The following is a 57,671-nucleotide window of genomic DNA, read 5'->3' as shown; positions in this document are numbered from 1 at the left end:
AAAGACCTTCTCCAACATCAACGAGTGCTTCGAAGCACTCGAGTCGGGCGAGGTCGATTACGTGATCTGTGATTCCACGGCCGGTGGTTACCTCGCGCGCCTGATGAGCCAGATCTCTTACGTCGGCGCGCTCGAGACGCCCTCGACGCTCGGCGTCGCGGGCCTCGCGGCCAACGACGAGCTATGTCGTGCCGTGAGCGATGCTCTCGACGGCATCACGGTCGACGGCACGCTCGAGGCGGTCCACTCCGTCTGGTACGGCACGATACCCTATGACCTCACCACCAAGACGGTCTCGGGCGCCGACGTGCAGCCGACCGACACCGGATCCAGCGAGTCCGCATCCTCCGATTCGAACAGCGAGGGTGCAACCTCCGAGGATAAATCGTCCAGCCAGGAGGGCGCTATCACCGACGACGACATTAACAAGCTCAATAGCTAGTTATTGGTAGGGGTGGCGTCTACCACACATCGAACGAGGCGCTTCTTCACGGTTTCAACACGCATGGCCGGGTCTCCCAAATAGGGGAGCCCGGCTTTTCTATTTTGCTAAAACTAGCAGGTAAAAGCTAATTTCCAGGAGAAAAATTAACTCCGTCGACGCCTTCCTATAGCGCACTTTGTCACGGAAAAGTGCGAGACTTCGGTATGCGGTATCAAGCAGTCGTTATTCGGGTCTTTGGGAATTCGCGTGATTAAATGCACGGCAATGGGTACATAGCCAGTACAGTAAGTCCCCGAGGCAGATTGGAGCCACGTATGGATATCAAGGTTTCTGGACGCAAGACGACGGTAACCGATGCTCTGCGTGCGCATGTGGATGAGAAAATCGGCGAGGCGCTCAAGGTTTTCGACATCGAGCCCATGACAGTCGACGTCGTGCTTCGTTATGAGAAGAACCCCTCGAACCCCAACCCGGCAATCGTCGAGGTCACGGCTCGTGCCCGCGGTTCGGTGATTCGCGTTGCCGAGCACGGCGCAGATATGTATGCTGCCATCGACCTCTCCGCCGATAAGGTCACCCGCCAGCTGCGCAAGTTCAAGACCAAGGTCGTGGACAACCGCCAGGGTGGTGCCAGTGCCGCGGATGTCGCGCCGGTCGAGCGCGTTGAGGATCTGGCCGACCTGCTGCTGCCCGAGGAGGACGACGACCTGCTCGTCCGCGAGAAGGTCATCGATGTCACCCCGATGACCGAGGAGCAGGCGCTGGTGCAGACCGATTTGCTGGGCCACGACTTCTACGTGTTCGAGAACGCGACGACCGGTCTCATCAATGTGGTGTATCACCGTAAGAATGGTGGATATGGCATCATCAAGCCCCGCATCGAAACACTTGACGAGTAAAATACGTTAACTTGCATGAGTTAACGGTTGGCGGCCATCCCATGCGGGTGGCCGCCTTTTTACGTAAGGAGTCGCTTTGATGGACAAGGCCGCATCCGCCGGTCATTCGAACCGTTGCCGCATCGTCGTCGATACCTGCTGCGACTTTAGCCCCGAGGTCGCCGCGAACCTCGATGTCGATATCCTGGGTTTCCCTTTCATTATCGATGGCGAGGAGCGCACAGACGACATCTGGTCGAGCATGAGCCCTAAGGAGTTCTACGACCGCATGCGCGCCGGTGCCCGCGTGTCCACCTCGGCTGTGTCGCTCGGTCGCTATATCGAGTTTTTTACCGAGTGCGCCAAAGAGGGCACGCCCACGGTCTACCTGTGCTTTACCTCGGCGCTGTCGTCGAGCTACAACTCCGCGTGCCAGGCGGCAGATGTCGTGCGCGCCGAGTATCCCAACTTTGAGCTCTACGTGGTCGACAACGCTCTGCCCTGCGCGACCGGTGCGCTCTTGGCGCTCGAGGCCGTGCGCCAGCGTTCGGCGGGACTGACCGCCAAGCAGCTGGTCGATTGGGCAAACGAGGCAAAAACCTACGTGCACGGCCACTTTACGCTCGAGAGCTTCGACGCACTGGCTGCCGGCGGCCGCATTCCTCCCGCGGCGGCGCAGCTCACGGCAAAGCTCGACGTCAAGCCCGAGCTCTCCTACGACCTGGCCGGCTCGCTGTCGCTGATCGGCGTCAACCGCGGCCGCAAGAAGGCGCTCAAGTCCATCCTCAAGTCGTTCCGCGAGAACTACGTGCCCGATCGCACCATGCCCATCGCCATCATGACGGCCGATGCCGAAAAGGATGGTGACTGGCTCGAAGCCGCCATCCGCAAGGAGGAGGGTTGCGCCGACGTCACGATCATTCGCGGCTCCGTGGGTCCCACCATCGGCTCGCACGTGGGCCCCGGCATGGTGGGCTGCGCGTTTTGGGGTAAGAACCGCGCCGACAAGGCGTCGCTTTCCGACCGTATCGCCCGCCGCGTGCGCGGTCAGTAGGCAAGCGCTGCGTCCGTAATCGCCCTCGACTCACAGCCCAAACGCTGGCACCGAGTATTCAACCTGGTAACAACACCCAACCCAAAAGGAAAGGTTTCATGGCAAACAAGCTCTCCGTCGCATTTATCGGCACCGGAATTATGGGTGCCCCCATCGCCGGCCACATTCTGGACGCCGGCTATCCCGTCACGGTCAACAACCGCACCAAGTCCAAGGCGGCGGCGCTTATCGAGCGCGGCGCCGTCTGGGCAGATACGCCGGCCGATGCCGCGGCGAACGCCGATGTCGTCTTTACCATGGTGGGCTATCCCTCCGAGGTCGAGGAACTCTACCTGGCGGGCGACGGCCTGCTCGCGTGCACCAAGCCGGGTGCGGTCTTGATCGACCTCACCACGAGCTCGCCCGAGCTTGCCCGTGACATTGCCGAGGCCGCCCAGGTTTCTGGTCGCATGGCGTTTGACTGCCCCGTCACCGGCGGCGAGTCGGGCGCTATCGCCGGTACGCTCACGGCTATCGTGGGCGCTACCGAGAACGACATCGCGCCGGTCCGCGACATCCTTGCCACCTTTGCGGCCAACATCTGCTGCTTCGACGGCGCCGGCAAGGGCCAGGCTGCCAAGCTCGCCAACCAGGTGTCGCTGGGCGCCTGCATGGTCGGCATGGCAGACGCCATGGCATTTGCCGAGCTGAGCGGCCTCGATTTGGAGAAAACCCGCCAGATGATCTTGGGCGGCACCGGTAAGTCCGGCGCCATGGAGAGCCTGGCGCCTAAGGCGCTCGACGGCGACTACAAGCCCGGCTTTATGGTCGAGCACTTCATCAAGGACCTGCGCTTGGCGCTCGCCTATGCCGACGATCGCGAGCTTGCGCTGCCCGGCGCCGACGTGGCCTTTACGCTCTACGACATGCTCGATGCCATCGGTGGTGCCAAGCTGGGCACCCAGGCCATCACGGTCCTCTATAAGGAGGAGGCCGACGCCATCGCCGCCGGTCTGGACTGGTCGCAGTATCGTCCCGAAGAGCACGGTGCTCACGAGGACGGCTGCGGTTGCGGCGAGCACGGCGACGACCATGAGTGCGGTTGCGGCCACCACCATGGCGAGGACCACGAGTGCTGCGGCGGCCACGGCCATGATGATGGCCACGAGTGCTGCTGCGGCCACCATCACGGGGAGTAGCGCCTATGAGCTGGACGTTCGTGGTGCTTGCGCTGGTGCTCTTTCTCTTCGCGATCTACATTGGCTTTTTGTGCGGCCAGTGGGCGTGCGAAAAGCGCGTCATCACCAAGCGCGACTACTGGATTGCCAACTTTGCGGGAGCGGCGGCAGTCATCCTGCTGACCTGGGTGTTCTCGCTGTTCCCGCTGGTGCAGTTTGCGCCGATCGGCTGGCTCGGCGGCTTTATCGCCGGCCTTAAGATGAGCTTTGGCGAGTCCGTCGGTCCGTGGCGCAAACACGACGAGGTCTTTAACGTTAACAAGGCTCACCGCGCCGCCGCCGACGCGGGCGATGCCGAGGAGCGCCGCCGTGCGCGTCGCAATGGCGCGGCCGACCGACAGCTCATCTCGGTCACCGATGACAGCAAGGGTGCTGACAAGCACGCTAAGAAATAGTAAAAAGAGGTAACTATGGCAGAAAACAAAGACGAACAGCTCACCGACGAGGAGCTGGCACAGCTCCAGCTGGCAGAGGAGAACGAGAACGCCGTCGACCGCCTGGTCCAGGAGCTCGGCTGCCCCACGCGCCGCATCCGTCAGTTTGCCGCCCGCGTGCTGCACCTGCTCGCCGAGCGCGATCCGCAGCGCGTCGTGCCCTGCGTGCCCGCGCTGATCGAGGCGCTCGACCGCCCCGAGGCTCAGACCCGCTGGGAGGCTCTCGATGCCCTGGCGGCGCTCGCCACCACCTGCCCCGAGCAGCTGGGCGATGCCTTTGAGGGCGCCGAGACCGCGCTGTTCGATGAGATTTCGTCCACGCTGCGCTATGCCGCCTTCCGCCTGCTGTGCGTGTGGGGCGCCACGAGCGTCGAGCGTTCGCGCGAGGCTTGGCCCATCCTGGACGAGGCCATCCAGTGCTACCACGGTGACCTCGAGTATCGCGACATGCTCGGTTGCCTGTACGAGTTTGGCCGGGGCGAGATTGACGCCGAGGTCGCCGAGAAGCTCGCGCTGCGCCTTAAGTTCGATGCCGAGAACGGCAAGGGTAGCTATCTCAAGGCCCGTTCGAGCGAGATTTGCGAAATGCTTGTTAAACGTTTTGGCCTGGATCTCTCCAAAAAGAAGAAGCGTGCTAGCGTAAAAAAATCTGACGACGCCGAAGACGAGGAGTAACAGATTATGGCGCACGATGTAGTCCTGATTCCTGGTGACGGTATCGGTCCCGAGATTACGCAGGCTATGCGCCGCGTGGTCGAGGCCACTGGTGTCCAGATCAACTGGAACGTCCAGGAGGCCGGTGCCGGCGTCATGGACGAGTTTGGCACGCCGCTGCCCCAACATGTGCTCGATGCGGTCGCCGAGACCAAGGTTGCTATCAAGGGCCCCATCACCACGCCGGTCGGCACGGGTTTCCGCAGCGTTAACGTCGCCCTGCGCAAGCATTTTGACCTGTACGCCTGCGTGCGCCCCTGCCTGTCGCAGCCGGGCGACGGCTCGCGCTTCCGCGACGTCGACCTGGTTATCGTGCGCGAGAACACCGAGGACCTCTATGCCGGCATCGAGTTCGATGAGGGCGCTGCCGAGGTCGAGGAGCTCTCGCAGCTCGTCGAGCGCTCGGGCCAGAAGACCTTCGCCGCGGATTCCGCCATCTCAATCAAGCCGATTTCCATCGCCAAGAGCCGTCGCATTGTGGAGTACGCTTTTGAGTACGCCCGCCGCTGCGGCCGCAAAAAGGTGACGGCCGTGCATAAGGCCAACATCATGAAGGCGACCGATGGCCTGTTCCTGTGCGTTGCGCGCGAGGTGGCCGCCAACTATCCCGATATCGAGTTCAACGACAAGATTGTCGACGCCACCTGCATGGGCCTGGTCCAGAACCCCAACGACTTCGATGTCCTGGTGCTGCCCAACCTGTACGGTGACATTGTGAGCGACCTGTGCGCCGGTCTGGTAGGTGGACTGGGTATGGCTCCGGGTTCCAACATCGGTGCCGACTGCGCCATCTTCGAGGCGACGCACGGCTCCGCGCCCGATATCGCTGGCCAGGATATCGCTAACCCCACGGCCGAGATTCTGTCCGCGGCTATGATGCTCGATCACCTGGGCGAGAACGACGCGGCCAATCGCATTCGCGCCGCCGTTTCTGCCACGCTCGACGAGGGTGAGCAGGTTACCGGCGACGTTCGTCGTGCCCAGACCGGCTCCGTTGAGGGCGCTGTGGGCACGCAGGCCTTTGCCGATGCCGTTATCGCGCACCTGGCCTAAGGCATGCAGACTGCAAACGCCTAAATAGTACTTAAGTGTTTGCGTATAACCTAAGAATCAATACGCCCGGCGCTCTGTCGGGCGTATTCTATTGAGGACTATGTTTCCTAACAAGGAGTAACCGATATGGGTCTGATTCAAAAGAAGGACGAGAAGGACGAGATCGACGGCATCCAGATCATCGAGCGCGGCGAAGGCCCCGACGGTGACGAGGACGAGAAGATCGACCTGGTCGCCGGCACGTCTGCCGAGCATATTGCCGCCGGCACGACCGCCGAGGAGGAGGACGCTCGCCTGGAGGCAAAGATCGCCGCGGACGCCGCTGACGAGAATCTGATGCCCGAGGAGCAGGATGAGGACAACGACTCCGACTTGGACGACCACGCTTGCAAGCACAAGAAGACGATGATTGCCGCCTTTGTGGTCGCCGTCGTGATCGCTGCCGTGGTCGGCTTCTTTATCGGCAATGGCGGTTTTGGCGGCAAGGGCGTCGGCTCGGCGACCCTGACCGAGGACCAGCTCGATTCGACCGTGGCAAGCTATAGCTACAACGGCAAGAAGAGCGACATCACCGCGCGCGAGGCCATTGAGAGCCAGTACAGCCTCGACACCGTCAAGGATGGCGATGGCAACTACACCGCTCCCTCTGCCGACGTCATCCTGTCCTACGTGCGCAACAAGATCCTGCTCGACGCTGCCGAGGACGAGGGCATCACCGTCTCTTCTAAGGAGATGAAGAAGTACGCCGAGGATTCCATCGGCACTTCGGACTACAAGACCATGGCCACGCAGTATGGCGTGTCCAAGGACCAGGCCAAGCAGATCGTCCGTCAGTCCGCGACGCTGCAGAAGCTCTACAAGAAGAAGGTGGGCGATAGCTCCGCAAGCATGCCGACCGCCCCGACCGAGCCTGCTGACGGCAACGAGGAGACCGCGAGCAAGGACTACGCCGATTACATCATCAAACTTGCCGGCGACGAGTGGGATAGCGAAAAGGGCACCTGGAAGGACGCCGATAGCACCTACGCTAAGGCCTTCGCTGACGATGCCTTTACGGCTGATAGCGCTACCTACAAGCAGGCCATGACCGCCTATTACACCGCCTACCAGCAGTACTCTTCGCAGGCTTCGAGCGCTAGCTCCAAGTGGACCGAGTATGCAAACGGCCTCTACGCCAAGGCCAACATCAGCATCTACGGCCTGTTTGCGTAAGGTTTGCCTGAGCTTTCGAGTGCGAAGCTGAAATATCGATGAAACCCCCTAGAACGGACATCGTTCTAGGGGGTTTTGCGTTGTAGAGCCATCTGCTGAGATTGGGAAGGTAGATTGTGCGATCGCGTAAGCGCTCCATCGTGTTTCCCCGATTCATATGGGAAAATAGCTGCAAACGATTACAAGTAACCGGTGAACGGTCGAAAACTACCGTTCACCGATAATCTCAAAACTGGGTTCTAACTGGTATTAAGTCAAAAAGACCAATTCACATATCTTCACAATGACCTGCAATTTTTCTACACGCTATTTTTAGCTGCCCTGCGTTGTTTAGACACAGGAAAAGTCCCGATCTTTTTCCAAAGCATTTCGAAACGGTTTCAAAACCGCAGGTAGAAGTGTTAACGACCGGTAAACGGTCGAAATATCACCGTGAGCGGTGCAAAAACGTTTTACCGTATGAATCAACGAAAGCGACCTCTTCTGGGGTGATATAGTGACAACAACACGTCACGTGGTTACTACCAGTTTAGAAACCACTGGTCTTCAAAGTACGCTTTCTAAGAAGCTTTAAGGGCGAGCGCCCGCTGGCTTCCGAAAATCATCGGACTCAGATCGTACACACCTTCGGAAGGGAAATTTGAATGGTTGGCTTTATTCTTACCGGTCATGGACAGTTCGCACCCGGCCTCGCAAGCGCTATCGCTATGGTTGCTGGCGACCAGCCCGCTTTTACCGTCGTTCCTTTTGAGGGCGACCAGGCTGCTTCCTACGGTGAGGATCTCCGCGCCGCTATTACCGCCATGCGCGAGGAGTGCGATGGCGTGCTCGTCTTTACCGACCTGCTTGGTGGCACCCCGTTCAACCAGGCGATGATGATTGCCCAGGATGTCGACAACGTCGAGGTTCTGACCGGCACCAACCTTCCCATGGTTATTGAGCTTCTGTTCCTCCGCGGCAACGCCACGCTCGCCGAGCTTGGCGAGCAGGCCGTGACCGTTGGCCAGACGGGCATCACCGCCCAGACGGTCGCATCCGTTGCCGGCTCCGACGAAGAGGATATCTTCGGCGACGAGGACGGCATCTAATGGCCGATTTCGGAGCCAACGTCCTGAGCTCCTCGGTCGCCCTTTTAGGCCTGCTTGTCATCATGGGCTTGATTTACACCATCTGGTCGCAAATCAACATGAAGAAGAAGCAGAAGTACTTCAAGGAGCTGCACACCGAGCTCAAGCCGGGTCAGGAGGTTCTTTTCGCCGGCGGTATCTACGGAACCGTCAAAGGCATCGAAGGCGAGAAGGTCCAGATCAAAGTCCGATCCGGAGCCGTCGTAGATGTTTCGCGTTACGCGATTCAGGAGATTAAGTAACTGTCGTCAGCAAATAACGAAAGGAAGCTGATCAACATGGCAGAACCCAACATTCTTCTTACCCGCATCGATAACCGACTGGTTCATGGTCAGGTTGCCACCCAGTGGAACTCCACTCTGGGCTCCAACCTCATCCTCGTCGCCAACGACGACGTGGCGTCCAACACCATGCGCCAGAACCTCATGAAGATGGCCGCTCCCGCCGGCGTCGCTACGCGTTTCTTCTCCCTGCAGAAGACCATCGACGTCATTGGCAAGGCGAGCCCGCGCCAGAAGATCTTCATCGTGGCCGAAACACCGGAAGACGTGCTTACGCTCGTCAAGGGCGGTGTGCCTATAAAGAAGGTAAACATCGGCAACATGCACATGTCGGAAGGAAAGCGCCAAGTCGCCACCTCCGTCGCAGTTAACGACGAGGATGTCGCTGCGTTTAAAGAGCTGCAGGAATTGGGGGTGGAGTTGGAGATCAGGCGCGTTCCGAGCACGCCTGTTGAGGACACGAGCAAGCTCTTCTCGTAATCCTCGTGATCCACGTTGTCAGGAGTGAAACCCTGACGTTCTGTACGTGATATCCAAAGTGCGTACATTCATTTTGAAAGGAGGAGCAAGATGGAATACTCGATCATCCAGATCGCTCTGGTCTTCGTCGTCACGTTCATCGCGGCAATCGACCAGTTTGACTTCCTCGAGTCTCTCTATCAGCCCATTGTCACCGGCGCCGTCATCGGTCTTATCCTTGGCGACCTCAACACCGGTCTTCTCGTGGGTGGTACCTATCAGCTCATGACGATCGGCAACATGCCGATCGGAGGCGCTCAGCCGCCTAACGCCGTCATCGGCGGCATCATGGCAGCCATTCTCGCTATCGCTACGGGTCTCGAGCCCAACGCGGCAGTCGGCCTTGCCATTCCGTTCGCCCTGCTTGGTCAGCTCGGCGTTACCCTGGTCTTCACGCTTATGTCCCCGCTTATGTCCACGGCCGATAACATGGCTCATAACGCGGACACCAAGGGCATCGAGCGCCTGAACTACTTCGCCATGGCTCTGCTCGGCCTGATCTTCGCTGTCGTCGTCACCCTGTTCTTCATCGCTGGCGCTACCATTGGTCAGACCATCGCTTCCGCCATCCCGACTTGGCTGCAGACCGGTCTGTCCGCTGCAGGCGGCATGATGCGCTTCGTCGGCTTCGCCGTCCTGCTCAAGGTTATGATGAACCGCGATATGTGGGGCTTCTTCCTCATGGGCTTTGGCCTCGCGCTCATCACCGTTGCCAACGATTCGCTGGCAACCCCTGCTCTGCTCATCCTCGCTCTCATCGGCTTCGGCATCGCTTTCTGGGACTTCCAGCAGCAGACCGAGCTGAAGGGTGCAGCTGTTTCTGACGGAGGTGACTTCGAAGATGGCATCTAATGAGTATGTGATCCCGGAGCACTACGAGGATCTCACTCCTGCTCCGCAGCTCGACCAGAAGACCCTCAACAAGATGGCTTGGCGCTCCTGCTTCCTGCAGGCATCGTTCAACTACGAGCGCATGCAGGCCGCTGGCTGGCTCTACTCCATCATCCCCGGTCTGGAGAAGATCCACACCAACAAGAACGACCTCGCGGCTTCCATGAGCCACAACCTGGAGTTCTTCAACACCCACCCGTTCCTTGTCACCTTTGTTATGGGCATCGTGCTTTCGCTCGAGCAGAACAAGGTTGACATCCCCACGATCCGCGCCGTCCGCGTCGCCGCAATGGGCCCGCTCGGTGGTATCGGTGACGCCCTGTTCTGGCTGACGCTCGTGCCTATCACGGCCGGCATCACCTCCAACATGGCCATCAACGGCAACGCCGCTGCACCGATCATCTTCCTGGTGATCTTCAACGTCGTCCAGTTCGCTCTGCGCTTCTGGCTCATGAACTGGTCCTACAAGCTTGGCACCAGCGCTATTGACGCTCTGACCGCCAACATGCAGGCCTTCACGCGTGCCGCTTCCATCATGGGCGTCTTCGTCGTCGGTTGCCTGGTCGTCACCATGGGTGGCACCCAGATCAACCTCCAGATCCCCAACGGCACCACCCGTGGTCTCTCCGCTACTACCGTGATCGTCTCCGAGAAGGAGGCCGAGAACTTCACCGGTATGGAGGGCATCGATACCGAGACCGCTGAGGCCGGTACCATCGCCATGACCGATAAGGACGGCAACGCCCTTACCGCTTCCGATGCCGACGGCAACGCTGTCGAGTGCGGCGTCACCGATCTGGGTAACGGCATGGAGTCCGTGACCTACGGCACCGTTACCGAGGATCCGGTCAACTTCTCTGTTGCCGACACCCTCAACACCATCGTCCCGAAGCTCGTCCCGCTTATGCTTACGCTGCTGCTTTACTACATGTTCGCTAAGCACAGCTGGACCCCGACCAAGGGCATTCTCCTGCTCTTCGTCCTTGGCATCCTGGGCGCTGGCCCGCTTGGTCTCTGGCCGAGCATCTGGTAAGGCTCTAGCTTGAGGGGTGTGTCCCTACGCGGCTCACACCCCGACCCCTTAAGCCATGTGTATGTTAAAAGCCGCGTGCTCGAAAGAGCGCGCGGCTTTTGTTTTCTTAATGATTCGGGTGTGGCAGACAGATAATGCATAACGCCCTAGGTAGTTAGCCGAATTCGAGCAAAAGGGAGGATAGGATGGCGATCGGAGCGCGTAAGCAACCGCTGTACGATCAGCTGGTCGATATTCTGACCGAAAAGATTGACCATGAATATCGCGCCGGTGACATGATTCCTTCCGAGCGCGAACTTTCGGAGCGCTATGGTCTCTCGCGCACTACGGTACGCCTGGCTCTGCAGGAACTGGAGCGTTTAGGACTGGTGGTTCGGCAGCACGGTCGCGGTACCTTTGTGACCGACCGTTCGGCAAAAGCAACCAATCTTATGCAGTCCTACAGCTTTACCGAGCAGATGCGCGCGATGGGTCGAGAACCCGAGACCACGATTCTCGAGTTTTGCGAGATGGAGGCCGATAAGAATCTGGCCGAGCATATGGGATTGCGCATCGGTGATCGCATTTTTAAGCTCAAGCGCCTTCGTTCTGCCGACAACATGCCCATGATGGTCGAACGCAGCTATCTACCGGTTCGTCAATTTCTGTCCCTAAAGCGACCGCTGCTGGAGCGTAAGCCGCTTTACGATGTGATTGAGCAGGACTTTCAGCAAAAGATTCGCGTGGCCGAAGAGGAGTTCTATGCGAGCATAGCCCGTCCCACCGATGCCCACCTTTTGGGAATTGTCGAGGGCTCGCCTGTGCTCGATTTGGTCAGGACTACGTATAACGAGTCAAACGAGGTAGTGGAGTACACACTCTCGGTTGCTCGTGCCGATCAGTTCAAATACAAGGTTTACCACCAGCGCAGTAACTAGTGCTCGCATCGTTTCCATATGGTGATTCTTTGCATTTAACTGGTTACTACCAGATAACCAACCGAAGTGTATAATTGCACGTCAGAGGATTACTTCTAGAGAGAGGTATTAGAAATGTTCGAGAAGAGTGTCGAGGAGCTCACCGAGCTCGGCGCCCAGATCACCACGGCCGAGATTGCTCAGCAGCCCGAGCTTTGGCGTGATACGCTCAACATCTATCGCGAGAACAAGGAGGCCATCGAGGCCTTCCTGGCCGAGGCTCGCGCTATGGGCGAGGGTCGTCTGTCCGTTGTCTTCACCGGTGCCGGTACGTCCGACTACGTTGGCGATACCTGCGCCCCGTACCTGCGTCACGCTGGCAACACTGATCTCTACGACTTTAAGCCCATCGCCACGACCGACATCGTGAGCGCCCCGCGCGACTTCCTGCGCGCCGAGGATCCCACGCTCGTGGTTTCCTTTGCCCGCTCTGGCAACAGCCCCGAGAGCCTTGCCGCCGTTGCCGTTGCCAAGGAGCTCGTCCACAACGTCAAGTTCCTCAACATCACCTGCGCTCCCGAGGGCAAGCTTGCCGTCGAGTCTGCCGATGATCCCAATGCGCTGACGCTGCTCATCCCGCGCGCCAACGACAAGGGCTTCGCCATGACCGGTTCTTATTCCTGCATGACCCTGCTCTCCACCCTTATTTTCGACACTGCCTCTGACGAGCAGAAGGCCGAGTGGGTCGAGACCATCGCCAAGATGGGCGAGGAGGTCATCTCCCGTGAGCCCGAAATCGCCGATTACCTGGCTGGCGACTTCAACCGCGTGACCTACTTGGGTTCTGGCTCCTTCGGTGGCCTTGCTCAGGAGAGCCAGCTCAAGATCCTCGAGCTCGCTCACGGTCTGGTCGCTACTTCCTACGACACCTCCATGGGCTATCGTCACGGACCTAAGTCCTTCGTCGACGATAAGACGCTCGTCTTCGTGTTCGTCAACAACGACGCCTACACCCGTCAGTACGACATCGACATCCTCAACGAGATCGGTGGCGACGAGATCGCTCAGCACACCATCGCCGTTCAGCAGGAAGGTGCCACCGTCTATGAGGGTGAGTCCTTCACCTTTAAGGGCTACGAGGCACTTCCCGAGGGTTACCTTGCTCTGCCGTTCGTGATGTTTGCCCAGGCTATCAGCCTGCTCAACTCCGTCCGCGTGGGCAACACGCCCGATACGCCGAGCCCCACCGGCACGGTCAACCGCGTGGTTAAGGGCGTGACGATTCACCCCTTCACCGCTTAATCGCGTCCCCCTGTAAGGGCGCCCGTCCGCTCATAACGGCGGGCGGGCGCTTTTTGTTTTACGTGAGCTGGGTATAAGCATTACCACAGTCAACTGCTTTAGAAGCGAGGAGTGCATATGAGCACGTACGCAATTAAGGCTGACAAGTTCTTCTTGCCGGCAGGCCCGCAACTGGGCGGCTATCTTATGGTCGAGGATGGCGTTTTTGGCGCCTGGCAGGCCGACGAGCCCTCTTGCGAGATTAAGGACTACACGGGATCGTGGATCGCACCGGGTATGGTCGATACTCACATCCATGGCTTCTACAACCACTCAACTACCGATAACGATCCCGAGGGCATCGATATCAGCTCAACCGAGCTCGCCCGTCGCGGTACCACCAGCTGGCTGCCCACGACGTTCACCGATGGCGTCGAACAGATCAAGGACGCCTGCGCTGCTATCGCCAAGGCGGACGAGGGCCGCGGCCCCGACTTCTGCGGTGCCCGCATTCAGGGCATCTACCTGGAGGGCCCCTTCTTTACCATGAAGCACGTGGGCGCGCAGAACCCCGCTTACCTGATTGACCCCTCCGAGGAGGTTTTCGACCAGTGGCAGGAGGCTGCGGGCGGTCGCATCGTTAAGAGCGCCATGGCCGCCGAGCGCGACGGTGCCGCTGCTTATGCGGCTGCTCTGAACGCCAAGGGCGTGGTGACCAGCATCGGTCACTCCGACGCCACCTACGATGAGTGCATCGCCGCTATCAATGCCGGTGCCAGCTGCTTTACGCATACCTATAACGGCCAGCGCGGTCTGCATCACCGTGAGCCCGGTGTCGTGGGTGCTGCCATGTCCACGCCCGAGACCTACGCCGAGATCATCTGTGACGGCAAGCACGTAAACCCTGCCGCCATCAAGGCACTGCTGCAGGCAAAGGGCTGGCAGCACACGGTGCTCATCACCGACTGCCTGGGCTGCGGCGGCATGCCCGAGGGCAGCTACACCAGTGGTGGCATGGACGTCATCATGAAGGACAACCTGTGCTGGCTCGCCGACGGCAAAAGCATTGCCGGCTCGGTGCTCACGCTTGCCCAGGGCGTCAAGAACATTGTCGATTGGGGCATCGCCAGCGCTGATATCGCCATTCGCATGGCAACCGAGGTGCCGGCTCGCTCTACGCACATCGAGGATAAGTGCGGCAGCATCATGCCGGGTCGCGACGCCGACTTTGTCGTGTTCGACCATGAGCTCACCCTCGTCGAGACGTATGTTGGCGGCCAGAGCGTCGGCAACGCCTTTACCGATTAACGATAGAAAAAGACGGCGGGCCCGAATCTGCTCGGACCCGCCGTATGGGTTAAACGCTCAAAAGCACCTTAACAGTTACAGCTTGTTAACGATCTTCTTTGCCGTGCGCTTGACGCCGGCCACAAGACCCCCCGCGGGATGCTCCTTTTCGTATGCTAGACGCTTCTCGCGCTTGGCGTACTCTTCGACGATGATGTCGCCATACTCGTCTTCGATCTTGTCGAAGAAGTCGACGGCGCCCTTAATTTCCTCAGCGGTCGGGTGTCCCTTCTGGACGCCGCCGGTGAGTTTGAACGGCCCCCACGTATCAAAGCCGGGACAGCCGTAGACGCCCATAAAGATGGCCTGCCTCATGCGGCAGATGCCATCGATATCCTTGCCGTACCACTTGTTTTTGCCACCGTAGGTCATAAGGCCAAACACCTTGTCCTGCGGCTGCAGCACGTTCGTGAGCACGCGTGCCATGTCCTTGTCGATCTCGGAGTAATAGATGCCCGTGGCGACACCGATCAGATGGTATTCGTGCAGGTCGGGGTACTCGTTTTTACCGAGTGACTTCACGTCGAGGGTATCGATCTCGGGGTGCGCCTCGACGATGGCGTCCACGAGCTTTTTCGTATTGCCGTGGTGGTGTGAGGCATAAAGGATGATGGTTCGCATAAGAAGGCCTTTCAGCTGTAATTGCATCAATGTCTGTATGGTACCCCGTTGAATGGCTGGGAAACCGGACGCATCGATGAACGTGCGGGTTTGTCCTTTGGTCAGGGCCGAGACGGGTTCTTGCGAGCAAAAAGCAGTTGTTCGAAAGGATGGACAATGGAATACGCTCTCTCCAACGATTCGATTTCTATCAAGGTCTCCACGGCCGGTGGTTCGTTTACCTCGATTGAGGCTGGAGGTCGCGAGTACTTGTGGCAGGGCGATCCCGCCGTGTGGTCCGGCCAGGCACCGATTTGCTTCCCGATTTGCGGAGGTTTGCGCGATAACAGCGCCATGACGTTTGCCGGACATCATGTGAAGCTCGCCCGCCATGGGTTTGCGCGCAAACAGGAGTGGAAGCTGCTGAGCCAGAGCGAGAACGAGCTGGCGATGTGCCTGGCTTCGGAGGATAACGCCGCGCTGCTGAGCGATTATCCGTATCCGTTTAAGCTTGTCGCCCGCTATACGCTCGAGGACGCCGCCGTGCGCGTCTCCTATGAGGTTACCAACGAGGGCACCGAGGACATGCCTTTCTTTATCGGTGGACACCCCGGCTTTAGGTGCCCGCTCGATGAGGGCGAGGCCTATACGGACTACGAGTTGCGTTTTGAGAAAGACGAGGCTGCTGAGCTTTGCACTGCCGTCCCCTCGACTGGCTTGATTGACGTGACCAACCGCTCCAAGAACCCCATGGTGGGAAAGACGCTGCCTCTGTCACATGAGCTCTTCGATTTTGCGGAGACCATCTTTGACGTGCTCGAGAGCCGTCAGGTCACGCTTTCCAAAAAGGGCGAGGACAAGGGTGTTCGCCTGAGCTTTGAGGGCTTCCCGTACCTCATTGTGTGGAGCAAGCCCGAGGGTGATTTTGTGGCAGTTGAGCCCTGGGGCGGTCTTTCGACCTGCTCCGATGAGGACGACGTGCTTGAGCACAAGCGCGGCTGCCTTATCGCCAAGCCCAAAGAAACCATCGTGCGCTCGTTCACAATCGAGATTCTGTAGTCGCATGTAGCCAATTCGTTTTGCAAGGCATAAGGAGCCTGCGAGATAAGGAGCTAGAAATGATCCTCACCGTTACGATGAACCCGTCCGTCGATACGCGCTATCAGCTCGATGAGCTCATTATCGACGACGTCAACCGCGTGACGCCCGAAAAGACCGCCGGCGGTAAGGGCCTCAACGTGGCCCGCGTCCTGGGCCAGCTGGGCGACGATGTCGTGGCAACCGGCTTGCTTGGTGGTCATATGGGCGCCTATATGGCCGAGCTCATGGATGCCAATGGCATTAAGAATGATTTTGTGCCCATCAAGGGCGAGACCCGCATCTGCCTCAACATCCTTCATGCTGGCAACCAGACCGAGCTGCTCGAGAGCGGCCCGACGATTGCCCCCGAGGAGCTCGATGCCTTTACCGCCAAGTTTACCGAGCTTGCGGGTAAGGCCGATGTCGTTACCATCTCGGGTTCGCTGCCCCGCGGCGTCGAGGCGGACTACTACGCCAAGATCACGGGCATTGCCGAGAACGCCGGCGCCAAGGTGCTGCTCGATACCTCGGGTGCTTCGCTCGAGGTCGCCCTTAAGTCCGAAATTAAGCCCGAGCTGGTCAAGCCTAACCTGACCGAGATCAACGGCCTTCTGGGCACGAGCTTTACCACCGACGATGTGGACGAGCTCCGCGCCGCGCTCGCTTCTGACGCCCGCTTCTCCGATATCCCCTGGGTCGTCGTGTCCATGGGCGCTGCCGGCTCCGTGGGCTTCCACAATGGCCGTGCGTTCCGCGCGAAGACGCCCGATATCCCTGCCGTTAACGCCACGGGCTCTGGCGATTCGACCATTGCCGGCTTCGCACATGCGATTGCTGCTGGCGCGGATGACGAGACGGTCCTGCGTACCGCCAACACCTGCGGCAAGCTCAATGCCATGGATCCCATGACTGGCCACTTGGTTATGGATCGTTGGGACGAGGTTTACAACGGCGTTGTCGTGACCGAGCTGTAGGAGCTTGTGCAGCGGCCTCGGCATCGGTTGTTTGCTTGTGGTTGGAGCCGACGACAAGTGCAGTAGCATTATGCCGGGGCGCGACGCCGACACTGTCGTGTTCAATCCCGACCTTACCCTGGTCGAGACGCATGTGGGTGGCAACAGCGTCGGTAATGCGTTTGCCGAGTAGCCGCCAAAGAAACGATCCGAGAGGGGATTTAGATGATTTACGGTGCATTGGGCGATATCGAGGAGTACCGTGGAATGCTCAAGGGCCTCGACGTGCTGATCGATTGGCTCGAGGAGAACGATCCGGCGAAGCTCGAGGTCGGCAGCCATCCGATTCTGGGCGACAAGGTCTTTGCGAACGTCATGGCTCCCACGACGCGTCCCGAAGCCGAGGCTCACTATGAGACGCATCAGCGCTATCACGACCTGCAGATCGACGTCGAGGGTCGCGAGGCCTTTAAGGTTGCCACGGGCAGCCTGACGCTGGTCCAGGAGTTCGACGAGAAGGACGACTACGATCTGGTCGATTCCGACGCCTCGATCGCCGGCGATCTTGCTGACGACAAGTTTGCGCTGTTTGTTGCCGGCGAGCCTCACATGCCCACGCTCGAGTTCCCGGGCGATGGCGCGCAGCCGGTCAAGAAGATTTGCTTTAAGCTGCTTGCAGATGCTTACTGGGAAGAGTAACGAACTGCTCGTGAGCTAGCGTGATTTCCCTTGGGGAACGCGTTTGAGCCCCGCTGATCGCGGTCCCCTTGGGGATTGCGGTTGGCGGGGCTTGTTGTTGAGTAGGGGAGTTGCCGACGGCGTTGTGCTTGGATTGGCGGATGCGCGCTCGAAATCGGCAACAAAAAAGCCGCCCGAAGGCGACTATCTTGTGCAATGGAGCCAGCGACCGGGCTCGAACCGGTGACCCCCGCTTTACGAGAGCGGTGCTCTACCAACTGAGCTACGCTGGCGGCCATGTAATGACGCAACTGAGGCGTCAACGGCTGTCTATGATACGGGACATCGCAAATCCGCGCAAGTGTTCTGACGGCTTTTCTCACTTTAAATGCACTAATATTGGAGACGTGATGTCTTGCTCTTACGGGTCTCAAACAGAATGGGGTGGCGATGGCTCAACCCAAGATTCTTCTCACACGCATCGATGACCGGTTTATTTACGGGCAAGACGTTGAGCCGTGGAACGAAGTCGTGGGTTCCAACCTTGTTTTAATCGTCAACGATGAGATTGCGGCTGATTCGCGCAAGTGGGCCCCTATGAGGGTGGCGACACCCGAGGGTGTCTGGACGCGGTTTTTCTCGGTGCAAAGGACTGTCGACATCATTCATACCGCAACGCCGCGCCAATGGATTCTCATCATGGTGGCGTCGCCCACGGATGCACTCGCGCTGGTTAAGGGTGGAGTGCCGATCACCAAGATCAGCATTGGCCATATGCAGGCAGGGGAGGGCAAGCGCCCCATAACGCCCGCGGTTGCCGTGAGCGACGCAGACGTTGCTGCCCTCAAAGAACTGCAGGCGCTCGGCATAGAGCTAGAAATCCGCTATCTCCCCAGTTCCGCCCCCGACCCCATCGGCAATCTGTTCAACTGATCCCTTGGGGACGGAGGAAAACGGATCATTTTGCCCTTGCGAGGGACGCGGCGATGCCGCCTGTCAAAAACTATGTCCGTTTACTACGTTTGATCGGCTATCGCCGAGCATGTCGAATTTGGGTAAAACAAAACCGCAGGTAGACGGCTCGCGAATTTAACAAAAACCGGTGCATGGTCGAGCATCCTGGGCTAAACGTAGTAAATGGGCATAGTTTTGATATGTCACTCATACAGTCACAGCGAAAATGAGCCCAAAAGATGAAAAAGCGCCCGTCGGCGGTGGTGCCGGCGGGCGCTGCTGTGCGATATGTCGCGTTGTGGGCTTAGTGCCTCATAAAGTGATATTCGATCACATTGCTGTAGGGGTGACCCGGGCCCACAATGCCCTGCGGGAACAGCGGCTGGTGCGGCGTGTCGGGGTACATCTCTGCCTCGAGGGCAAATCCGGCGCCCCAGCCATAGTTGGCATCGTCCTTGGCATGCTCGTCGCCCAGCCAGTTGCCGGTGTAGAGCTGCACGCCCGGGGCGGTGGTGTAGTAGTCCAGTTCGCGGCCGGTCCACATCTCCTCAACATGCATCGCGCGGCGCAGATTACGGCCGTACTGATAGCCATCGATGCACAGACAGTGATCGTAGCCACGGGCCTGCTTAATCTGCGGGTCGTCGGCTTCCATGCCAGGCGCGACGGGGCGCAGCTCGCGGAAGTCAAACGGCGTTCCCTCGACCGGAGCGATTTCGCCGGTGGGGATATTCTGCTCGTTAATGGGCAGGTAGTGAGCAGCGTTAGCAACAAAGAAGTGCTCGCAGTCCATGCCGGCGTTATGGCCGGCAAGGTTAAAGTACGTGTGGTTGGTCATGGACACGTAGGTGGCGCGGTCGCTCTCGCAACCATACTCGATGCGGAAGACGCCGGTGCGCGTAACGGTAAAGACAGCCGTAAAGGTTCGGTTGCCGGGCAGGCCCAGCTCGCCATCCTTAAGCGAGGTGGTCATGCGCACGGCGTTGTGAGTCTCGTCGAGCTCAACGTCCCATACGCGCTTGTGCAGACCATGCTCAAGATCGCTGTGCAGGTTGTTGACGCCTTCGTTGGCCGGCATGTGCCAGTCCGTGCCGTCGATGGTGATCGTGGCACCCGCGGTGCGGTTTGCCACGGGACCGATGGTCGCGCCAAAGCAGGCGGGGTTGTCAAAGTAATCCTCGAGCTTATCGAAGCCCAGCACAACATCGCGCACGTTGCCGGGAATATCGGGCACATCGATACCCAGCACGGTGGCGCCATAGTCCATAATGCGAACGCAGATCTCGGGCCCGTTGAGGGTGTAACGATGAACGGAGGTACCGCACGGCGCGGTGCCGAAAAGCTCGGAAGTGATCATTTGGTTCCTAACATCGAGGTATTTCGGACAAACTGTAGCGCGAACAGGCGAGATTATCACTACACCCCACTAAAGCAGGGGGTATTTTTCCCAAAAAAGTGATGATTGGAGCTGTGCGGGCGTTGATTTTTGACGCGCGCGAGTCTGATACAATTTGTTCGTTACTGTTTGAATGATATGCGCGCAAAGAACGGCGAGGATTCATCGTGATTAAGGCAGAACGACAGGATAAGGTTCGTCAGCTGCTCGAAGAGCAGGGCACGGTCTCGGTCAAGGAGATTTCGGATGCGCTGGGCGTTTCGGATATGACGATTCGCCGCGACCTTGAGGAACTTGCGAGCCTGGGCGAGATCGAGCGCGTGCACGGCGGCGCCCGTAGTGCACAGGGACGTCCCCACGCTATGTTGCGCCATGAGTATTCGCACAGCGAAAAGCGCACTAAGCATGCCGAGGAAAAGATGCAGATCGCGCGCCGCGCTGTGGAGCTTATCGAGGAGGGCTCGACCATCTTTTTGGGTACGGGCACCACGGTTGAGCAGATGGCTTCGATGCTGCCGGCATTTCGCCTGCGCATCGTGACTAACTCGCTTTCGGTGTTTAACCTGCTCGAGGCGCGCGAAGATTGCGACCTGTGCCTCGTGGGTGGTATGTACCGTCGCCGCACCGCCGCTTTTGTGGGACCAACGGCCGAGGATACCCTGCGTGCACTGGGTATCGACGCGGCGTTTATCGGTGCCAACGGCATTCTGGATGGCGATGTGTCTACGTCCAATATGGACGAGGGCCGTATCCAGCAGCTCGCCTTTAGCAAGGCCGACTCACGCTATCTGATCGCCGATTCCAGCAAGATCGGCAAGCGCGACTTCTACACCTTTTGTCGCTTGGACAGCCTGGATGCCGTGGTGTGCGAACCGGGTATCGCCGCCGAGAATCGTGCCGCCATCGAGGAACACACGCAGGTCATCTGCTAGCTAACGCTATGGGATTGCCAACAGGCGATGCGGGAGGACTTTTACCTCCTGTCATTGTGGGGAATCAACGCGTGAGCGCTACGCGATATGACGCGTAAATGAGGACTCCACTATCAAATTGTCTCAACCTGTAACAGGTAGGGGTGAAATCGCCAACCAGATGTTACAGATTGAGATTGAGAGGATTGTCCTGTGTATTTGTCTCAATCTGTAACAACTAGGATCCAAAAACTCGACTAGGTGTTACAGATTGAGATTTTGTCTACCCAGCCATCGTCTTTGTCTCGATCTGTAACAGTTAGACGGCTAAAAGCGAGTCAGATGTTACAGATCTAGATATTTCGAACCGGGTGCCCCCGTTCATCTCAATCTGTAACAATTGGGGCCGAAAATCCCTGCTAGATGTTACAGATCGAGACAAATGGCCTGCTCGGGCCGAGCCAAAACAAAAAGGCCGCATGCGAACCCGTGGAGGATTTCACATGCGGCCGACAGGGGGTATGCGGCAAAAGTTAGGCCATGAGCAGGCCGGTCTCCGCGACGTTCTTGTACCAGTACGCGCTCGCCTTGGGATAGCGCTTCTGGGTCTCAAAGTCGATGTAGAACAGGCCATAGCGCTTGTTATAGCCGTTGGTCCAGGAGAACTGATCCTGCAGCGACCACACAAAGTAGCCGTCGACGTTCACGCCGCCGTCGATTGCCTTGAGGATCCACGCGAGATGCTGACGCATGTAGTCGATGCGAGGGGCGTCGTCGATAAAGCCGTCCTCAAAGTCGTCCTTATAGCCCATGCCGTTCTCAGTGATGTAGATCTTCTTGTAGTTGGGGTAATCGTTCTTAATGCGGAGCAGCAGGTCGTACAGGCCCTCGGGATAGATGATCCAGTCCCAATCGGTGGTGGGTACGCCTTCGCGCACGCATGACTCGCCCACGCCCTTGAGGAACCAGCGAGAGGAGCCCTTGTCGCCGGTGCCATTGTGGTTGATGTCGTTTTCGCCCTCGGCGGCACGCAGGAACTGGCACTTGTAGGTGTTGACGCCCAGGCAATCGTTGTAGGGGAGCGCGGCGGTCAGCGCGGCGATGTCCTCGTCGCGGACGTCAAGCTCGCCGCCGGCGATATGGGCCAGCTTGGTCGCAGCCTCCATGGTGTCGGCTGCATAGTGGCCGCGGAAGGTGGCGTCGAGTACCCAGCGGTTGTTGATGACGTCGGCCATGCGGGCGGCCTCGCAGTCGGCAGCGCTGTTGGGATCGAGGGGATACTTGGGCTCCAGGTTCTGGACAATGCCGATCTCGCCCTCAAAGCCGCCCTCATGGAAGGCGACGACAGCCTTGGCGTGGGCCACCATCATGTTGTGCATGAGCTGGAAGGCCTTGTCCAGGCGGTACTTCTCGCCGTGCGGCCAGTTGCCGACGATAAAGCTGCCCTCGGCGGTTGCGGGAATCTCGTTAAACGTGAACCAGTGCTTGACCTCGGTGAACTCGGCAAAGCAGAACTTGGCGTACTCGACGAAGGCGTCGATGGTCGTGCGCGTCAGGAAACCCTCGCCGCCGTTCTGGTAAAAGGCCTCGGGCGTATCGAAGTGATCGAGCGTGACATAGGGGATAACGCCGGCTTTATTGCAGGTGGCAAAGAGCTCGTGATAGAAGGCAACACCCTCGGGGTTGATCTCGCCAGTACCGTTGGGGAAGATGCGGCTCCAAGCGATGGAGACGCGGATACCGTTGATGCCGAAGCGCTGGCACAGGTCGATATCGACCGGGTACTTGTTGTAGAAATCGCTTGCGGGGTCGGGGGAGAAGCGACCCTGAGCTGCCAGGAAATCGTCCCAGGGTACTTTGCCCTTGCCGTGCGTGCGGGTCTCGCCCTCAACCTGGTAAGCGGCGGTGGCGCCGCCAAACACAAAGCCGTCGGGGAACTGCATGGGGTTGGTCATGAGTCATCCTTTCTGTGGGATACGAATAGGGAGAGGTGCCCGAACTGGGGATCCGGGCACCAACAGAGGGAGGAACTAGTCGAGGTTCTCGCGGAGCCACTTGATGGCGCCGGCGGGGTCGCGAGTAAGGTCGATATATTCCTTACCGCGCGGAGCGAGCAGCTTAATGCCCAGGCGATCGGTGTCGGCCTTCATGTCGTTGTAGTAGCTACGAACCTGCGGGGCGAGCACGATAACGTCGTACTGATCCATGATGGCAGTGTGCTGGCCATAGGCGCCTGCGGAGGAAGCGATGTTCTCTCCGGTCTGTGCGGCACCTTCCTTGATGGCGTTGGCAAGCATGGCAGAGGTGCCGGCGCCGGCGCACAGGACGAGGACCTTCAGGCCATCGACGTCCTTCTTAGCGGATACGTCGGCGGCGGGCTCGGGCTGATCGGCGACAGGCTTGCTGTCGGCGGCAGCGGCGGTCGGCTCGACGGAAGCGGTAGCCTGCTCGACAGCGGGCGCAGGGGCGTTGGCGGCGATGGAAGCGGCACCATCGGACTCAAGACCCAGCTCGGCGGCGCGCTCGGCCTCCTGGTCGCAGAGCAGCTTATCGTATGCCTTCAAGAACGGCAGGTAAATGATGGCGTCCAGCAAGATGATAATCGCGACAAACACCAGGGCGATAAGCTGGAAGTTTGTGGTGATGAAGATGCCGATGGGGGCAGGGGTAGCCCAAGGCACCACGAAGGAGAAGCCGTTCATGCCCACGTTGTCGATAAAGAACTTGGCAACACTCACGTTGACGCAGCCGGCGGCAACAAAGGGGATGAGCATGTAGGGGTTAAGGATCATCGGCGCGCCAAAGAGCAGCGGTTCGTTGACGGCGAAGGCAACAGGAACAATCGAGGCCTTACCGACGGCTTTGAGCTGCTTGGACTTCATAAAGAGAATCAGCAGAAGCGGCACGATGAACGTGGCGCCGGTGCCGCCGAACTCACCCACGAGCGACATGTTAAAGGTGAGGGAGTGGGCGGGGTGACCACCGGCCAGCAGAACCTGCAGGTTCTCGGCCTGGTTGGCAAGACGGATGGGGTCGATGCCCGGCTGGACGATCGAGGGGCCGTGGACGCCGATGAACCAGAAGAACGCGGTGGCTGCCTGAATAAGGATGAGTCCGGGGTAGGTCTCTGCTGCAGTGAAGAGCGGGGAGAGCAGCTTGATGAGCAGCTCGGAGAACGGAACGCCCATGAGGTTGCGCACGACGACATCGATGATGCCGCAGATAATGACGGCGCCGCCAAAGGGGATGATGTCGCGGAAGTTCTGAGCGATGGCGCCCGGGACCTCCTTGGGCAGCTTAATGGTCAGATCGCGCGAGACGCAGAACTTATAAACCCACACGGTAATGAACGCGGCGATATAGGCCGAGAACAGACCGCGCGTACCCATGCTGGTGCAATCGAAGACCGAAAGCTCGGAGCCGTCGAACTTGGTGGTGAACTGCGTAACAGCGAGCAGCAGCATGCTGCACTGGGCGGCCACCATGGTGGAGCCGTCGTTGAGCACCTTGCCGGCGGGCATGCGACGGTTCATGGAAGCCGTGAAGTTTTTGGCGGTGGTGCCGGCAACCATGATGCCCATGACGCCCATGGTGAAGTTGTACAGCTTGTTGCACCAGTCGATGAGCGGCTGGGGCAGCGTGATGCCGACTACGCCGGGAAGGGTGGCAATGAGCAGGAAAATCGAAGAGGTGAGGACGATGGGCATGCACCCAAGGAATCCGTCCTTAATAGCCTGGAGGTAGATGTTCCTCGAGATCTTCTCAAAGAACGGCTGATGCTTTTCGAGCATCTTTACGATGGCGTCCATAGAGCTCCTTTGCTACTTGATGCGCGATGCATGTGGATGGAACTGGTCGTCGATGGATGGTCAGGACTGCCCGGAAACCTTCCTGCTCAAGGAAGGCATTGTGAAATGACAACGTTGTCATTTCGTTAATGACAACGTAAGACATTTTTGGAAGAGCAACAAGGATTTACGGGTGAACGGTCGATATTGTCCGATAAACGGCTGATTTGTCAGTCGGGCAGGTAGTGTATGCTAGAACGCAAAAAACAAGCGATGCAAAACCGACTGGAGAAGTAGTGGCAACGATGGACAAGAAAAATGTCTCAATGAACGATGTGGCAGTTGCTGCGGGCGTTTCTCTCAAGACGGTGTCGCGCGTGATCAACGAGCCCGATAGCGTGCGAGAGTCGACACGCGATAAGGTCCATTCCGCAATGGAGGCGCTCGGGTTTCGAACTAACTTTGCCGCGCGTTCACTCAAGTTGGGCCGTTACGGGTGCATCGGCGTGGTGATGTTCCACTTGTCGGGCGGCGCCGTGGACATGATTGACGGTATCGCCGATGCCGCCGAAGAACGCGGCTTTGCGCTCACGATGATTAAGAAGTGCGCGGGGGAGAAGGTGACCCTTGCCGACGCAGCGCGCAGGATGTCGCAGCTGCCTGTTGATGGCATGATCTTCAACCTGCGTCAGATGGTCGATGACTTTGATACGTTTGAGGCACCGAAAGACCTCAAGACGGTGATTATCACGCCGATGGAACATCCTACCTGCTCTACCGTTAGTGACGATCAAGAGGGTGGTGCGCGCATGGCGTGCGAGCACTTCTTAAATCGCGGGCACAAGAACGTGTATTTCGTCTCTGGTAAGAAAGAGTCGCTGTCGAGCCAGTGCCGTATGAAAGGTTGGCGTGCGGCACTCGAGGCGCGTGGCATTGAGCCGCCCGAGCCTCTGCAAGGCGATTGGAATGCGGATAGTGGCTATGCTGCGGGCCTTGTGCTTGCCGATAAGCCCGATTGCACGGCGGTCCTCGCTGCTAACGACTGCATGGCAAACGGCGTGATGATGGCTCTACGTGACAAGGGGCTCAGTGTGCCCGACGACGTGTCCGTGATCGGCTTCGACGATGAGCTCTACAAGACGATTCCCAACTCGATTCTGACGTCGGTGAAGTTTCGCCACCGCGAGCTGGGCGTCCGTGCGCTTAACGAGGTCGTCGCAGGTCTGGAAGCCCCAAGTTCCAGAAGCCGTACGCTTGTCTCGGGCGTGTTGGTCGAGCGTGCGAGCGTGCGGGATTTGCGGGCGTAGACGTGCTCGGCCTATTCCGTTTGTCTCAATCTGTAACAGCTAGGACCCAAAAACTCGGCTAAACATTACAGATTGAGATATTTCTGCTCGGGCGTTCTGTTCATCTCGATCTGTAACAGCTAGGACCGAAAAACTCGGCTAGATGTTACAGATTGAGATGAACAGGAGGACGGGTGCGGTCTAAACAAAATGGCCCGCGCATCACACATCGATGCACGGGCCATTTATTGTCTGCAAGCGGCAGGTGGTGTCAGCGTCTTATGCCTCGAGGTTTTCCTCGATCCAGGCGACGGCACCCTTGGGATCCTTAGTGAGGTCGATGTACTGTTTGCCCTTGGGCGACAGCAGCGTGATGCCCAGGCGGTCGGTGTCGGCCTTCATCTCGTTGTAATAGGTGCGAACCTGCGGAGCCAGGACGATGACGTTGTACTGGTCCATGATGGCGTAGTGGCTGCCGTAGGCACCGGCGTTGGCGGTAATGTCGATGCCCAGCTCGTCGGCGCCTTCCTTAAGCGCGTTGGCGAGCAGTGCAGAGGTGCCGGCGCCAGCGCACAGAACCAGAACCCTCAGATCCTTGCCCTTAAGGGCGGACGGAGCTGCGGAGGCCTCGGTGGCAGAAGCGGTCTCGACAACAGGAGCCTCAACGGCGGGGGCGGCAGCGGTCTTGACGGCCTTGGTCTCCTCGGCCTCTTCTTCGGCCAGGGTCTCGGCCTCCTGCTTGCACAGGACGTTGTCGTAGGCCTTGCAGAACGGGTAGTAGATCAAGAAGTCAACGACCAGCAGGACGACAACCAGGACCAGAGAGATCGGCTGGAAGTTGGTGTCGATGAAGGTGCCGATCGGTCCGGGGAGTGCCCACGGCATGGCATAGATAAAGCCGTTCATGCCCAAAAAGTCGATGAAGAACTTACCAATGAGGACGTTGGCCACGGGGGCAAACAGGAACGGGATCAGGAAGTACGGGTTGAGGATGATGGGCGCGGCGAACAGCAGCGGCTCGTTGACGGCGAACATCACGGGCACGACAGAGGCTTTGCCGACGGCCTTGAGCTGCTTGGAGCGCATAAAGAGCAGGAAGATGATCGGGACAATGAACGTGGCGCCGGTGCCGCCGAGTTCGCCGATGTAGTTACCGAAGTTTTCGGTCAGGGCGAGGGCGGGGTGACCGCCGGCCTGCAGCGTGGCGAGGTTGGTGGTGATGTTGCCAAACAGCGCGGCGTTGAGGGCAGGCTTAACGACCGAGGGGCCGTGGATGCCCATGAACCAGAACAGCGGGATCATGAACCAGATGAGGGCGAGGCCGGCGTAGGAATCGGCAGCGGCGAACAGCGGGCTCACCAGCGTGGAGATGACGTTGGCAAACGGGACGGCCAAGCAGGTGCGGCAGATAACGTCGATGACGGCGACAAACAGGATGGAGAAGCTGAAGGCGAAGATGTCGCGGAAGTTCTGGGCGATGGCGCCGGGGACTTCTTTGGGCAGCTTGATGGTGATGTCTCGCTTAATGCAGAAGGCATAGATGTTGACCGTGGCAAATGCGGCGACAAAGGAGCTCAGCAGGCCCTTGGTGCCCATGTTGTCGGTAAAGAACACCGAGACATCGGCGCCGTCGATCTTGGCACTCGTCTGGGTAACGGCCAAGATGAGCATAGCGCACATGGCGGCGACCATGGTGCTCGTGGCGTTGATGGCCTTGCCGGCAGGCATGCGGCGGTTCTTGGAGCCGGTCAGCGCGCTTGCGGTGGTGCCGGCGACCATGATGCCCACGACGCCCATCGTGAAGTTGTAAACCTTGTTGCAGAAGTTCACGACGTCGACGTTCCACCAGTCGGGCAGCGTAAAGCCGCCGACCGTGGCGACAACGCCCGGCAGGGTCGAAATAAGCAGGAAGACAGAAGAAGACAGGATGATGGGCATTGCTGCCAAAAAGCCGTCTTTAATGGCCTGAAGGTAGATGTTCTTAGAGACCTTGTCGAAGTACGGCTGACCTTTCTCCAAGAACTTAACGATCGATTCCATAGTTCACGCTCCTCTTTGCATGAAATCTTAATGGCATGGACGTTGAAAACCTATATGGTCTCCCGCTTGCTAAAAGCCCGGGTGCAGGCGGGGTCGGTCCCAGGGGGAGAGAGGGGAGCGGCTGGGTTTGTATCGCATAGGGCCGCTCCCCTCTCGGGGGAAAGCGAGGCGATGCGCTACTGCACGTCCGCCATAGTGTCGGCGAGCTCCTTGTACCAGAGTGCCGACTGCTTGATGTAGCGTTTTTGCGTGTCGAAGTCGATGTAGAACAGGCCGTAGCGCTTGTTATAGCCATTGGCCCACGAGAACTGGTCCTGCAGGCTCCAGATAAAGTAGCCCTGGACGTCGACGCCCTCGGCGCGCGCCTGGAGCACCTTCTCCATGTGCTGGTCGACAAAGTCGATGCGCTCGGGATCGGCGACGATGCCGTTTGCGTCGGGCTCGGGGTCCTTGTGGCCCAGGCCGTTTTCGGTGATATAGATGACGGGGAGGTTGGGATAGGTGGCGCTGATGTGCTTGAGCGTGTCGTAGAGGCCTTGCGGGTAGATGAGCCAATCCCAGTCGGTGGTGGGGATACCCGGCATATCGACCTGCTGCCCGACGCCCTTAAACTTAAAGCACGAGGTGCCCTTGTCTCCGGTGCCGTTAAAGCTGTTGGTTGACTCGCCATCGTAGGCGGCGATAAACGCCGACTGATAGTAGTTGAGGCCGAACATATCGTTGCGGGGCGCCGCCTTGGCGAGCTCCTCCATGTCGCTGTCCTCAACCGTAAGTGTGGCGTTGTTGGCACGCAGAATCTCGTTGATGAGTGAGAGGGTGCGCGCGGAGTAGTGACCCAGGAAGGCGCCGTCCATGATAAAGTCGGTGTAGAAGGCGTTGTACAGGTCGGCGGCGTGCTGGTCGGCGGGCGAGTCGGTGGCAGGATATGCCGGCGTCAGGACGTTGACCATGCCAATGCGTCCGCCCAGGTGCTCGGTCTCGTCAAGATCCTTATACAGGTTGACGGCGCGGGCGTGGGCAACGAGCTCGTTGTGCTGGCTCTGGATGCCGCTCGTCACATCAAAGTGATGGTTGGGCGGGAAGTTGCCTTGGATGTATTGGGAGTGCGAGAGGCTGATGAGCTCGTTGATGGTGAACCAATTCTTGACCTCGCGGAACTCGCGGAAGCAGAACTCGGCATAGCGCACATAGGCGTCGACGGTCTTGCGGTTGAGCCAGTCGCCCTGGTTGAACAGGGCGGCGGGGGAGTCAAAGTGATGCAGGGACACATAGGGCTCGACGCCATACTTTTTGCAGCAGGCGAACAGCTCATGGTAGTGCTTAACGCCCTCGGCGAGGGGTTCGGCATCGTCGCCGTTGGGGAAGATGCGGGTCCAGGCGATGGACACACGAATGGCGTTGAGTCCATGCTCGGCAGAAAGGCGGATATCCTCCTCGTAGCGGTTGTAGAAATCACTGGCCGGGTCGGGCAAAAAGCGACCCTGGGCGACAAGGTAATCGTCCCACATGGTCTTACCCTTGCCTGCCACCTTCGTGGAACCTTCCGTTTGGTACGCGGCGGTTGCGGCGCCCCAAACAAAGCCCTTCGGCAGCTGCTGTACGCGGTTTAGCAAAGACATATGCATACACCCTCTCGTCTCGCTGTTCGATATTGTGCGTTTGCGCTCAGGAGGCTCCCTGGTTAGCGTTCAGCGGTGAAAAAGCCCGATAAACACTATCTTAAAATGATTAGAACCAAAATGAGCACGTGAACATTTGACAATGAGCACGTTAACATCCGGCTGGGATGTATAGAAACAAAACAACTTCAAACAGCCGCGAACGGTTGTATTTGTTCGGTAAGCGGTTTTGATTGACAGAAGTTTTCATGTTGTGGTATATGGCTCGGGTATCATGAGCACGTTATCAATGTATGTACGATGCGCCATGGGCGCGGGGAATAGTTGGGAAGCAGGTTAGCGTGGAAGGCATGGATCAGCAGACAAGGAATGGTCGTTCGGCGAGCGCGGCAGAGGTTGCGGCGCTCGCTGGCGTGAGCCGCCAGACTGTGTCTCGCGTGGTCAACGGTATGCCCAACGTGACGGAAAAGACGCGCAAGCGTGTGCTGGCCGCCATGGAAGAGCTGGGCTTTCGTCCCAATTTTGCTGGAGCGGCGTTGCGCGGCGGGTCGTATCGTTCTATTGGCCTGTGCATGTACAACATCACACGTGTCGGTAACCTGGCGACGCTCGAGGGTATCATGCAAGCGGCGCGCGAGCACGATTTTGCCGTCACTATGATCGAGATGGGCGGCGACAAGCCCTATGCACTTGCCGATGCCTCGCGCCGCATGGTCGAGCGACCCGTCGACGGCATGATTCTCAACATGAACCGCATGGCTCCCGATTTTGAGGAGTTTGTTCCCCAGCCGGGAGTGCGAACGGTCATCCTGTCCATGTATGCGCATCCGCGCTGCACGACGATCGACTCCGACCAGTATGGTTCGTGCGAGCTGTTGACCAATTATCTGCTGGAACATGGTCACTCGAATATGCGGTTTGTGGCGGGTCCGGAAAACTCGATTTCCTCGCGTTTTCGTGAGGCCGGTTGGCGCGATACGCTGGGTCGTGCTCATGTCGATGCCGCTCCGATGCTGCGTGGCGATTGGAGTGCGGACAGTGGGTACGCCATGGGCGAGCGGATTGCGGCCGAGGTGCTTGCCGGCGGGTCGCAGGCGCCGACTGCCGTGCTTGCGGCAAATGACCAGATGGCGCTGGGCGTTATCGCCGCGCTCGAGAACGCGGGCCTGTCCGTGCCCGACGACGTGAGCGTGGTTGGTATCGACGACGCACTCGAGGGACTTGTTCCTCACAATCGGCTGACGACGCTGCGATTTGATTTGCGCGGTGTCGGTAAGCTTGCGTTTGAGGCGGCGATTGGAGAGAGCTCGTCTATCGAGGCGATTCATGTGCCGAGTACGCTGGTCGAACGCTCGACTGTTAGGGACATACGGGGTTAGGTCCTACTCCGTTTGTCTCGATTTGTAACAGGTAGACGGTCAAAAGCGGGCTACGTGTTACAGATTTAGATTCTTCGGAAAGAGCAATCCTGTTCGTCTCAATCTGTAACAGCTTGGACCCAAAAACTCGGCTAGATGTTACAGATTGAGATAAGCGGCCCCCGAACCGCCCAAAAAAGGCCGGGGGCGGCGCGCCGTGTGACGTGCCGCCCCCGGCTGAGAAATGGGGACAGGTTATGTGGGCAGGCGACCCCGCCAGCCGCTAGTCCAGACGACGGGTCTGCGCCACGTGCTTGTACCAGTAGGCGCTTGCCTTGGGCGTGCGCTTCTGGGTTTCAAAGTCAACGTAGAAGAAGCCATAGCGCTTGTTGTATCCGTTGGTCCAGGAGAACTGATCCTGCAGGCTCCACAAGAAGTAGCCGCCCACGTTGACGCCCACCTCCATGGCCTTGAGCAGCCAGCGCAGGTGCTGCTCGATGTAGTCGATGCGCGGCTGGTCGTCCACAAAACCGTCCTTGTAGGGGTCCTTGTAGCCCATGCCGTTTTCGGTAATGAAGATCTGCTTGTAGTTGGGGTAGCGCTGCTTAATGTAGACGAGCAGATCGAACAGACCCTCGGGATAGATAATCCAGTCCCAGTCGGTGGTGGGGATGCCAGGCTTGTTCACATGCTCGCCAATACCCTTGACGCGCCAGCGGCCGGTGCCCTTCTCGCCCGTACCGTTGTGGTGCAGGTCGTTCTCGCCGTCGTAAGCCTTGAGGAAGCGGCACTGGTAGTTGTTGACACCCAGGTAGTCGTTGTAGAGCGCTGCCTCGCGCATGATTTTCAGATCCTCGTCCGGGATCTCGATGGTGCCGCCCGAGACGGCAGCCAGGCGGTTGGCGCACTCGAGGGTGTCGGGAGCATAGTCGCCGCGGAAGGTGGCGTCGAGCAAGAACTGGTTCTGCAGCACGTGCTCGTTATTGGCGGCTTTGATGTCGGCGGGGTCGTTCTCGTTGAGCGGATACTTAAACTCCAACGACTGGATGACGCCGATCTTGCCCTTAAAGCCGCCGTTGTGGAAGGCCAGTACGGCCTTGGCGTGGGCGAGCATCATGTTGTGCTCGCACTGGAAGGCCTCGGCAAGATGCGCCTTGACGCCACCGGGGAAGGTGCCCTCGATGTAAGTGTTGGAGGCGTCGGCCCAGATCTCGTTAAAGGTGAACCAGTAGGTCACCTGGTCGGTGTACTCCTTAAAGCAGAAGGTGGCAAAGTCCACAAAGGCATCGATGGTCTCGCGGTTGAGGAAGTCGCCCTTCTCAAAGAGGGGAAGCGGCGTATCGAAGTGATGCAGCGTGACGAACGGCTCAACGTGGTGCTTGTGGCACTCGGCGAAGAGGTCGTGATAGAACTGCACGCCCTCGGGGTTGATTTCGCCGGTGCCGTTGGGGAAGATGCGGCTCCAGGCGATGGAGAGGCGAATGCCGTTGATGCCAAACTCCTCGCACAGCTCCAAATCGACGGGGTACTGGTTGTAGAAGTCCGAAGCGGGATCGGGGGAGAAGCGCCCCTGGGCCTCCAGGAAGTCGTCCCAGGCGACCTTGCCCTTACCGTGGGTACGGGTCTCGCCCTCTACCTGGTAGGCAGCAGTGGCACCGCCAAAGACAAAGTCCTCGGGAAACTGCGCGGGCGGGTTGGTGACGCTAGCAGGGTTAACGGACATGATGATCCAATCGTCTAAATCGAAGGGCCAGCCGGCTGTGGATGGTCGGCTGGCCCTAAGCGTTACTTACTTCGAAAGCTGTTCACTCACGAAGGCGAGAGACTTATCGCCATTCTGGGAGAGCTCGATGTACTGCTTACCGCGGCAGGCGACGCACTTGTTGCCCACGCGCTCGCAGTCTTTCTGCAGGTCGGCCAGGTAGCTGGCGGCCTGCGGGGCCAGGACGACCAGGTCAAAGTCGGGGAGCATGTCGACGTGGTTGCCATAGGCCTCGGCAGCGGTCTCAAGATTGATGCCGCGCTCCTTGGCAGCCTTGGCCAGCGCGTTGGCGAGTAGGCCCGAGGTACCGCCGCCCTGGCAGAGCACGAGCACGCGCTTGCCGTTGAGGTCGCTGGCGGTCGTTGCCTCGGCAGCGGGTGCTGCAGAAGCGGCGGGAGCGTCGGCCTTCACGGCCTCGGCGGCAGCGCCGGCGGCAACGCTCTTGGCGTCAGCCTTGCCCTGGAAGGCATCGTTGAGCTTGGCGGCCTTCTCGGCGTTCTTGGCGGCGAGCTCCTCTTGGGAGATCTCGGCCTCCTCGGCGCACTTCTGGGCGTCATAGGCACGGAAGAACGGGTAGTACAGAACGAAGTCGACGACCAGGATAAGGGCGAGCATCACAAAGGCGAGCGGCTGGAAGCCCAGGCCCATGATGGTACCGATGGGGCCGGGGACGGTCCAGGGCAGGGTGTACATAAAGCCGTTCATGCCCAAGAAGTCGATAAAGATCTTGAGGATCCAGATGTTGGCGATCGGGGCAAAGACAAACGGGACAAAGAAGACGGGGTTGAGCACGATGGGTGCGGCGAACAGCAGCGGCTCGTTGACGGCAAAGCACACGGGAACGATAGCGGCCTTACCGACGGCGCGCATCTCCTGGGACTTGGCCAGGAAGCAGAACATAAAGACCAGGACGAGCGTGGCGCCGGTGCCGCCCATGCAGACGACGAAGTACTGGGCACCCTGGGTCAGGACAGCGGAAGCGTGCTGGCCGGCCTGGAATGCGGCCAGGTTGTCGGTCATGTTGGCAACAAGGGCGGCGGCGATGGCGGGCTCGACGATCGAGGGGCCGTGGACGCCGACGAACCAGAACAGGCTCATGGCGCCGTAGATCACAGCGAGGCCGATGTAGCCATCGGCAGCGGTGAACAGGGGCTGGAACACTTGGATGACGCCCTGGGCAAAGCAGAAGCCAAAAGCAGCGCGGAAGACGATGTCAAAAACCCAAAAGACGGTGATGCAGACGGAGAAGGGGATGATGTCCTTAAAGGTCTGCGAGATGTTGGGCGGAACCTGCTCGGGCATCTTGACGGTGATGTTGCGCTTAATGAAGAACTTGTAGATGATGCCGGTCACAAACGCAGCGATGAAAGCGGTCAGCAGGCCCTTGGAACCAAGGTAGGTGGTGTTGAAACCGCTGGCAGCGTCCGTGGCGATGGTGTCGCTCGAAAGGAGCAAGAAGCCGATGATGGCCGCGCACATGCACGAGATAAAGTTGATCTGGTTGTTCTTGGGCAGATCGCGGTTCTGGGCGTCGGCGAAGTGCTTGGCCGTGGTGGCGGCGCAGGCGATGGCCAGGATGCCCATGGAGTAGTTGTAGCACTTCCACAGGGCGTTGTTGATGTCATCGGGCCAGTAGAAACCCCAGATGTTGGGGACCGAGGCTACCAGGCAGAAGATGGACGAGAAGATGATGATGGGGATGACGGAGATAAAGCCGTCGCGGATCGCCTTGAGGTACTTGTTGCGGGCGATCGCGTTGAAAAAGGGCTGGCCCTTTTCGATGATGGCGATGAGTTGCTCCATGCAATGCTCCTAAGAGTCGGTGGGTTAGCAACGATGGTAGCTTTTGGCGTTCGGTTGCCAAAATGTTGACGTTGCCATTTTGCGACACAAAAAAAGACGCGAACCGGTGGTTCCTGTGCCTGCGAACCATCGATTCCTTACGCGTAAACATTTGAGCCGCCCGGTGGCTCTGTGTTTGCACAATGGCAACGTTAACATTTGGTCGACAAAAGCCGTTCGGGGAAGCAAAAATGTCGGTGAACGGTAGGTTTTGGGTGGTGAGCGTATGGTGGGGGAGGCGTTAGATATACTTGAAGACGTTTCATTTGACTGCGTAGGGTGCCACCAATGGCATCGTTGACATAGAAAGATCGACCTATGGCCGCTGTTAAAAAATCGGTATCCGTCAAAGACGTGGCGCGCCTCGCGGGCGTCTCGGAGCAGACGGTCTCGCGCACCGTGCACGATTCGCCCAGTGTGCGCCCCGAGACCAAGGAACGCGTGCGTGCCGCCATGCGCGAGCTGGGGTATCGCCCCAATTTTGCCGGTCGATCGCTGCGCCGTGGCAAGTTTAAGACCGTCGGCGTTGCCATGTTCAACATTACCGGTACCGGCAACCTCGACCGTATGGAGGGCTTTGCCGCCGCGGCCGACAAACATGGCTATGCCATCACCCTCACTAAAGTAGATGGACATCCCTATACCCTCGAGAGCGCATCGTCGCGTATGAGCGCGCTGCCGGTAGACGGCATGGTCGTGATCATGAATCGCATGCCGGCGGACTTTGGCACCTTCGAGCCGCTGCCCGGCATGCAGACGGTGCTCGTTACGATGCTGGAGCACCCGCTCTGTTCAACGGTCGATAACGACCAGTTCGATTGCTCGCGCCAGGTGGTCGAGTATTTGCTGGAGCAGGGGCACAAGACCGTGCACTTTATCTCATGCCCCGAGCGCTCGCTTTCGGGCATGCAGCGCGAGGAAGGCTGGCGTGAGACATTGTGTGCGCATGGCATTGAGCCGCCGCGACTCGTTCGTGGCGATTGGACGGCTCAGAGTGGGTATGCCGCAGGCCAGGCTCTGGCGGATGATCCGGCCTGTACTGCCATCTATGCCTCCAACGACGCCATGGCCTACGGTTGCATTCGCGGGCTCGAGTCGCGCGGAAAGCGCGTGCCCGAGGACGTGAGCGTGGTGGGTGTTGATGACAGCCTGGGCGATATCGTGCCCGATCGTCGCCTGACCACCGTGCGCTTCGACAACAGGCGCGTCGGCATGTGGGCGGTCGACAAAATCGCCGGCGCCGAGGGCGTTGTGTCTGGCGTGGAGCACATGCTGATCCCTGGCGTGCTCGTAGAGGGCGATACGGTGCGCGATTTGCGTTAGGGGGCGGTCCTGATTGGGTTTCCGTTAATCATGTTTGATATTGTTCGAAATGGTTAGGAAACCGTTCACGGGCGAAAATTGACCGTTCGTAGCTTGAAATTATGTTTTGCGTTGTTCTTTTTTGTTTGAATGTTAATGTTTCTGCCATACAGAACGCAGCGCGTATGCCCGGACGCGATGCTCTCCATTGGTTCATATGTGAAAGGAACGCAACATGGCAACCAAAGAAGAAATCTCGATGGTTGGATTCGAGATTGTCGCATACGCAGGTGACGCCCAGACCGATCTGCTTGCAGCGCTCGATGCTGCTCGCGAGGGTGATTTTGAGAAGGCCGAACAGCTGCACAAGGATGCCAGCGATGCGCTTATCGGCGCCCACGACACGCAGACCAAGCTGCTTTCGCAGGAGGCCGGCGGCGGCGAGATGGAGATGACCTTCATCATGGCTCACGCTCAGGACACTCTCATGACCACTATGATCCTGGAGAAGCAGGCCCGCTTTACTATCGATGCCTACAAGCGCATTGCCGAGCTCGAGGCCAAGCTCGCCTAACGAGCCCGTACAACTTAGTCCCCTTCCAAAAGCTCTGCCGCTATCCGCAGCAGGGCTTTTCTGTTTACCCGGCACTTGGGGACGTTCCTTATCTGCCGCAGTTAGGGACACTCCTGCCATGCATTTGATCCTTTGAGGATGGAAGAAAACGGGTCATTAGGTTTGCTGCGGTGCCGACTCGGCCTGTCGGTTACAAAACTATGCCGGTTTACTACGATGAATCGCATTCTTTCAACTATGGAAAGAACGGCGTTATCAAAGCCGCAGGTAGAAAGCTTGTCATTTTCTGCTAATAGCAAATGTGGTCGGTCCTATCGGTTTTACCGTAGTAAACCGGCATAGTTTTGAAATGGCACTATTCGACTAGCAGCGTTATGGAGCTTCTGCACGCCCTCACGTTCGGTTTTTCGCTGGGGGGGGGGTATACTTCCATCCGCAATACAGGCCGGAATGAGGAGGTATCCAAATGCCGGGCAACGGATTGATTCAAAAGGGAGACGTGCACGAGATGGCTCATGGGCGTCCTGTCCAGATAACCGAGCACACGACGGTAACCGAGCTGCAGCCCAGTCTGTCCGATGTCGTGTGCGCAAACAAAAAGCTGCAGATTGGCTTTATCGTTGCGCTCGTGGTGCTGGCGTTGCTGTCGGGCTTTGTAGCTCGTCCGCATTTCGCCGACACCAAAACTTGGGACTCCACCATCGAGGTCATCGATCAAAAGAAAGGCAACGTACTGGCGCTCACGGCTTCATGCGTTGCTCTATCTGCGGGCATTACCGCGCTACCTGGTGATACGGGAACGCCGGTTGCCGAGCAACTCGCACAGCTTTCGGGCAACCTTGGTATCGTGCTTGCCGTGCTATACCTAGAGAAATATTTGCTCACGATTTTGTGGTCGGTTGGCTTGGGCATCCTGATCCCGTTTGCGCTGGTGCTCTTTGCAGTGTCGCTTGGTATTCACGGACGCTGGAGTACGAGCGCCGTCCTGCGCCGTGTGGCGACGCGCGTGCTGGTGGTCGCCATGATCGGAATGGCCTTGGTGCCTGCAAGCGTATGGGTGTCGCAAAAGGTCGACGAAACGTATCGCGTAAGTATTGAGCAGGCTGAACAAAAGGCTGCGGACGCGGCCGACACCACGGACAAGTCAGCCGAGACCAGCTCAAAATCGAACAAGAAAAAATCCGAGGCCACGGAGTCCAAAAACGTGCTTGAGCAGTTGACTGATGGGGCCTCGAACCTGGTCACGTCGGTGACCAGCGGCGCCAAGCAGATGACCGATGAGATCGTGCAGCAGGTGACCGACCTCATCGAAGGCGTCATCGTGATGATCGTGACCTCGTGCGTTATCCCGCTGCTGGTGCTCGTGGCGTTCCTATGGCTAGGACACGTGCTGCTGGGGATTGATATTTCCGGCCCGGCGAACTATTTGACGGGCCGCTTTCTGAGTGCTCCGTCCAAGCACGCCAAGAAGGGCAGGCAGTCTGAGTAGGCGGCAAAGCGTTCTTTGGAAGATCAACTGTAAGAAGGGCGGCCGAGACACGTTCTCGGCCGCCCTTTTGTTTGTTGAATACGCGGTCGCTACGTCCGCGCCGGGTCCAGACGGTCGGCAATCATCCGTGAACGGTATTTGTTCAAAAAAGAACAAAGATAAACAAATAGTTGTTGCAGTTAATGTTTGAATGTGTTCAAATAAACATGAACAGTGAAGAACCGCACATTCAGATGCCCGGACCTGAACGCGATTCAACACTTCCAAACAGAAACTACGCACCTGCGTATCTCTCAAGGAGGATGTCATGAGGGTTGTAATCGCTTCCGATGCCGACGGTATGTCGATGAAGGAGTCCATCAAGGAGATGCTCATCGCCGACGGTCACGAGGTCGTCGACTATTCCGAGACCCCTGCCGCGGACTTTGTCGATTCCGCGACCGCCGTTGCCAAGGACCTGCTGGAGCACAAGGATTCCCAGGGCTTCGCATTCGATAAGTACGGCGTCGGCTCCTATATGGCCGCCGTCAAGATCAAGGGCATGGTCGTCGCCAACATTTCCGACGAGCGTTCCGCCTACATGACCCGCGAGCACAACGGCTCGCGCATGGTCACCATGGGCCCGGGCGTTGTGGGCACCGAGGTCGCCAAGAAGATCGCCCGCGAGTTCCTGCGTGCCCAGTACGCCGGCGGCCGTCACCAGATCCGTGTCGACATGCTCAACAAGATGGCCTAACGAGAGCCACCGAGAACTCGAACTTCTACCTCAACTTGTGAATTCAGACGAAAGGACGTTCTGATGAAGAAGACCATCGCAATCGGTTGCGACCATATCGTTACGGACGAGAAGATCTATCTGGCCGACCGCTTGGAGCAGGCTGGCTACAAGGTGCTCGACTGCGGCACCTACAGCCACACCCGTACGCACTATCCCATCTACGGTAAGGCCGTGGGCGAGGCCGTTGCCAGCGGCAAGGCCGACTTTGGCGTGGCCCTGTGCGGCACCGGCATCGGCATCACCAACGCCGTCAACAAGGTTCCCGGCGCCCGCTGCGCCCTGGTTCGCGACATGACCTCTGCCCTGTATGCCCGTCGCGAGCTCAACGCCAACATCGTGGGCTTTGGCGGCAAGATCACCGGCGAGTTCCTGATGGCCGACATCATGCTTGCCTTCCTGGAGGAGCCCTACGACAAGACCCCCGAGCACGATGCCCTGATTGCCAAGATTGATGCCTGCAATAAGGCCGACGCCGAGGCTCAGGCCAACCCGCACTTCTTTGACGAGTTCCTCGAGAAGTGGGACCGCGGCGAATACCATGATTAGCGGGTATCCGGCGTAATTAACTAGTCCGTTGACGGCTCGCGTTTCTGTGAGGGGGCGCGGGCCGGTTTTCTATCAGCCCTATTGACTTGGCGGGCTGTCGTAAGAAAGGGAAGGCTCCTATGGAGTTTGTTCTTGATAACGGTTCTATCCGCGTAGCACTGAGCACGGCGGGCGGCTCGTTCACCTCAATTGTGGCCGACGGTCGTGAGTACCTGTGGCAGGGTGACTCGGCGGTCTGGTCGGGCCAGGCACCCATTTGCTTCCCGATCTGCGGCGGCCTTCGTGATGGTCACGCAATGACCATGGGCGGCCGCGAGGTTAAGCTCGCCCGCCACGGCTTTGCTCGCAAGCAGGAGTGGAAGCTCGAGGAACAGAGCGACAACATGGTTGCGCTGAGCCTAAGCTCTGCCGACCATGCCGAGTTGCTCGAGCAATACCCGTATCCGTTTAAGATCGTTGCTCGTTACACGATCGATGCGGCAAAGGTGGCCGTTTCGTACGAGGTGACCAATGAGGGCACCGAGGATATGCCGTTCTTTGTGGGCGGTCACCCCGGCTTTAAGTGCCCGCTCGACGAGGGCGAGTCCTACGACGACTACGAGCTTCGATTTGAGCAGCGCGAGGCCGCCGAGCTCTGTACTGCCGTTCCCTCGACGGGCCTGATTGATGTTGAGCATCGCAGCAAGAACCCGATGGTTGGCCATGACCTGCCGCTGACCCACGAACTCTTCAACTTCGCCGAGACCATCTTTGATGTGCTCGAGAGCCGTGTGGTTACGCTGACCAAGAAGACCGAGGACAAGGGCGTGCGCCTGACGTTCCCCGATATGCCGTACCTGATTGTGTGGAGCAAGCCCGAGGGCGACTTCGTGGCCGTGGAGCCGTGGGGTGGTCTGTCCACCTGCTCCGACGAGGACGATATTCTGGAGCACAAGCGCGGCTGCCTGGTGGCCAAGCCGGGGGAGACCGTCATCCGCGGTTTTGAGATCGAGATCCTTTAACGAGCTATCGTATGTTTGGGGCGGGTCATGCTGCCCCGGAACAGGAGTTCAACATGATTCTGACCGTTACCATGAACCCGTCGATTGATACGCGCTATCAGCTCGACAAGCTGATCATCGACGATGTTAACCGTGTGACGCCCGAAAAGACCGCTGGCGGCAAGGGCCTCAACGTGAGCCGCGTGCTGCTGCAGCTAGGCGACGATGTGCTCGCGACCGGTCTGCTCGGTGGCCACATGGGTGCCTATATGGCCGAGCTCATGGATGCCGACGGCGTCAAGAACGACTTTGTGCCTATTGCCGGCGAGACGCGTATCTGCCTGAATATCCTGCACGAGGGCAATCAGACCGAGCTGCTGGAGAGCGGCCCGCAGATCGCCCCGGCAGAGCTGGAGGCCTTTACGGCCAAGTTTACCGAGCTCGCTGCAAAGGCTGACGTCGTGACGCTTTCGGGCTCGCTGCCGCGTGGCGTCGATGCCGGCTACTATGCCGAGCTCGTCAAGATCGCCGAAGAGGCGGGTGCCAAGGTGCTGCTCGACACCTCGGGTGCATCGCTGGAGGCCGCGCTGGAGTCCGACGCTAAGCCCGAGCTCGTAAAGCCCAACCTGACCGAGATTAACGGCCTGCTGGGTACGTCCTTTACGACCGACGATGTCGATGCCCTGCGCGAGGCGCTTGCCGCCGATGGCCGCTTTGCCGGTATCCCCTGGGTCGTCGTTTCGATGGGCGCTGCCGGTTCGGTGGGCTTCCATGAGGGTCGCGCGTTCCGCGCCAAGACGCCCGCGATTGCGGCTGTGAACGCGACGGGTTCCGGCGACTCGACCATCGCCGGCTTTGCGCATGCCATCGCTGCTGGTGCCGACGACGTCACGGTGCTCAAGACTGCCAATGCCTGCGGCAAGCTCAACGCCATGGATCCCAAGACCGGCCACCTGGTCATGGACCGCTGGGACGAGGTCTACAACAGCGTTGTCGTGACTGAACTGTAGGGTTACGCGGTTTTACCAAACGCCGTAACGGCTCAACGCTGCAAACGCCCCTAAGCGGCAATCTGACGTTCAATCGTCGGGCATGACCAGAAGGTCAATGCCCTCCTCTTTCACGTCACCTTGCTCGCTTAGGGGCGTTTTCGCTGACAATGCCAAGACATCGGCGTTGCCTTGGTCGCAAGTAGTCATTGGGGATGTTCTTGTTTGACTAGTCGTTTAAGAACGTCCCCAATGACTAGCCAATAAAACGGCGCCCGCTGGCGATGTTGCCGGCGGGCGCCGTTGTCGCGTAGTCGCTATTCGTTGAGTGTGTGCGTTCGAGCTCGCTGCTACAGCGAGTTGATGAAGCGCTGCTGGGCGGCGCGGCCGGCTTCGTCCCACTTGAAGACGCCGGCGTTGTCGAGCACGTGGCCAAACACCACGCCCACCTCCTCGTGCAGGATGTCGATGGCGTTGTCCGCCGTAAGCTCGTCGGCGCGGCGGGCAAAAACATCTTCGGCCCATGCGGCGTGGCCGCGGCAAAGGTCGTCGCCCTCGAGCGCGCTGGCAAGGTCGTAGCTGGCATCGGTCTTGGCCGCCAACAGGTGCTCACGGACAGCGCCGAGCTCGGGAACCAAGCGCGGCGGCAAAATGGCCAGGCCCATGACCTCGATCAGGCCGATGTTCTCCTTTTTAATATGGTGATACTCGGCATGCGGGTGGAATACGCCCAGCGGATGCTCGTCGGTCGTGATGTTGCAGCGAAGCGCGAGGTAAGCCTCGTAGATCTCGCCGCCGGCGTTGCCGCGGGAGTCAACGCGGCGGATGACAGGCGTCACAGTATTGTGCGCCACGCCGTCGGCTGTGTGCGCGATGACGCCAACCGACTCATCGGTCCACTCGCGCCAGGCAAGGATAATCTTCTCGGCGGCGTCGAGCAGCTGGGCGCGGTCGTGCGAGCGCAGTCGCAGTACCGAGAGCGGCCACTGCAACACGGTACCGCTGACCTGGTCAAAGCCGGGCACGTTAAAATGCGAGACTTCGGTGGCATGCATCATGGGGAACTCGTGCGCGCCGCCCTGGAAGTGGTCGTGCGACAGAATCGAGCCGCCCACGATGGGCAGGTCGGCGTTGGAGCCAATAAAGTAGTGCGGGAACAGGTCGACAAAGTCGAGCAGGCAGGTCAGCCCCTTGCGGTCGACGTGCATCGGACGATGCTCGGAGCTCATGGCAATGCAGTGCTCGTTAAAGTACGCGTACGGGCTGTACTGGAAGCCCCAGCGCTCGCCGTTGAGCTGGATGGGGATAACGCGCAGATTCTGGCGGGCGGGGTGGGCGCCGCCGTCGGCTGCAGCGGAGCGTCCAGGGTAGCCCTCGTTTTCGATGCACAGCTGACAGGCGGGATACTTCTCGCCCGTGTTTTTGGCGGCACCGGCCGTGGCAATATCGCGCGGGTCCTTCTCGGGCTTCGACAGGTTGATAGTGATCTCGAGGTCGCCCCAGTTGGTGGGGGTGCTCCATTTGATATTGCGCGCGATGGCGGCGCGGCGCACGTAGCCGGCATCACAGCACAGACCATAGAACCAGTCGGTCGCGGCGCGGGGCTCGTTGACGCCCATGCGTCCGTTGAACTCCTCGTTTACAACCGAAGGCCTTGGCATGAGCGCGCCCATGATGCGCATGGCGATGCGGTCGCGGCCCGATGCCGTGTCCTCGGCGGCGCCGTTGGCAACAGCCGCCTCGGCAAGCGCGGCAAGTGTGCCTTCAAGGTCAAAGTTGGGCAGGGTGTCGGGGTGCAAGAGCGAGAGTTTTTCGACCTGGAGCGCCCAGGCCATGTCGAGCGCCGGGCCCGTAGCACCGATGCACTCGAGAATGGTGTTATACGCCCAGATGCGATCGTCCTGGCCGATCATCGATCGGTGGATAGCGTACTCGATCAGGTTCTGCGCGGCCTCGCGCACGTCAGTCATTACAGCCATGCCGCGTAAGCCCCCTTGTCAGAAATTGCGTAGTGGCGGGCAGAGCCCTCGCCCAGCCAGCCGTTCATCTTGGTGATAAAGGTGTCGACCAGGTCGAGCGGCACGAAGGCCTGGATGGTGCCACCAAAGCCGCCACCGTGGATACGGACGGCGCCACGGCCGTCGAGCACGTGCTCGGCCAGTGCCAGGGCATACATCGAGGGCTGCTCGGAGCCCAGCTTGGCAACGACATTCTGTAAGTACATGGCAGAGCTGGCGCCGGACTCGCGCGTCAGGACCAGGAACTGATCGATGTCGCCGGCGTTCAGGGCGGCCCAGCGCTTATCGACCAGGCCGTTTTCGTACCAGTAGTGAACGGCGCGCAGGCAGGCGCGGTCGCCCAGCTTGGCGCGCAGCTCGGGGAGCTTGGCGTCAAAGTCCGCCACGTTTACCTCGCACAGGCGTGCCTTGCCAAACTCGGCAGCGACGTCCTGCATCTCGCGCGGAACGGCGGCGTAGTCGTCGGTGGCGGCCACGTGGTCGGCACCGACCTTAACGAGCACGAGCGCATAACCGTGATCCTCAAAGTTGAGCTCGAGCTTCTGGGTTTTAGGCTGAGCCTGATCCTCAAAGTCCATGTAGGCGAGGCCGCCCAAGCAAACGGCGGCCTGGTCCATCAGACCGCAGGGCTTGCCGTAATAGTTGTTCTCGGTGCGCTGGCTCATCTGGGCGAGCGCGACGGGCTCGATGGCGGGTGCGTCCCAGAGCGTCTCCATGGCGCGACCGTATGCCGCCTCGACAGCAGCGGAGCTCGAAAGACCGCCGCCCGAGGGGACGGAGCAGGTGAAGGCAAAGTCGAAGCCCTGGGGCTCAACGCCCAGAGCAGCGATTTCGTGGGCCATGCCGCGGACGAGGCTCGCGGACGTGCCCTTCTCGGACTCCTGAACGTCTAGCGTGTCGAGCGCGATTTCAAACGTGGGATAGCCCTCGTCGGCTACGCGAACCTTGTTGGAATCGGTTGCCACGGCGATGCCGTCGACGGCGACATCGAGCGAGCCGGCGATAACGTGGCCACCCTCGTGGTCAGTGTGGTTGCCGCTGATCTCGGAGCGGCCGGGCGCGTGCACGTAGAGCACCTGGCGGTCGCCGATGGGGCCAAACTCCTCCTCGAACAGCTTGGTGAGCGTGGCGAATGTCTTTTCGTCGGGGGTGGTCATGGGAGTCCTTTCCTTGGCGCGCCCGGGTGGGTTTTGCGTCGTTATGAGTACGTTAACAACTTAAAGCGGCATGAACCAAGTGTTCACGATACCGCACGTTACGGGCTATGTTAACGTACCCATAACACATCGCTTGTCACTTTTTGAGAATCTGGTAATCGGTAGAAATTCAGCCGTGAACGGTACTGCCGTATGGACTTATAAAGCAGAAGAGATGCAGATAGAAAAAGTAGAGTACGTTAACATGCGTCCGACGATAGTGGGCCTCGGCGCGGGGTGTGTTTCTGCCCGGGCCGGCATACACGCTATTCAGATTTCGCAAGGGTGAAGGTGATTCTGTGGTAAGGCGCCCGTCCAACGATACAGGTACGCGTCCGGTATCCATGGCTGACGTTGCCCGCGCTGCCGGTGTTTCGCAGCAGACGGTTTCGCGCGTTGCCAACGGCTTGCCCAACGTTAACGAGCAGACGCGCCAGCGTGTGCAGGCCGCTATGCAAGAGCTCGGCTTTCGTCCGAGTTATGCCGGTCGCTCGCTGCGCGACGGTCGCTACCATTCGGTCGGCCTGTGCGTCAACGATGTCACCAAGTTTGGCAACCTCTCAATGATCGACGGCATCGCCAGCGCTGCTCGCGAGCATAATTGCGCCATCACGCTGGTCGAGATGTCCAAGACCGAGGAGTTTTCGCTTGCCGAGGCCACGCGTCGTATGGCCGCGCTGCCCGTGGACGGCATCATTATCGGCATGAGTCGCATGGCTCCCGATTTTGAGACGTTTGATCCACTGCCGGGCATTGGCACGGTCATCGTTACCATGTACGCACATCCGCGCGTGACCACGGTCGATTCCGACCATTACGGCTGCTCGCTGTTGCTCATGGATCACCTGTTTGAGCTGGGACACGAGCAGATTCGTTATATCGGCGGCCCGTCGTTCTCGGTCGACGAGCAATTTCGTCGCGCCGGTTGGCAAGATGCACTCGAGCGTAAACGCATCGAGCCGGTAGAGCCGCTCGAGGGTGACTGGTCTGCCAACAGCGGCTACGAGGCCGGCAGGTACCTGGCCGAGCACGATCGCACCATGACGGCAATCTATGCGGCAAACGATCAGATGGCAAATGGCGCCATCGCTGCATTGCGCGATAGCGGCTTGCGCGTGCCCGAGGACGTGAGCGTGGTGGGCGTCGATGACTCGCTCGACGACTTTGTGGCACATAACGAGCTCACGACCGTTCGATTCGACTTGCATCAGCGTGGGCGCGAGGTATTCGAGCATGCGGTTCCCGAGGCGGGTACGGCGGGCAAAACCGTTGCCATTCGTATTCCCGGCCAGCTCATTATTCGACATACCACGGCAGCTCCGCACGCATAGTTTGTGCAGGTAAACGGCGCTTTATCGCATTTCAATAACAATCGGTAAGGATGCCGGCAGATAGCTGTGGCTCTAAAGGCGAGTGTTATGATAGACGGGTTCTTTTGTCTATCTAGGAGGCTTTGCCTGATGGAGATCACCAAGGATATCCGCTACATTGGCGTCAACGATCACGACATTGACCTGTTCGAGGGCCAGTACGATGTGTCCGAGAACGGTATGGCATATAACAGCTACGTTATCTTGGGCGATAAAATCGCTGTCGCCGATTCGGTCGACGCTGACTTTGTCGACGAGTGGCTCGGCAACCTCGAGGCCGTGCTCGATGGTCGTACGCCCGACTACCTGGTTGTCCATCACATGGAGCCCGATCACTCCGCCGGTATCGCCGCCTTTATGGAGCGCTATCCCCAGGCGCAGATTGTGGCAAGCATGGGCGCTTTCCGCATGATGGTCAACTACTTTGGCACCGACTTCCCCGAGCGCAAGATGGTCGTCAAAGATGGCGACGTGCTCGACCTGGGCGGCCACAGCCTAACCTTTGTCGGTGCCCCCAACGTGCACTGGCCCGAGGTGCTCTTCTCCTACGAGTCCACCGACAAGGTGCTCTTTAGTGCCGACGGTTTCGGCAAGTTTGGCGCCAACGACATCGAGGATCCCGAGGGCTGGGCTTGTGAAGCGCGCCGTTACTACTTTGGCATCGTGGGCAAGTTCGGCAAGTTTGTGCAGGCCGTGCTTAAGAAGGCCGCCAATCTGGACATCCAGATTATTTGCCCGCTTCACGGTCCTGTTCTTAGCGAGAACCTGGGCTATTACCTCGACACCTACAACACCTGGTCGAGCTATCAGCCCGAGGACGAGGGCATCACGATTGCCTATGCGAGTGTGTATGGGCATCTGAAGGCTGCCGTTGAGGAGCTCGCATCTGCGCTCGAGGCCCGCGGCCAGAAGGTCTCCGTCTTTGACTTGGCTCGCGATGATATGGCTGAGGCCGTTGAGGACGCGTTCCGCTACGACCGCCTGGTGCTCGCCTCCATCACCTATCAGGGCGAGATCTTCCCGTTCATGAGCACCTTTATCCATACGCTTGCCGAGCACGCCTATCAGAACCGTACGGTTGCGCTCGTCGAGGCCGGTTCCTGGGCGCCTGCCGCTGCCAAGGTTATGACCAAGGAGCTCGAGGGCATGAAGGACATCGCCCTGACGCAGAACAAAGTGACCGTCATGGGTTCGCTCAACGACGCATCGCGCGCCCAGATCGAGGCCCTCGCCGACGAGCTTTCCAAGTAGCGATATTTCGCTTTTAACGCTCAACCACCACAAAGGGGACAGGCACCTTTGTGGTGGTTTTTGTTTAAGCGCCAGCGATGAGGAGATTTGGGCGGGCGTCGTCGACGATCTCGGCGATTGAGGTGGCGACGGCATGATCGGGGTCACGGTCCATCACGATGGTGTCGACATCTGCCAGCTCGGCAAAGCGGTACATGCCGCGTCCGTTAACCTTGCTGGCGTCCATGAGGGCGACGCTTTGATGGGCTGCGGCGATCATAGCCGTTTTGGTCTCGGCCATTTGGGGAAAGTCGGTCGTAAAGCCGCAGCGGGGGACAAAAGCGCCGGGGCACATGACGGCAAGGTCGGCGTGGACCATTTGGAGCGCCTGCATGGTAAGTGGACCGTACAGATAGCGATGACCTTTGCGCAGTGCCCCACCCAGCATGACGACATCGACCGAGGGCATGCTCTCGTCGATGTAATCGGCGATGGTAATGTCGGCCGTGATGACGGTGATGCCGTCGCGCTGATCGAGGAGCCGGACGAACTCGAGCGCCGTGGTGCCCGAGTCGACAAGCAGCGTGTCGCCATTGCCGACGAGCTCGATGGCGCTTTGCGCGATGGCCTGCTTGGCGGCGACATTGACGTTGATGCGGCGATCCTGGGTGGATACGGTCAGTCGCTTCTGGAGAGACACGGCGCCACCATGCGTGCGGCGCAACTTGCCGGACTCGGCGAGCGCGTCCAGGTCGGCGCGGGCGGTAACGGAGGACACGCCAAAGGTCTGGGCGATTTCTGCCACTTGCACCGAGGCGTTATGTTCGAGCATTTCCATGATGGCGGAACGACGCTCATCGGCGAAAGCTCGGGTTGTCGCATGGGCCATAGCTGCTCCATTCTCAACCGAAATTTGCAGGAATTGTGTTGAGTCTATTTTCGTTCATTTTCTTTTTGAGTAAGAAAACGCCTTTCGATTACTTATCTTTTCTATAAAAGAAAGACGCTGAACGCCCAAAATTCAATATCGAATACGCCCACTCGGCTCCAATTCCTTCCGTTTACTTTTCAAAAACGACTGTATTGACCTGCATGGGCTCAATATCTCGCACATGCAAAGCCGCTGAATTTCATACAATGGACGCAGCAAAACGCAAGGTAAAACGTCTTGCGGACACGTACGCCCGATGTCCAGATGCGGGCGAGGGAGAGGAGCAAACGCTCATGGCACTTGTTACCACCGAAAAGATGCTCAAGGACGCTCAGGCCGGCCATTACGCCGTTGGCGCGTTCAACGTCGAGAACCTCGAGTTTGTTATGGCCGTTCTGGCCGCTGCCGAGGAGACCAAGTCCCCCGTCATCATGCAGACCACTCCGGGCACCATCAAGACCGCTGGTCTGGACTACTTCTACGGCATGGTCAAGGCTGCCGCCGAGCGCGCTTCCGTGCCCGTCGCTCTGCACCTCGATCACGGCGATGGCTATGACCGCTGCATGCAGGCTTTCCGCACTGGCTACACCTCTGTCATGATCGACGGTTCGCACGAGTCCTTCGAGGACAACATCGCCCTGACCAAGTCCGTCGCCGACGCTGGCCGCGCCATGGGTGTGCCCGTCGAGGCCGAGCTTGGCAAGGTTGGCGGCAAGGAGGACGACGGTCCCGCGGTTGAGGGCGAGAGCCCCTACACCGATCCGGCCGAGGCCAAGGAGTTCGTCGAGCGCACCGGCTGCACCTCGCTGGCCATTGGCGTTGGCACCAGCCACGGCGTGTACACGAGCGATCCTCACATCGAGCAGTCCGTGGTCAAGGCCATCCGCGACGCCGTCGACGTGCCGCTGGTTCTGCACGGCACTTCCGGTGTGCCCGATGAGCAGGTCGCCGAGGCCGTGAAGAACGGCATCTGCAAGGTCAACTACGCCACCGAGCTGCGTCAGGCCTACACCAAGGGCTTCATGGCCTACATGGCCGAGAACCCTGCCTGCTTCGATCCCAAGAAGCCGGCCAAGGAGGGCATGCGTGAGATCACCGAGCTGGTTAAGATCCGCATGACCAACCTCAACTCTGTGGGCAAAGCAGAGTAACAGCAAGGGTACTCTGATCCCACCGGGCCGTCCGGAAACGGAAAAGGGCCTATCTCTCAGAACGTCCTCGGACATGTCGGAAGCCCCGCTGCGCGCTACGCGCTGCGGGGCTTCCTCCGTCCTGCGGAATGTTCTGAGAGATAGGCCCTTTTCCGTTTCCGGACGGCCCTGCTCGATCGCCCTTGTGGCGTTGGGGCGGAAATGGGTGGTGCGCGAGGGGCGCTTTGTTGATGAGGGGTTAGTATGCCCGGGCTTGGTTGGGGAATGACTTGTTTAGGGATGCTTGGAGCTTTTCGAAGGATGCTCGCAGGTTGAGTTCCTGGTCGGTTGAGCGTTTGGCTTTTGTGGTGGGGGAGTCGAGGAGGCCGTTTCTCTGTGTCGGGGGGAAGGAGAAAAGGTCTGCATGTTTTAGGGATGGCTGCCGTGCTACGGCATTGGAAGAATGCATGCTTATGCGGCCTCCTCGATGTCCACCAAAAGATTGCGCTCGGGGTATGCTGCTAGGTCCCGTGCGTTGGCAGTATTATGCCGCGGCTGCTGCAAAGAAGCGCTAAAGAAAGGCTTAACCTGGTTTGGTGTTACGATGAAACTGCAGGTCAGAGGCATTGAGTAACACTCTTGAAAGGTTGGGAGCTTAAGGGCTTTCTAAGGTTTGTGACGTGGATGTGGCGCAGACGTGCGGAGCGTGTGAATGCTCGCTGTTAGCGCTGCGGCTCTGCGTCTCGCACCTGCTCGATGACCTTTTCCATCGTGGCGTCGATGCGGTCCTTTTTGAGCTCACATTCCCAGATGGTTATGGGCGTCCAGCCCATTTGAATGAGTGCTGCCACGGCAGCGCGGTCGCGCTCGACGTTGCGGCGAAACTTTGCCTCCCAAAACTCAACGTTGCGCTTGGGCTGGCTAGGGTTGCATTTGGGGCAGCGGTGCCAAAAGCAGCCGTTGACGAAGATGGCGATCTTGCGGCCGGGGAAGGCGATGTCGGGTTTTCCGGGCACCTTCCATTCCAGACGGTACCCCGTAAGGCCTGCGGCGCGCAGGCGCTGTCGTACGAGCAGCTCGGGCTTGGTGTTGGCGCGTTTGTTGCCCTTCATGGACTTTTTGATGGCGGCGCGACGGCGGACCAGTTCGCGCTCGTCAGCGGAGAGGTCCGAGGTATCGATGCCGTCGAGCAGGCCGGGCTTGGGACGCTTCTTGCTGCGGCGCTTGGCTTTGCGCTTGGGTTTGGTGGCGGGCTCGTCGGCCGTGGCGGCGTCGGCATCTTTGGCAGTGCTGTTGGCCTTAAGCCGGTCTTCCCTCAACTCAATCAGAGCATCGATAAGCCCTTTGTCGGCGGGCATCCACTCAACGGTGGCAAGCGAGGTGCGCGGAATCCAGCGGATATCGAGCTGGCGGTCGTGCTTCTGGGGCTCATCAGATTCATCGGCGAGCGAGCAGTAGTAGCACTCCATCGAGAGATGAAAATCGGGGTAGTCATACTCAACGGTGTAAAAATCGCGCAGGTTGGTGACTTTTACCTGCAGCTCTTCCATGAGCTCGCGGCGTACGGCGTCCTCGGGCGACTCGCCGCGCATGAGCTTGCCGCCGGGAAACTCCCAAAGTCCCTGCATGTCGCCGTAGCCGCGCTGCACGGCAAGCAGCTCGTCAGATCCTTCCTTGCGAATGATCCCAGCGGCAACATGAACAGTCTTCAACAGGAGTCCTCTCTCAACATCAACAAGTGGCAGGGTAGTCTTTTTGGGACGGGGCTTTTTTAGCTGCCCTATGTCAAATGCAGCCTCATGCTTCGAAGGCTTCGGATGGGGTAGCTAAAAAAGCCCCGTCCCAAAAAGACTACCCGTACCTTACATAACGGTAAGGCAAGCGTAAGCCATATCGATGGTAGCCGACTCGTCTTCTTGCGACTATAGATGCCGTAGACTAATCGCAAGAAAGGACTCGGTATGCAAACCACGCACATGGCGACCCCAGTACTGGAGGTCGCGCATCTCGAAAAGGTATATGGGGCGCTGGGCAACGTGACCCGCGCGCTCAACGACGTCAGCTTTACCGTCAACCGCGGTGAGTTCGTGGGCATCATGGGCGCTTCGGGCTCGGGCAAGTCGACCCTGCTCAACTGCGTGTCGACCATCGATAGCGCCACGAGCGGCACCATTCGCATCAACGGGCAGGACGTTACGCGCATGAAGCAGGCTAAGCTTTCGCAGTTCCGCCGCGAGGAGCTCGGCTTTATCTTCCAGGACTCCAACCTGCTCGATACGCTCACGGCACGCGAGAACATCGCCCTGCCGCTCACCATCGCCCGCACAAACTCTGCAGAGATCTCGACCCGCGTGCAGGATGTGGCCGCGCGTCTGTCCATCAGTCAGGTGCTCGACAAGTATCCCTACCAGATGTCCGGCGGTCAGCAGCAGCGCGTTGCCGCGGCTCGCGCGCTCGTCACCGACCCAACCATGATCATGGCCGACGAGCCCACCGGCGCCCTCGATTCCAAGAGCGCTCGCCTGCTGCTCGAGAGCCTGGAGGCCCTTAACCGCCGCCTACGCGCCACCGTGCTCATGGTCACGCACGACAGCTTTGCCGCCAGCTACACGAGCCGCGTGCTGTTCATTCGCGACGGCAAGATCTTCACCGAGCTGCGCCGCGGCGACACCGACCGCCGAGAGTTCTTCGACCGCATTATGGAGGTCGTTGCCATGATGGGCGGTGAGGGCTCCGATGCTCTGTAAACTCGCTTGGGGCAACGTCCGCCGCGCCGGCCGCGACTACCTCGTCTACCTTTTGACGCTCACCCTGGGCGTCACGGTCTTCTATGCCTTTAACACCATCTCGATGCAAGTCGACATCGCCGGCATCGATGAAAAGGGCTTGGCGCAGGTTATGGGCAGCATGCTCGGCGACCTGACGTACTTTTTGGCCGGTGTCATGGCCTTTTTGATGGTGTATGCCAATAACTTCATCATGAAACGCCGCAAGAAGGAGTTTGGCCTGTACCAGGTGCTCGGCATGGGGCGCGGGCGCGTCGCCACGATCATGGCGCTCGAGACGGTGATTGTCTCGGTCGTGGCCTTTGTCGCCGGCATTGTGCTGGGTGTGGGACTCTCCCAGCTCATGACGTTCTTTACGGCCTCGCTCTTTAAGACGCAGATCGCCAATTTCCACTTCTTTTTCTCGGTGCATGCGTTCAATCTGACCCTTGCCTGCATGCTCGTAATGTTTGTGCTCACGCTACTGCTGAACCTTCGCGCCGTGCGTCGTACCAAACTCATCGAGCTTATGGGTGCCGAGCGTCGCAACGAGAGCATCAAGACACGCAACCCCTGGATTGCGATTGCCATCTTTGCCGTGGGCGTGGTGCTTGTGGGCGTGGCCTATTACCGTCTGCTACGTGATGGGTTCCCGCTAACCGCGACGGACAGCAAGCTGCAAGAGGCCATGAACCAGTTTGGCATTACGACCGCTATGGTTACCGTGGGCACCTTTGCCCTGTTCTGGGGACTCTCGGGCATGCTCATCAAGCTGCTGCAGAGCCTGCGCGGCGTGTATTGGCGCGGCCTCAACATGTTTACCGTGCGCCAGCTTGCGGCCAAGGTCAACACGGTGTGCTTTTCGATGGGCGTCATCGCGATGCTCCTGTTTTTGGCCATCACCTCGGTGACGTGCGGTATGTCGATTGCCAACGTGATGAACGAAAACCTGGAGCGCTATAACCCTGTAGACGTGTCTCAGACGTATGTCTATTACACGCCCGATACGCTCGACTACTACAAAGAGTACATCAATCCGTCTGAAGCCGATCGCATGGTGCTGGCCGATAGTACGGTCGATTTGTACTCCGCATGGCACGGCGATCCATGGCACGGCGATCGTAAGGGCAAGTCGGCGGACAACAACGACGAGACCGGCAAGAAGGTCAATATCGCCGATGTTGCCGGTGAGCATGTGCAGATCGATTCGTATCTGAGTTACCCGCTTGGCGGTTCGGATCCTTCGGTGACTCCAAGTGAAATGTGCAAGGCCATGGGCGAAAAGCTTCCCAAGGCGTTCGGGGGTAGCAATGCCGATACGATGGGTCTGTTTGTGACGCCGGCGAGCCAGTACAACAAACTGCGTCAGATGATGGGCGAGGAGCCGGTGCACATCGGTCACGACCAGTATCTGCTCACGTGTGATATGGGCGGCGAGCTGGTCGACCTGTACACCAAGTATATGGCTGGCGGCCATGCCCTTACCTTGGGCGGGCATACGCTCAAGCCCGCAACCGATAAGTCGGACGAAGATGCGGCGGCCATCGCCAACTCGGCGATGGGCAGTAATCCGGGTACCGTCGTCGTTGCCGACGAGCTGTTGTCCCAGCTTAATCTGCAGCCGTATTCCAGTAGCCTGCTCGTTAACTACAAACAGGGGATGGATACGACCGAGGCAGACGAGAGTATTAAATACACTGTGCTCGACAATCTGCTCGTTGACGGCAAGGAGTCGGGGTCGTGGGGAACCTTCATCACACGCTCCGAGATGTACACGCAAGCAGCGCAAATGAACGGTCTTATTAGCTACCTAGCCATCTACATCGGCTTTGTATTGGTCGTTGCATGCGCGGCGATTCTGTCGATCCAGCAACTCTCCAACGTGGCCGACGGCAGCCGCAGCTATCGTGTGCTGGCACAGATCGGCTGTGAGGACCGCAAGATTTGCCATTCGGTGATGGCGCAGCAAGCGGTATTCTTCCTGTTCCCGCTGGCAGTGGGCCTGGCGCACTCCTTTGTGGCACTTAAGGTGATCATCGAGCTGGTGAGCATTTTCGGAAATATGAGCATCGGCGGCACCGTGGGCCTCACCTGTGCAATCTTCCTGGCAGCATACGGTGGCTACTTCCTGGTGACCTACCTCATGAGCACCGGCATGGTGCGAGCCGCCATCGCCACCCGCTACAGCGAGTAACTCGTTCAGCTTGGAATTATCGTAGGTTGAGCATAGGTCAGCGAAAACGCCCCTAAGCGAGCAAGGTGACGTGAAAGAGGAGGGAAGCGTACTTTTGGTACGCGACCGACGATTGAACGTCAGATTGCCGCTTAGGGGCGTTTGCAGCGTCGAGCCGTTACGCGGTTTGGTAAAACCGCGTAACTTCATCGTAGAAGCACGTTTGCGGGCGGCGGATGCTCGTCTCCTGTCGCCCGCTCACCGAGGCCCGGCAATTGCCTTAATATCTTAAGGACCTCGATTTGTCCAAGACTGAGCGAAGGAGCTCATCATGAGCGACGGAAAGAAAAAGCTTTCCTTCTTGACGGTCATCTCGACCATCATCTGCGTCGTCTTCGTTTGCGAGGCCGCCGCACCTGCTGCTGCCATTGGCAACCAGCAGTTCTTCTGGTGGATCTTCCTGATTCTGACCTTCCTGCTCCCCTATGGCATGGTCGTTGCCGAGCTCGGCACTACCTATGACGGTGAGGGCGGCATTTACGACTGGGTACGCGATGGCCTGGGCGACAAGTGGGGCGCCCGCATTTCGTACTACTACTGGGTTAACTACCCGCTGTGGATTGCCTCGCTGGCCACCATGTTCCCTGACATTTTGGGTATGGTCTTTGGCGTCGAGTTCAATCTGATTGCCAAGATTGGTATCGACCTTGCCTTTGTGTGGATCGTCTATCTTATGGGTCGCTCCAAGGCTGCCGACTCCGAGTGGGTCCTGAACGGCGGCGCCATCATCAAGGTTGCCGTTGCCGTTATCGTCGGCGCTTTGGGCATCTGGTACGCCATAGAGAACGGCTTTGCGAACGATATGTCCGCTGCCACCTTCTTGCCCGAGCTCACCAACACCAACGCGCTTGGCTACCTGTCGATCATCATCTTTAACTTCATGGGCTTCGAGGTCATCTGCACCATGACCGACGATATGGCCGATCCCGCTCGCGATATCCCCAAGGCTATCATCGTTGGCGGCCTGTCTATCGCCGTGATCTACCTGTTCGCTGGTTTTGGCATCGGCGCTGCTGTGCCGGCCGATTCCATCGATCCCGACTACGGCATGATCTACGCTGTCCAGACCATGGTGGGCGACTCCATGATCTTTAAGATCATCTGCATCGCCTTCCTGATCACCCTGTTTGCCAACATGGCTGCTTGGTCCTTTGGTGTCAACTCCGTTGCTCGCTACGCTGCCGAGCACGGCAACATGCCCAAGGTCTTTGCCTCGATGATCTCGGATGACGATATGCCCAACGGCGCCAACCTGGTCAACGCCATCGTTGCCTCCCTGGTGCTGTGCCTGCAGCTGGTTCCCATTGACGCCATCTCCAACGGTGTTTTCTGGATGCTCTTCGGCACCTCCGTCGTCTTTCTGCTGCTCACTTATATCCCGATGTTCCCGGCGTTCCTCAACCTTCGCAAGAACGACCCGAACCGCGAGCGCATCTTCACGTTCCCGTTTAAGGGTGCCATGATGAAGGTCATGCTGGCTATTCCCTGCATCGAGCTGATTCTGGCTATCGTTGCAACGCTGATTCCGTTCTCTGTCGATGAGATTGGCGATAAGGTCCCGATGATCGTTATCTTCATCGTGCTTTTGCTTATTGGCGAGGTTGTCCGCGTCGTCAGTGCTAAGGGTCGCGAGACCGAGTACAAGGGTCTCACCCCCGAGCTGGCTGCTCAGCGTCTCGCTGAGGAGGCCGCCGAGGCCGAAGAGGACTAGAGCACCCGGATTCGGGGCTCCAACCCTCCTCGCTACTTGACCATTCCCCGGGGTGGGTGTGAACGATAGCTCTGGTAACCACCGCCCGCCCCAATCTCTCTTCCGTATCCTTCGTGCGTTTTGTCTCCGCGCGCCAGGTTACGTCGTCGCTTGCCGGTGCGACTCCGTGAAAACCGGCGCCGGGCGCCCCGACCTTTGCCGGGGAACGGGCGTCCGCCACCTCTTGGTTTTAGGCTGCGGGTAACCCGCCTGCAGCAAGCGATCGTTCGATTTGGAGGAAATCTTATGCGTACGATCACCGAGTCCGAGTCCACCCCTAGGGCCGACGGCTACTTTATGCCTGCTGAGTTCGCTCCGCAGGATCGCGTGTGGATGGGCTGGCCCCATCGCACCGATACCTGGGCCCATGGCGCCAAGCCGGCTCAGAAGCAGTATGCCGCCATCGCTCGCGCTATTGCCGAGTTCACTCCGGTTACCATATGCGTCAATCAGGCCGACTACGCCAACTGCAAGGCCGTCTTTGAGGAAGACGAGAACGTTACCGTTATCGAGATGACCACCGACGACGCTTGGTTCCGCGACACCGCTGCCACTTTTGTTATCAACGGCAAGGGCGATAAGCGCGCCAACCACTGGCACTTCAACGCTTATGGCGGTCTTGTCGACGGCCTGTACTTCCCGTGGGACAAGGACGAGCAGATCGCCCTTAAGATGGCTGAGCTTTCCGGCTGTCGTCGTTATCGTCCCGATGACATGATCCTCGAGGGCGGTTCCATCACCGTCGACGGCGAAGGTACCGTGGTCGTGACCGACCAGTGCCTGCTTTCCCCGGGCCGCACCTGCTCTGCGGTTCTGGAGGAGGAAGAGGATCCCGAGTCCATCTGGCCCAAGTTCAAGAGGAAGTTCGAGCCCTGGAGCGAGGAACTTCGCGCCTATATGGACGAACACCTCAAGGATTATCTGGGTGTCGAGAAGGTCATCTGGGTCAAGGAGGGCATCGACTCCGAGGAGACCAACGGTCACATCGATGACGTCGCCACGTTCATCGCTCCGGGCGTCATGGCCTGCATCTGGACTGACGATCCCGAGTATCCGTTCTACGAGCAGTGCCATGCTGTCTACGAGACCCTTTCCAACGCCGTTGACGCCAAGGGCCGCAAGATGAAGGTCTACAAGCTCTGCATGCCTGTGAACCCGCTGTTCATGGACCAGGCTTCCTGCGACACCATCGACGCCGACGAGAACGCCGAGCCGCGCGTTGCCGACGAGCCGCTGATCGCCTCCTACATGAACTACCTGGTCACCAACCACGGCGTTATCGTCCCGCAGTACGGCGACGAGAACGATCAGCTTGCCGTTGACACGCTCCAGAAGATCTACGACGAGGTCTGGGGCGAGGGCGTCTACAAGTGCGTCGGCGTTCAGTCCGAGCAGGTCGTCTTCGGTGGTGGAAATATCCACTGCATTACGCAGCAGGAACCGTCCGCTTAATCGTCCGGCTTCCCGAGGCACCCCATCTCGCCGCTCAAACCGTCGCTCGCGTACCAAAGTACGCTTCGCTCCTCTCTCGCGGCGACCTGGGGCACCTCGGAAACCCAGCCGGTCAAGCGGACCGACGTAGCTAGTTACCGCATTAGTCATTGGTGCCAACCTTGGCAACAATGCAGGTCGAAAAAACGTCAGACACTATGACCCAATCCGAGGGCACTAAAAAGATAGGAGCCCCCGCTCGTGACCGCGGGTCGGGGCTGCGACAATGATGTTGAAGTGCCATAGGCGC

General features: G+C 59.0%; 49 protein-coding genes and 1 tRNA gene (1 of these 50 running past the window's edge). 37 read left to right on the top strand and 13 right to left on the bottom strand.

Annotation, left to right across the window (positions count from 1 at the left end):
* The 16 genes from I2E45_RS06230 to nagA all read left to right on the top strand — a co-directional run.
* Positions 1–442, top strand: the final stretch of a protein-coding gene (locus tag I2E45_RS06230) for a substrate-binding periplasmic protein (protein ID WP_229058864.1). 569 nt of this gene lie to the left of the window's left edge; only the last 442 of its 1,011 coding nucleotides appear in the window; its start codon lies off the left edge, out of view; the stop codon is at positions 440–442.
* A gap of 317 nt (positions 443–759) precedes the next feature.
* Complete coding sequence (gene hpf / locus I2E45_RS06225; RefSeq protein ID WP_006236248.1) at positions 760–1,344, top strand: ribosome hibernation-promoting factor, HPF/YfiA family; 585 nt, start codon at positions 760–762, stop codon at positions 1,342–1,344.
* Between the two features lie 79 nt (positions 1,345–1,423).
* Positions 1,424–2,377 carry a DegV family protein gene (locus I2E45_RS06220; RefSeq protein WP_195445052.1) on the top strand — a complete coding sequence of 318 codons (954 nt, stop codon included), beginning with the start codon at positions 1,424–1,426 and terminating at the stop codon, positions 2,375–2,377.
* A gap of 98 nt (positions 2,378–2,475) precedes the next feature.
* A complete protein-coding gene (locus I2E45_RS06215; RefSeq protein WP_138340216.1) occupies positions 2,476–3,555 on the top strand; it encodes an NAD(P)-dependent oxidoreductase in 1,080 nt (359 codons plus the stop codon).
* 5 nt (positions 3,556–3,560) lie between these two features.
* Positions 3,561–3,989: a hypothetical protein gene (locus tag I2E45_RS06210; protein ID WP_022094617.1), complete on the top strand. Its 429-nt coding sequence runs from the start codon at positions 3,561–3,563 to the stop codon at positions 3,987–3,989.
* A gap of 15 nt (positions 3,990–4,004) precedes the next feature.
* Positions 4,005–4,703, top strand: coding sequence for a hypothetical protein (locus I2E45_RS06205; RefSeq protein WP_022094616.1), 699 nt, complete (start codon positions 4,005–4,007; stop codon positions 4,701–4,703).
* Positions 4,704–4,709: 6 nt separating this feature from the next.
* Positions 4,710–5,795 (top strand): isocitrate/isopropylmalate dehydrogenase family protein, encoded by a 1,086-nt coding sequence (locus I2E45_RS06200; RefSeq protein WP_195445049.1) that lies wholly within the window; start codon positions 4,710–4,712, stop codon positions 5,793–5,795.
* Between the two features lie 126 nt (positions 5,796–5,921).
* Complete coding sequence (locus I2E45_RS06195) at positions 5,922–7,007, top strand: hypothetical protein (RefSeq protein ID WP_195445047.1); 1,086 nt, start codon at positions 5,922–5,924, stop codon at positions 7,005–7,007.
* Between the two features lie 644 nt (positions 7,008–7,651).
* Complete coding sequence (locus I2E45_RS06190) at positions 7,652–8,095, top strand: PTS sugar transporter subunit IIA (protein ID WP_022094613.1); 444 nt, start codon at positions 7,652–7,654, stop codon at positions 8,093–8,095.
* Positions 8,095–8,376, top strand: coding sequence for a preprotein translocase subunit YajC (yajC, locus tag I2E45_RS06185; protein ID WP_022094612.1), 282 nt, complete (start codon positions 8,095–8,097; stop codon positions 8,374–8,376). The genes I2E45_RS06190 and yajC overlap by 1 nt, the downstream gene beginning before the upstream one ends.
* 36 nt (positions 8,377–8,412) lie before the next feature.
* Entirely contained in the window at positions 8,413–8,895 is a 483-nt protein-coding gene (gene agaV / locus I2E45_RS06180; protein WP_022094611.1) for a PTS N-acetylgalactosamine transporter subunit IIB, read from the top strand.
* Positions 8,896–8,985: 90 nt separating this feature from the next.
* Entirely contained in the window at positions 8,986–9,786 is an 801-nt protein-coding gene (locus I2E45_RS06175) for a PTS mannose/fructose/sorbose/N-acetylgalactosamine transporter subunit IIC (protein WP_022094610.1), read from the top strand.
* Positions 9,776–10,858, top strand: coding sequence for a PTS system mannose/fructose/sorbose family transporter subunit IID (locus I2E45_RS06170; RefSeq protein WP_055251210.1), 1,083 nt, complete (start codon positions 9,776–9,778; stop codon positions 10,856–10,858). The genes I2E45_RS06175 and I2E45_RS06170 overlap by 11 nt, the downstream gene beginning before the upstream one ends.
* 185 nt (positions 10,859–11,043) lie before the next feature.
* The gene (locus I2E45_RS06165; RefSeq protein WP_022094608.1) at positions 11,044–11,775 is read left to right on the top strand and encodes a GntR family transcriptional regulator; all 732 of its coding nucleotides are present in this window, start codon (positions 11,044–11,046) and stop codon (positions 11,773–11,775) included.
* A gap of 114 nt (positions 11,776–11,889) precedes the next feature.
* Positions 11,890–13,056, top strand: coding sequence for an SIS domain-containing protein (gene agaS, locus I2E45_RS06160; RefSeq protein WP_035137674.1), 1,167 nt, complete (start codon positions 11,890–11,892; stop codon positions 13,054–13,056).
* A gap of 117 nt (positions 13,057–13,173) precedes the next feature.
* Positions 13,174–14,343: an N-acetylglucosamine-6-phosphate deacetylase gene (gene nagA / locus I2E45_RS06155; RefSeq protein WP_195445044.1), complete on the top strand. Its 1,170-nt coding sequence runs from the start codon at positions 13,174–13,176 to the stop codon at positions 14,341–14,343.
* 75 nt (positions 14,344–14,418) lie between these two features.
* On the opposite strand, the gene I2E45_RS06150 is transcribed toward nagA, so the two are convergent.
* The gene (locus tag I2E45_RS06150; RefSeq protein ID WP_225093927.1) at positions 14,419–15,003 is read right to left on the bottom strand and encodes a flavodoxin domain-containing protein; all 585 of its coding nucleotides are present in this window, start codon (positions 15,001–15,003) and stop codon (positions 14,419–14,421) included.
* 156 nt (positions 15,004–15,159) lie between these two features.
* Between I2E45_RS06150 and I2E45_RS06145 the strand changes: the two genes are divergently transcribed.
* The 3 genes from I2E45_RS06145 to I2E45_RS06135 all read left to right on the top strand — a co-directional run bounded on the left by I2E45_RS06145 (position 15,160) and on the right by I2E45_RS06135 (position 17,714).
* Entirely contained in the window at positions 15,160–16,041 is an 882-nt protein-coding gene (locus tag I2E45_RS06145) for an aldose 1-epimerase family protein (protein ID WP_195445042.1), read from the top strand.
* Positions 16,042–16,100: 59 nt separating this feature from the next.
* Positions 16,101–17,036 carry a hexose kinase gene (locus tag I2E45_RS06140; RefSeq protein WP_195445039.1) on the top strand — a complete coding sequence of 312 codons (936 nt, stop codon included), beginning with the start codon at positions 16,101–16,103 and terminating at the stop codon, positions 17,034–17,036.
* A gap of 204 nt (positions 17,037–17,240) precedes the next feature.
* Positions 17,241–17,714, top strand: a complete 474-nt coding sequence (locus tag I2E45_RS06135) for a YhcH/YjgK/YiaL family protein (RefSeq protein WP_117629886.1) — start codon at positions 17,241–17,243, stop codon at positions 17,712–17,714.
* Positions 17,715–17,910: 196 nt separating this feature from the next.
* Here I2E45_RS06135 and I2E45_RS06130 read toward each other — a convergent pair.
* A tRNA-Thr gene (locus tag I2E45_RS06130) sits at positions 17,911–17,986 on the bottom strand.
* Positions 17,987–18,143: 157 nt separating this feature from the next.
* On the opposite strand from I2E45_RS06130, the gene I2E45_RS06125 reads away from it, so the two are divergent.
* Positions 18,144–18,626 (top strand): PTS system mannose/fructose/N-acetylgalactosamine-transporter subunit IIB, encoded by a 483-nt coding sequence (locus tag I2E45_RS06125; RefSeq protein WP_195445036.1) that lies wholly within the window; start codon positions 18,144–18,146, stop codon positions 18,624–18,626.
* A gap of 325 nt (positions 18,627–18,951) precedes the next feature.
* Here the strand turns inward: I2E45_RS06125 and I2E45_RS06120 are convergent, their stop codons facing one another.
* Positions 18,952–20,004 (bottom strand): aldose epimerase family protein, encoded by a 1,053-nt coding sequence (locus tag I2E45_RS06120; protein WP_195445034.1) that lies wholly within the window; start codon positions 20,002–20,004, stop codon positions 18,952–18,954.
* Positions 20,005–20,210: 206 nt separating this feature from the next.
* On the opposite strand from I2E45_RS06120, the gene I2E45_RS06115 reads away from it, so the two are divergent.
* Positions 20,211–20,975, top strand: a complete 765-nt coding sequence (locus tag I2E45_RS06115; protein ID WP_271742261.1) for a DeoR/GlpR family DNA-binding transcription regulator — start codon at positions 20,211–20,213, stop codon at positions 20,973–20,975.
* A 512-nt stretch (positions 20,976–21,487) separates the two neighbouring features.
* Here the strand turns inward: I2E45_RS06115 and lacG (I2E45_RS06110) are convergent.
* Together lacG (I2E45_RS06110) and I2E45_RS06105 are read right to left on the bottom strand one after the other, a co-directional pair.
* Complete coding sequence (gene lacG, locus I2E45_RS06110) at positions 21,488–22,909, bottom strand: 6-phospho-beta-galactosidase (RefSeq protein ID WP_229058862.1); 1,422 nt, start codon at positions 22,907–22,909, stop codon at positions 21,488–21,490.
* 75 nt (positions 22,910–22,984) lie between these two features.
* Positions 22,985–24,763: a PTS lactose transporter subunit IIBC gene (locus tag I2E45_RS06105; protein ID WP_195445032.1), complete on the bottom strand. Its 1,779-nt coding sequence runs from the start codon at positions 24,761–24,763 to the stop codon at positions 22,985–22,987.
* A gap of 284 nt (positions 24,764–25,047) precedes the next feature.
* On the opposite strand from I2E45_RS06105, the gene I2E45_RS06100 reads away from it, so the two are divergent.
* Positions 25,048–26,049, top strand: a complete 1,002-nt coding sequence (locus I2E45_RS06100; RefSeq protein ID WP_195445029.1) for a LacI family DNA-binding transcriptional regulator — start codon at positions 25,048–25,050, stop codon at positions 26,047–26,049.
* A gap of 258 nt (positions 26,050–26,307) precedes the next feature.
* Here the strand turns inward: I2E45_RS06100 and I2E45_RS06095 are convergent, their stop codons facing one another.
* Positions 26,308–28,068: a PTS lactose transporter subunit IIBC gene (locus I2E45_RS06095; protein ID WP_022094682.1), complete on the bottom strand. Its 1,761-nt coding sequence runs from the start codon at positions 28,066–28,068 to the stop codon at positions 26,308–26,310.
* A 176-nt stretch (positions 28,069–28,244) separates the two neighbouring features.
* Positions 28,245–29,687 carry a 6-phospho-beta-galactosidase gene (gene lacG, locus I2E45_RS06090; RefSeq protein WP_195445027.1) on the bottom strand — a complete coding sequence of 481 codons (1,443 nt, stop codon included), beginning with the start codon at positions 29,685–29,687 and terminating at the stop codon, positions 28,245–28,247.
* A 350-nt stretch (positions 29,688–30,037) separates the two neighbouring features.
* Here lacG (I2E45_RS06090) and I2E45_RS06085 point away from each other — a divergent pair, with 350 nt between their 5' ends.
* A complete protein-coding gene (locus tag I2E45_RS06085) occupies positions 30,038–31,066 on the top strand; it encodes a LacI family DNA-binding transcriptional regulator (protein ID WP_040358938.1) in 1,029 nt (342 codons plus the stop codon).
* Positions 31,067–31,328: 262 nt separating this feature from the next.
* Here I2E45_RS06085 and lacG (I2E45_RS06080) read toward each other — a convergent pair whose 3' ends face one another.
* Both lacG (I2E45_RS06080) and I2E45_RS06075 read right to left on the bottom strand, forming a co-directional pair.
* The gene (lacG, locus tag I2E45_RS06080; RefSeq protein WP_195445024.1) at positions 31,329–32,768 is read right to left on the bottom strand and encodes a 6-phospho-beta-galactosidase; all 1,440 of its coding nucleotides are present in this window, start codon (positions 32,766–32,768) and stop codon (positions 31,329–31,331) included.
* A 66-nt stretch (positions 32,769–32,834) separates the two neighbouring features.
* Positions 32,835–34,610, bottom strand: coding sequence for a lactose/cellobiose PTS transporter subunit IIB (locus I2E45_RS06075; RefSeq protein WP_195445021.1), 1,776 nt, complete (start codon positions 34,608–34,610; stop codon positions 32,835–32,837).
* A gap of 357 nt (positions 34,611–34,967) precedes the next feature.
* Here I2E45_RS06075 and I2E45_RS06070 point away from each other — a divergent pair, with 357 nt between their 5' ends.
* The 7 genes from I2E45_RS06070 to I2E45_RS06040 all read left to right on the top strand — a co-directional run bounded on the left by I2E45_RS06070 (position 34,968) and on the right by I2E45_RS06040 (position 41,328).
* Entirely contained in the window at positions 34,968–35,972 is a 1,005-nt protein-coding gene (locus I2E45_RS06070) for a LacI family DNA-binding transcriptional regulator (RefSeq protein ID WP_195445019.1), read from the top strand.
* A 214-nt stretch (positions 35,973–36,186) separates the two neighbouring features.
* Positions 36,187–36,525 (top strand): PTS lactose/cellobiose transporter subunit IIA, encoded by a 339-nt coding sequence (locus I2E45_RS06065; protein WP_055252615.1) that lies wholly within the window; start codon positions 36,187–36,189, stop codon positions 36,523–36,525.
* 466 nt (positions 36,526–36,991) lie between these two features.
* On the top strand, positions 36,992–38,014 hold the full coding sequence (locus I2E45_RS06060) for a hypothetical protein (protein ID WP_195445017.1): 1,023 nt from the start codon (positions 36,992–36,994) through the stop codon (positions 38,012–38,014).
* Between the two features lie 307 nt (positions 38,015–38,321).
* Positions 38,322–38,750, top strand: a complete 429-nt coding sequence (lacA, locus tag I2E45_RS06055; RefSeq protein ID WP_006234830.1) for a galactose-6-phosphate isomerase subunit LacA — start codon at positions 38,322–38,324, stop codon at positions 38,748–38,750.
* Between the two features lie 63 nt (positions 38,751–38,813).
* A complete protein-coding gene (gene lacB / locus I2E45_RS06050; protein WP_195445014.1) occupies positions 38,814–39,338 on the top strand; it encodes a galactose-6-phosphate isomerase subunit LacB in 525 nt (174 codons plus the stop codon).
* Positions 39,339–39,457: 119 nt separating this feature from the next.
* Entirely contained in the window at positions 39,458–40,339 is an 882-nt protein-coding gene (locus I2E45_RS06045) for an aldose 1-epimerase family protein (RefSeq protein ID WP_195445012.1), read from the top strand.
* 53 nt (positions 40,340–40,392) lie between these two features.
* On the top strand, positions 40,393–41,328 hold the full coding sequence (locus I2E45_RS06040) for a hexose kinase (RefSeq protein ID WP_195445009.1): 936 nt from the start codon (positions 40,393–40,395) through the stop codon (positions 41,326–41,328).
* A 329-nt stretch (positions 41,329–41,657) separates the two neighbouring features.
* On the opposite strand, the gene I2E45_RS06035 is transcribed toward I2E45_RS06040, so the two are convergent.
* Positions 41,658–43,286 (bottom strand): UDP-glucose--hexose-1-phosphate uridylyltransferase, encoded by a 1,629-nt coding sequence (locus I2E45_RS06035; RefSeq protein ID WP_229058860.1) that lies wholly within the window; start codon positions 43,284–43,286, stop codon positions 41,658–41,660.
* The gene (locus tag I2E45_RS06030) at positions 43,277–44,482 is read right to left on the bottom strand and encodes a galactokinase (protein ID WP_195445006.1); all 1,206 of its coding nucleotides are present in this window, start codon (positions 44,480–44,482) and stop codon (positions 43,277–43,279) included. The genes I2E45_RS06035 and I2E45_RS06030 overlap by 10 nt, the downstream gene beginning before the upstream one ends.
* 383 nt (positions 44,483–44,865) lie before the next feature.
* On the opposite strand from I2E45_RS06030, the gene I2E45_RS06025 reads away from it, so the two are divergent.
* Together I2E45_RS06025 and I2E45_RS06020 are read left to right on the top strand one after the other, a co-directional pair.
* Positions 44,866–45,852: a LacI family DNA-binding transcriptional regulator gene (locus I2E45_RS06025; protein ID WP_195445003.1), complete on the top strand. Its 987-nt coding sequence runs from the start codon at positions 44,866–44,868 to the stop codon at positions 45,850–45,852.
* Positions 45,853–45,981: 129 nt separating this feature from the next.
* A complete protein-coding gene (locus tag I2E45_RS06020; protein ID WP_195445001.1) occupies positions 45,982–47,142 on the top strand; it encodes an FprA family A-type flavoprotein in 1,161 nt (386 codons plus the stop codon).
* A 64-nt stretch (positions 47,143–47,206) separates the two neighbouring features.
* Here I2E45_RS06020 and I2E45_RS06015 read toward each other — a convergent pair whose 3' ends face one another.
* Complete coding sequence (locus tag I2E45_RS06015; RefSeq protein WP_195444998.1) at positions 47,207–48,010, bottom strand: DeoR/GlpR family DNA-binding transcription regulator; 804 nt, start codon at positions 48,008–48,010, stop codon at positions 47,207–47,209.
* A gap of 335 nt (positions 48,011–48,345) precedes the next feature.
* Between I2E45_RS06015 and I2E45_RS06010 the strand changes: the two genes are divergently transcribed.
* Positions 48,346–49,203 (top strand): class II fructose-bisphosphate aldolase, encoded by an 858-nt coding sequence (locus I2E45_RS06010; RefSeq protein ID WP_022095149.1) that lies wholly within the window; start codon positions 48,346–48,348, stop codon positions 49,201–49,203.
* A gap of 701 nt (positions 49,204–49,904) precedes the next feature.
* On the opposite strand, the gene vsr is transcribed toward I2E45_RS06010, so the two are convergent.
* Positions 49,905–50,894: a DNA mismatch endonuclease Vsr gene (gene vsr, locus I2E45_RS06005; protein ID WP_195444996.1), complete on the bottom strand. Its 990-nt coding sequence runs from the start codon at positions 50,892–50,894 to the stop codon at positions 49,905–49,907.
* Between the two features lie 249 nt (positions 50,895–51,143).
* On the opposite strand from vsr, the gene I2E45_RS06000 reads away from it, so the two are divergent.
* The 4 genes from I2E45_RS06000 (at position 51,144) to I2E45_RS05985 (ending at position 57,382) form a co-directional block, all read left to right on the top strand.
* A complete protein-coding gene (locus I2E45_RS06000; RefSeq protein ID WP_006234847.1) occupies positions 51,144–51,929 on the top strand; it encodes an ABC transporter ATP-binding protein in 786 nt (261 codons plus the stop codon).
* Positions 51,919–54,141, top strand: coding sequence for an ABC transporter permease (locus I2E45_RS05995; protein WP_195444994.1), 2,223 nt, complete (start codon positions 51,919–51,921; stop codon positions 54,139–54,141). Before I2E45_RS06000 ends, I2E45_RS05995 begins: the two co-directional genes overlap by 11 nt.
* Before the next feature lie 310 nt (positions 54,142–54,451).
* Positions 54,452–55,891 (top strand): APC family permease, encoded by a 1,440-nt coding sequence (locus I2E45_RS05990; RefSeq protein WP_195444992.1) that lies wholly within the window; start codon positions 54,452–54,454, stop codon positions 55,889–55,891.
* Between the two features lie 285 nt (positions 55,892–56,176).
* The gene (locus tag I2E45_RS05985) at positions 56,177–57,382 is read left to right on the top strand and encodes an agmatine deiminase family protein (RefSeq protein WP_195444989.1); all 1,206 of its coding nucleotides are present in this window, start codon (positions 56,177–56,179) and stop codon (positions 57,380–57,382) included.
* The last annotated feature ends 289 nt before the right edge of the window (positions 57,383–57,671 follow it).

The organism is Collinsella aerofaciens (genome assembly GCF_015555045.1).
GTDB lineage: Bacteria > Actinomycetota > Coriobacteriia > Coriobacteriales > Coriobacteriaceae > Collinsella > Collinsella aerofaciens_W.
Note: the sequence above shows the minus strand (reverse complement) of the source record. Positions and strands in the feature narration are given on the sequence as shown.

Bases quoted from the DNA above. Each gene is read 5' to 3' on its own strand.
- I2E45_RS06100 (WP_195445029.1), top strand. From the start codon at position 25,048: ATGGACAAGAAAAATGTCTCAATGAACGATGTGGCAGTTGCTGCGGGC.
- I2E45_RS06125 (WP_195445036.1), top strand. From the start codon at position 18,144: ATGGCTCAACCCAAGATTCTTCTCACACGCATCGATGACCGGTTTATT.
- I2E45_RS05985 (WP_195444989.1), top strand. From the start codon at position 56,177: ATGCGTACGATCACCGAGTCCGAGTCCACCCCTAGGGCCGACGGCTAC.
- I2E45_RS06025 (WP_195445003.1), top strand. From the start codon at position 44,866: ATGGCTGACGTTGCCCGCGCTGCCGGTGTTTCGCAGCAGACGGTTTCG.
- I2E45_RS06035 (WP_229058860.1), bottom strand. From the start codon at position 43,286: ATGGCTGTAATGACTGACGTGCGCGAGGCCGCGCAGAACCTGATCGAG.
- I2E45_RS06085 (WP_040358938.1), top strand. From the start codon at position 30,038: ATGGATCAGCAGACAAGGAATGGTCGTTCGGCGAGCGCGGCAGAGGTT.
- I2E45_RS06010 (WP_022095149.1), top strand. From the start codon at position 48,346: ATGGCACTTGTTACCACCGAAAAGATGCTCAAGGACGCTCAGGCCGGC.
- I2E45_RS06175 (WP_022094610.1), top strand. From the start codon at position 8,986: ATGGAATACTCGATCATCCAGATCGCTCTGGTCTTCGTCGTCACGTTC.
- lacG (WP_195445027.1), bottom strand. From the start codon at position 29,687: ATGTCTTTGCTAAACCGCGTACAGCAGCTGCCGAAGGGCTTTGTTTGG.
- I2E45_RS06215 (WP_138340216.1), top strand. From the start codon at position 2,476: ATGGCAAACAAGCTCTCCGTCGCATTTATCGGCACCGGAATTATGGGT.
- I2E45_RS06000 (WP_006234847.1), top strand. From the start codon at position 51,144: ATGCAAACCACGCACATGGCGACCCCAGTACTGGAGGTCGCGCATCTC.
- I2E45_RS06150 (WP_225093927.1), bottom strand. From the start codon at position 15,003: ATGCGAACCATCATCCTTTATGCCTCACACCACCACGGCAATACGAAA.
- I2E45_RS06220 (WP_195445052.1), top strand. From the start codon at position 1,424: ATGGACAAGGCCGCATCCGCCGGTCATTCGAACCGTTGCCGCATCGTC.
- I2E45_RS06135 (WP_117629886.1), top strand. From the start codon at position 17,241: ATGATTTACGGTGCATTGGGCGATATCGAGGAGTACCGTGGAATGCTC.
- hpf (WP_006236248.1), top strand. From the start codon at position 760: ATGGATATCAAGGTTTCTGGACGCAAGACGACGGTAACCGATGCTCTG.
- I2E45_RS06190 (WP_022094613.1), top strand. From the start codon at position 7,652: ATGGTTGGCTTTATTCTTACCGGTCATGGACAGTTCGCACCCGGCCTC.
- I2E45_RS06205 (WP_022094616.1), top strand. From the start codon at position 4,005: ATGGCAGAAAACAAAGACGAACAGCTCACCGACGAGGAGCTGGCACAG.
- I2E45_RS06075 (WP_195445021.1), bottom strand. From the start codon at position 34,610: ATGGAGCAACTCATCGCCATCATCGAAAAGGGCCAGCCCTTTTTCAAC.
- I2E45_RS06145 (WP_195445042.1), top strand. From the start codon at position 15,160: ATGGAATACGCTCTCTCCAACGATTCGATTTCTATCAAGGTCTCCACG.
- agaV (WP_022094611.1), top strand. From the start codon at position 8,413: ATGGCAGAACCCAACATTCTTCTTACCCGCATCGATAACCGACTGGTT.
- I2E45_RS05995 (WP_195444994.1), top strand. From the start codon at position 51,919: ATGCTCTGTAAACTCGCTTGGGGCAACGTCCGCCGCGCCGGCCGCGAC.
- I2E45_RS06195 (WP_195445047.1), top strand. From the start codon at position 5,922: ATGGGTCTGATTCAAAAGAAGGACGAGAAGGACGAGATCGACGGCATC.
- yajC (WP_022094612.1), top strand. From the start codon at position 8,095: ATGGCCGATTTCGGAGCCAACGTCCTGAGCTCCTCGGTCGCCCTTTTA.
- I2E45_RS06020 (WP_195445001.1), top strand. From the start codon at position 45,982: ATGGAGATCACCAAGGATATCCGCTACATTGGCGTCAACGATCACGAC.
- I2E45_RS06140 (WP_195445039.1), top strand. From the start codon at position 16,101: ATGATCCTCACCGTTACGATGAACCCGTCCGTCGATACGCGCTATCAG.
- I2E45_RS06095 (WP_022094682.1), bottom strand. From the start codon at position 28,068: ATGGAATCGATCGTTAAGTTCTTGGAGAAAGGTCAGCCGTACTTCGAC.
- I2E45_RS06065 (WP_055252615.1), top strand. From the start codon at position 36,187: ATGGCAACCAAAGAAGAAATCTCGATGGTTGGATTCGAGATTGTCGCA.
- I2E45_RS06060 (WP_195445017.1), top strand. From the start codon at position 36,992: ATGCCGGGCAACGGATTGATTCAAAAGGGAGACGTGCACGAGATGGCT.
- lacB (WP_195445014.1), top strand. From the start codon at position 38,814: ATGAAGAAGACCATCGCAATCGGTTGCGACCATATCGTTACGGACGAG.
- I2E45_RS06165 (WP_022094608.1), top strand. From the start codon at position 11,044: ATGGCGATCGGAGCGCGTAAGCAACCGCTGTACGATCAGCTGGTCGAT.
- I2E45_RS06170 (WP_055251210.1), top strand. From the start codon at position 9,776: ATGGCATCTAATGAGTATGTGATCCCGGAGCACTACGAGGATCTCACT.
- nagA (WP_195445044.1), top strand. From the start codon at position 13,174: ATGAGCACGTACGCAATTAAGGCTGACAAGTTCTTCTTGCCGGCAGGC.
- I2E45_RS06105 (WP_195445032.1), bottom strand. From the start codon at position 24,763: ATGGACGCCATCGTAAAGATGCTCGAAAAGCATCAGCCGTTCTTTGAG.
- I2E45_RS06015 (WP_195444998.1), bottom strand. From the start codon at position 48,010: ATGGCCCATGCGACAACCCGAGCTTTCGCCGATGAGCGTCGTTCCGCC.
- I2E45_RS06070 (WP_195445019.1), top strand. From the start codon at position 34,968: ATGGCCGCTGTTAAAAAATCGGTATCCGTCAAAGACGTGGCGCGCCTC.
- I2E45_RS06045 (WP_195445012.1), top strand. From the start codon at position 39,458: ATGGAGTTTGTTCTTGATAACGGTTCTATCCGCGTAGCACTGAGCACG.
- I2E45_RS06030 (WP_195445006.1), bottom strand. From the start codon at position 44,482: ATGACCACCCCCGACGAAAAGACATTCGCCACGCTCACCAAGCTGTTC.
- I2E45_RS06210 (WP_022094617.1), top strand. From the start codon at position 3,561: ATGAGCTGGACGTTCGTGGTGCTTGCGCTGGTGCTCTTTCTCTTCGCG.
- I2E45_RS05990 (WP_195444992.1), top strand. From the start codon at position 54,452: ATGAGCGACGGAAAGAAAAAGCTTTCCTTCTTGACGGTCATCTCGACC.
- I2E45_RS06120 (WP_195445034.1), bottom strand. From the start codon at position 20,004: ATGATCACTTCCGAGCTTTTCGGCACCGCGCCGTGCGGTACCTCCGTT.
- lacG (WP_229058862.1), bottom strand. From the start codon at position 22,909: ATGACCAACCCCATGCAGTTCCCCGACGGCTTTGTGTTTGGCGGCGCC.
- agaS (WP_035137674.1), top strand. From the start codon at position 11,890: ATGTTCGAGAAGAGTGTCGAGGAGCTCACCGAGCTCGGCGCCCAGATC.
- lacA (WP_006234830.1), top strand. From the start codon at position 38,322: ATGAGGGTTGTAATCGCTTCCGATGCCGACGGTATGTCGATGAAGGAG.
- lacG (WP_195445024.1), bottom strand. From the start codon at position 32,768: ATGTCCGTTAACCCTGCTAGCGTCACCAACCCGCCCGCGCAGTTTCCC.
- I2E45_RS06200 (WP_195445049.1), top strand. From the start codon at position 4,710: ATGGCGCACGATGTAGTCCTGATTCCTGGTGACGGTATCGGTCCCGAG.
- I2E45_RS06040 (WP_195445009.1), top strand. From the start codon at position 40,393: ATGATTCTGACCGTTACCATGAACCCGTCGATTGATACGCGCTATCAG.